Annotated in this window: 55 protein-coding genes (1 of these 55 running past the window's edge); 24 read left to right on the top strand and 31 right to left on the bottom strand. The window is 57.2% G+C overall.

Translation table 11 applies throughout. From position 1 onward, the window contains the following. Positions 1 to 2,457: AAA family ATPase (locus MCUTH_RS08825; RefSeq protein ID WP_066958193.1), on the bottom strand; the 2,457-nt coding region annotated here is incomplete at its 3' end. Further along, complete coding sequence (locus MCUTH_RS08830) at positions 2,444 to 3,604, bottom strand: metallophosphoesterase family protein (RefSeq protein WP_066958194.1); 1,161 nt, start codon at positions 3,602 to 3,604, stop codon at positions 2,444 to 2,446. The genes MCUTH_RS08830 and MCUTH_RS08825, both read right to left, overlap by 14 nt. A 130-nt stretch (positions 3,605 to 3,734) precedes the next feature. On the opposite strand from MCUTH_RS08830, the gene MCUTH_RS08835 reads away from it, so the two are divergent. Further along, on the top strand, positions 3,735 to 3,917 hold the full coding sequence (locus MCUTH_RS08835; RefSeq protein ID WP_066958196.1) for a hypothetical protein: 183 nt from the start codon (positions 3,735 to 3,737) through the stop codon (positions 3,915 to 3,917). After that, positions 3,914 to 5,092 (top strand): O-phospho-L-seryl-tRNA:Cys-tRNA synthase, encoded by a 1,179-nt coding sequence (pscS, locus tag MCUTH_RS08840; protein WP_066958197.1) that lies wholly within the window; start codon positions 3,914 to 3,916, stop codon positions 5,090 to 5,092. The genes MCUTH_RS08835 and pscS overlap by 4 nt, the downstream gene beginning before the upstream one ends. A 52-nt stretch (positions 5,093 to 5,144) precedes the next feature. Here pscS and thiI read toward each other — a convergent pair whose 3' ends face one another. Together thiI and MCUTH_RS08850 are read right to left on the bottom strand one after the other, a co-directional pair. After that, on the bottom strand, positions 5,145 to 6,323 hold the full coding sequence (thiI, locus tag MCUTH_RS08845; protein WP_066958199.1) for a tRNA uracil 4-sulfurtransferase ThiI: 1,179 nt from the start codon (positions 6,321 to 6,323) through the stop codon (positions 5,145 to 5,147). Further along, positions 6,311 to 6,571: a hypothetical protein gene (locus MCUTH_RS08850; protein WP_066958200.1), complete on the bottom strand. Its 261-nt coding sequence runs from the start codon at positions 6,569 to 6,571 to the stop codon at positions 6,311 to 6,313. The genes thiI and MCUTH_RS08850 overlap by 13 nt, the downstream gene beginning before the upstream one ends. A 114-nt stretch (positions 6,572 to 6,685) precedes the next feature. Here MCUTH_RS08850 and MCUTH_RS08855 point away from each other — a divergent pair, with 114 nt between their 5' ends. Continuing rightward, positions 6,686 to 7,312 carry a DUF2150 family protein gene (locus MCUTH_RS08855; protein ID WP_066958202.1) on the top strand — a complete coding sequence of 209 codons (627 nt, stop codon included), beginning with the start codon at positions 6,686 to 6,688 and terminating at the stop codon, positions 7,310 to 7,312. Then, on the top strand, positions 7,309 to 7,761 hold the full coding sequence (locus MCUTH_RS08860; protein WP_066958203.1) for a DUF5814 domain-containing protein: 453 nt from the start codon (positions 7,309 to 7,311) through the stop codon (positions 7,759 to 7,761). Before MCUTH_RS08855 ends, MCUTH_RS08860 begins: the two co-directional genes overlap by 4 nt. Positions 7,762 to 7,835: 74 nt before the next feature. Here the strand turns inward: MCUTH_RS08860 and MCUTH_RS08865 are convergent, their stop codons facing one another. Further along, positions 7,836 to 8,273, bottom strand: coding sequence for a GNAT family N-acetyltransferase (locus tag MCUTH_RS08865; RefSeq protein ID WP_066958391.1), 438 nt, complete (start codon positions 8,271 to 8,273; stop codon positions 7,836 to 7,838). A gap of 121 nt (positions 8,274 to 8,394) precedes the next feature. Beyond that, entirely contained in the window at positions 8,395 to 9,840 is a 1,446-nt protein-coding gene (locus tag MCUTH_RS08870; RefSeq protein WP_236707447.1) for a flippase, read from the bottom strand. A 157-nt stretch (positions 9,841 to 9,997) separates the two neighbouring features. On the opposite strand from MCUTH_RS08870, the gene MCUTH_RS08875 reads away from it, so the two are divergent. From MCUTH_RS08875 to MCUTH_RS08890, 4 genes are all read left to right on the top strand, one after another. Then, a complete protein-coding gene (locus MCUTH_RS08875; protein WP_066958207.1) occupies positions 9,998 to 10,927 on the top strand; it encodes a Gfo/Idh/MocA family protein in 930 nt (309 codons plus the stop codon). Continuing rightward, positions 10,924 to 12,408, top strand: a complete 1,485-nt coding sequence (locus tag MCUTH_RS08880; protein ID WP_066958208.1) for a nucleotide sugar dehydrogenase — start codon at positions 10,924 to 10,926, stop codon at positions 12,406 to 12,408. Before MCUTH_RS08875 ends, MCUTH_RS08880 begins: the two co-directional genes overlap by 4 nt. A 118-nt stretch (positions 12,409 to 12,526) precedes the next feature. Further along, positions 12,527 to 13,276, top strand: coding sequence for a phosphocholine cytidylyltransferase family protein (locus MCUTH_RS08885; RefSeq protein WP_066958210.1), 750 nt, complete (start codon positions 12,527 to 12,529; stop codon positions 13,274 to 13,276). Continuing rightward, entirely contained in the window at positions 13,273 to 14,280 is a 1,008-nt protein-coding gene (locus MCUTH_RS08890; protein WP_066958211.1) for an NAD(P)H-dependent glycerol-3-phosphate dehydrogenase, read from the top strand. Before MCUTH_RS08885 ends, MCUTH_RS08890 begins: the two co-directional genes overlap by 4 nt. Positions 14,281 to 14,683: 403 nt before the next feature. On the opposite strand, the gene MCUTH_RS08895 is transcribed toward MCUTH_RS08890, so the two are convergent. From MCUTH_RS08895 to MCUTH_RS08930, 8 genes are all read right to left on the bottom strand, one after another. Next, a complete protein-coding gene (locus tag MCUTH_RS08895; protein WP_066958213.1) occupies positions 14,684 to 15,475 on the bottom strand; it encodes a glycosyltransferase family 2 protein in 792 nt (263 codons plus the stop codon). Positions 15,476 to 15,685: 210 nt separating this feature from the next. Further along, a complete protein-coding gene (locus tag MCUTH_RS08900) occupies positions 15,686 to 16,993 on the bottom strand; it encodes a glycosyltransferase (protein WP_083524841.1) in 1,308 nt (435 codons plus the stop codon). After that, positions 16,986 to 17,390 (bottom strand): polysaccharide deacetylase family protein, encoded by a 405-nt coding sequence (locus tag MCUTH_RS08905; protein ID WP_083524842.1) that lies wholly within the window; start codon positions 17,388 to 17,390, stop codon positions 16,986 to 16,988. Before MCUTH_RS08905 ends, MCUTH_RS08900 begins: the two co-directional genes overlap by 8 nt. Positions 17,391 to 17,675: 285 nt before the next feature. Further along, entirely contained in the window at positions 17,676 to 18,614 is a 939-nt protein-coding gene (locus MCUTH_RS08910) for a GDP-L-fucose synthase family protein (protein ID WP_066958218.1), read from the bottom strand. Next, positions 18,611 to 19,681, bottom strand: a complete 1,071-nt coding sequence (locus tag MCUTH_RS08915) for a glycosyltransferase (RefSeq protein ID WP_150468748.1) — start codon at positions 19,679 to 19,681, stop codon at positions 18,611 to 18,613. The genes MCUTH_RS08910 and MCUTH_RS08915 overlap by 4 nt, the downstream gene beginning before the upstream one ends. Beyond that, a complete protein-coding gene (gene gmd, locus MCUTH_RS08920) occupies positions 19,666 to 20,724 on the bottom strand; it encodes a GDP-mannose 4,6-dehydratase (protein WP_066958221.1) in 1,059 nt (352 codons plus the stop codon). Before gmd ends, MCUTH_RS08915 begins: the two co-directional genes overlap by 16 nt. A 207-nt stretch (positions 20,725 to 20,931) precedes the next feature. Then, positions 20,932 to 22,005 (bottom strand): glycosyltransferase family 2 protein, encoded by a 1,074-nt coding sequence (locus tag MCUTH_RS08925; RefSeq protein ID WP_083524843.1) that lies wholly within the window; start codon positions 22,003 to 22,005, stop codon positions 20,932 to 20,934. A 334-nt stretch (positions 22,006 to 22,339) separates the two neighbouring features. Further along, positions 22,340 to 23,644 (bottom strand): CDP-glycerol glycerophosphotransferase family protein, encoded by a 1,305-nt coding sequence (locus MCUTH_RS08930; RefSeq protein ID WP_066958223.1) that lies wholly within the window; start codon positions 23,642 to 23,644, stop codon positions 22,340 to 22,342. Positions 23,645 to 23,811: 167 nt separating this feature from the next. Here MCUTH_RS08930 and MCUTH_RS08935 point away from each other — a divergent pair, with 167 nt between their 5' ends. Together MCUTH_RS08935 and MCUTH_RS08940 are read left to right on the top strand one after the other, a co-directional pair. Then, entirely contained in the window at positions 23,812 to 24,486 is a 675-nt protein-coding gene (locus MCUTH_RS08935) for an HAD family hydrolase (protein WP_066958224.1), read from the top strand. After that, positions 24,459 to 25,127 carry a cyclase family protein gene (locus MCUTH_RS08940; RefSeq protein ID WP_066958225.1) on the top strand — a complete coding sequence of 223 codons (669 nt, stop codon included), beginning with the start codon at positions 24,459 to 24,461 and terminating at the stop codon, positions 25,125 to 25,127. Before MCUTH_RS08935 ends, MCUTH_RS08940 begins: the two co-directional genes overlap by 28 nt. Before the next feature lie 95 nt (positions 25,128 to 25,222). Here the strand turns inward: MCUTH_RS08940 and hcp are convergent, their stop codons facing one another. Further along, positions 25,223 to 26,839, bottom strand: a complete 1,617-nt coding sequence (gene hcp, locus MCUTH_RS08945) for a hydroxylamine reductase (RefSeq protein WP_066958227.1) — start codon at positions 26,837 to 26,839, stop codon at positions 25,223 to 25,225. Between the two features lie 86 nt (positions 26,840 to 26,925). Here hcp and MCUTH_RS08950 point away from each other — a divergent pair, with 86 nt between their 5' ends. After that, on the top strand, positions 26,926 to 27,285 hold the full coding sequence (locus tag MCUTH_RS08950; protein WP_066958228.1) for a winged helix-turn-helix transcriptional regulator: 360 nt from the start codon (positions 26,926 to 26,928) through the stop codon (positions 27,283 to 27,285). Positions 27,286 to 27,334: 49 nt separating this feature from the next. Here the strand turns inward: MCUTH_RS08950 and MCUTH_RS08955 are convergent, their stop codons facing one another. Genes MCUTH_RS08955 through MCUTH_RS08970 form a run of 4 tightly spaced genes read right to left on the bottom strand, consistent with a single transcriptional unit; the run spans position 27,335 to position 31,786 of the window. Continuing rightward, complete coding sequence (locus tag MCUTH_RS08955) at positions 27,335 to 28,423, bottom strand: DNA topoisomerase IV subunit A (protein WP_066958230.1); 1,089 nt, start codon at positions 28,421 to 28,423, stop codon at positions 27,335 to 27,337. Continuing rightward, positions 28,416 to 30,218, bottom strand: coding sequence for a DNA topoisomerase VI subunit B (locus MCUTH_RS08960; RefSeq protein ID WP_066958231.1), 1,803 nt, complete (start codon positions 30,216 to 30,218; stop codon positions 28,416 to 28,418). The genes MCUTH_RS08955 and MCUTH_RS08960 overlap by 8 nt, the downstream gene beginning before the upstream one ends. Further along, entirely contained in the window at positions 30,205 to 31,437 is a 1,233-nt protein-coding gene (gene hisS / locus MCUTH_RS08965; protein ID WP_066958232.1) for a histidine--tRNA ligase, read from the bottom strand. The genes MCUTH_RS08960 and hisS overlap by 14 nt, the downstream gene beginning before the upstream one ends. A gap of 16 nt (positions 31,438 to 31,453) precedes the next feature. Further along, the gene (locus MCUTH_RS08970; RefSeq protein ID WP_066958234.1) at positions 31,454 to 31,786 is read right to left on the bottom strand and encodes an ABC transporter permease; all 333 of its coding nucleotides are present in this window, start codon (positions 31,784 to 31,786) and stop codon (positions 31,454 to 31,456) included. Between the two features lie 48 nt (positions 31,787 to 31,834). On the opposite strand from MCUTH_RS08970, the gene larB reads away from it, so the two are divergent. The 4 genes from larB (at position 31,835) to MCUTH_RS08990 (ending at position 35,378) form a co-directional block, all read left to right on the top strand. Continuing rightward, on the top strand, positions 31,835 to 32,608 hold the full coding sequence (gene larB / locus MCUTH_RS08975; protein ID WP_066958236.1) for a nickel pincer cofactor biosynthesis protein LarB: 774 nt from the start codon (positions 31,835 to 31,837) through the stop codon (positions 32,606 to 32,608). Further along, positions 32,605 to 33,111 carry a nicotinamide-nucleotide adenylyltransferase gene (locus MCUTH_RS08980; RefSeq protein ID WP_066958237.1) on the top strand — a complete coding sequence of 169 codons (507 nt, stop codon included), beginning with the start codon at positions 32,605 to 32,607 and terminating at the stop codon, positions 33,109 to 33,111. Before larB ends, MCUTH_RS08980 begins: the two co-directional genes overlap by 4 nt. Before the next feature lie 44 nt (positions 33,112 to 33,155). Then, the gene (locus tag MCUTH_RS08985) at positions 33,156 to 34,457 is read left to right on the top strand and encodes a hypothetical protein (RefSeq protein WP_066958239.1); all 1,302 of its coding nucleotides are present in this window, start codon (positions 33,156 to 33,158) and stop codon (positions 34,455 to 34,457) included. Between the two features lie 84 nt (positions 34,458 to 34,541). Continuing rightward, positions 34,542 to 35,378 carry a hypothetical protein gene (locus MCUTH_RS08990; protein WP_066958240.1) on the top strand — a complete coding sequence of 279 codons (837 nt, stop codon included), beginning with the start codon at positions 34,542 to 34,544 and terminating at the stop codon, positions 35,376 to 35,378. 245 nt (positions 35,379 to 35,623) lie between these two features. On the opposite strand, the gene MCUTH_RS08995 is transcribed toward MCUTH_RS08990, so the two are convergent. After that, a complete protein-coding gene (locus tag MCUTH_RS08995; protein ID WP_066958242.1) occupies positions 35,624 to 35,944 on the bottom strand; it encodes a hypothetical protein in 321 nt (106 codons plus the stop codon). Between the two features lie 109 nt (positions 35,945 to 36,053). After that, complete coding sequence (locus tag MCUTH_RS09000) at positions 36,054 to 37,223, bottom strand: redox-regulated ATPase YchF (RefSeq protein WP_066958244.1); 1,170 nt, start codon at positions 37,221 to 37,223, stop codon at positions 36,054 to 36,056. Positions 37,224 to 37,396: 173 nt separating this feature from the next. Between MCUTH_RS09000 and MCUTH_RS09005 the strand changes: the two genes are divergently transcribed. After that, positions 37,397 to 37,987, top strand: coding sequence for a pyruvate kinase alpha/beta domain-containing protein (locus tag MCUTH_RS09005; RefSeq protein WP_066958246.1), 591 nt, complete (start codon positions 37,397 to 37,399; stop codon positions 37,985 to 37,987). Positions 37,988 to 37,989: 2 nt separating this feature from the next. Continuing rightward, complete coding sequence (locus tag MCUTH_RS09010) at positions 37,990 to 38,817, top strand: DUF7847 domain-containing protein (RefSeq protein ID WP_066958248.1); 828 nt, start codon at positions 37,990 to 37,992, stop codon at positions 38,815 to 38,817. A gap of 417 nt (positions 38,818 to 39,234) precedes the next feature. Here MCUTH_RS09010 and MCUTH_RS09015 read toward each other — a convergent pair whose 3' ends face one another. Beyond that, positions 39,235 to 40,431, bottom strand: coding sequence for a DUF92 domain-containing protein (locus tag MCUTH_RS09015; protein WP_066958249.1), 1,197 nt, complete (start codon positions 40,429 to 40,431; stop codon positions 39,235 to 39,237). A gap of 195 nt (positions 40,432 to 40,626) precedes the next feature. On the opposite strand from MCUTH_RS09015, the gene MCUTH_RS09020 reads away from it, so the two are divergent. Then, positions 40,627 to 43,221, top strand: a complete 2,595-nt coding sequence (locus tag MCUTH_RS09020) for a valine--tRNA ligase (protein WP_066958251.1) — start codon at positions 40,627 to 40,629, stop codon at positions 43,219 to 43,221. Here the strand turns inward: MCUTH_RS09020 and tmk are convergent. Then, positions 43,178 to 43,795, bottom strand: coding sequence for a dTMP kinase (gene tmk, locus MCUTH_RS09025; protein WP_066958252.1), 618 nt, complete (start codon positions 43,793 to 43,795; stop codon positions 43,178 to 43,180). The genes MCUTH_RS09020 and tmk overlap by 44 nt on opposite strands. Beyond that, on the bottom strand, positions 43,789 to 44,469 hold the full coding sequence (locus MCUTH_RS09030; protein WP_066958253.1) for a HisA/HisF-related TIM barrel protein: 681 nt from the start codon (positions 44,467 to 44,469) through the stop codon (positions 43,789 to 43,791). Before MCUTH_RS09030 ends, tmk begins: the two co-directional genes overlap by 7 nt. A gap of 44 nt (positions 44,470 to 44,513) precedes the next feature. Here MCUTH_RS09030 and MCUTH_RS09035 point away from each other — a divergent pair, with 44 nt between their 5' ends. The 6 genes from MCUTH_RS09035 to MCUTH_RS09060 all read left to right on the top strand — a co-directional run bounded on the left by MCUTH_RS09035 (position 44,514) and on the right by MCUTH_RS09060 (position 49,693). Continuing rightward, complete coding sequence (locus MCUTH_RS09035; protein ID WP_066958254.1) at positions 44,514 to 45,203, top strand: (5-formylfuran-3-yl)methyl phosphate synthase; 690 nt, start codon at positions 44,514 to 44,516, stop codon at positions 45,201 to 45,203. Positions 45,204 to 45,206: 3 nt separating this feature from the next. Beyond that, positions 45,207 to 46,673 (top strand): IMP dehydrogenase, encoded by a 1,467-nt coding sequence (gene guaB, locus MCUTH_RS09040; RefSeq protein ID WP_066958255.1) that lies wholly within the window; start codon positions 45,207 to 45,209, stop codon positions 46,671 to 46,673. Between the two features lie 36 nt (positions 46,674 to 46,709). Next, the gene (locus tag MCUTH_RS09045) at positions 46,710 to 47,333 is read left to right on the top strand and encodes an ArsR/SmtB family transcription factor (protein ID WP_066958256.1); all 624 of its coding nucleotides are present in this window, start codon (positions 46,710 to 46,712) and stop codon (positions 47,331 to 47,333) included. Positions 47,334 to 47,370: 37 nt separating this feature from the next. Further along, a complete protein-coding gene (locus MCUTH_RS09050; protein ID WP_224732831.1) occupies positions 47,371 to 47,736 on the top strand; it encodes a hypothetical protein in 366 nt (121 codons plus the stop codon). A gap of 248 nt (positions 47,737 to 47,984) precedes the next feature. Continuing rightward, positions 47,985 to 48,923 (top strand): radical SAM protein, encoded by a 939-nt coding sequence (locus MCUTH_RS09055; protein WP_066958260.1) that lies wholly within the window; start codon positions 47,985 to 47,987, stop codon positions 48,921 to 48,923. Positions 48,924 to 48,979: 56 nt separating this feature from the next. Beyond that, positions 48,980 to 49,693: a PP2C family protein-serine/threonine phosphatase gene (locus tag MCUTH_RS09060; protein WP_224732832.1), complete on the top strand. Its 714-nt coding sequence runs from the start codon at positions 48,980 to 48,982 to the stop codon at positions 49,691 to 49,693. Positions 49,694 to 49,738: 45 nt separating this feature from the next. Here the strand turns inward: MCUTH_RS09060 and gyrA are convergent, their stop codons facing one another. The 7 genes from gyrA to cbiM all read right to left on the bottom strand — a co-directional run. After that, positions 49,739 to 52,156: a DNA gyrase subunit A gene (gene gyrA / locus MCUTH_RS09065; RefSeq protein ID WP_066958262.1), complete on the bottom strand. Its 2,418-nt coding sequence runs from the start codon at positions 52,154 to 52,156 to the stop codon at positions 49,739 to 49,741. Further along, entirely contained in the window at positions 52,146 to 54,116 is a 1,971-nt protein-coding gene (gene gyrB, locus MCUTH_RS09070) for a DNA topoisomerase (ATP-hydrolyzing) subunit B (protein WP_066958263.1), read from the bottom strand. The genes gyrA and gyrB overlap by 11 nt, the downstream gene beginning before the upstream one ends. Before the next feature lie 202 nt (positions 54,117 to 54,318). Beyond that, entirely contained in the window at positions 54,319 to 54,633 is a 315-nt protein-coding gene (locus MCUTH_RS09075) for a hypothetical protein (RefSeq protein WP_066958264.1), read from the bottom strand. 108 nt (positions 54,634 to 54,741) lie between these two features. Further along, positions 54,742 to 55,557: a cobalt ECF transporter T component CbiQ gene (cbiQ, locus tag MCUTH_RS09080; protein ID WP_066958266.1), complete on the bottom strand. Its 816-nt coding sequence runs from the start codon at positions 55,555 to 55,557 to the stop codon at positions 54,742 to 54,744. Beyond that, positions 55,554 to 56,387, bottom strand: a complete 834-nt coding sequence (locus MCUTH_RS09085) for an ATP-binding cassette domain-containing protein (RefSeq protein ID WP_066958267.1) — start codon at positions 56,385 to 56,387, stop codon at positions 55,554 to 55,556. The genes cbiQ and MCUTH_RS09085 overlap by 4 nt, the downstream gene beginning before the upstream one ends. Positions 56,388 to 56,417: 30 nt before the next feature. After that, complete coding sequence (locus MCUTH_RS09090) at positions 56,418 to 56,768, bottom strand: PDGLE domain-containing protein (protein WP_066958269.1); 351 nt, start codon at positions 56,766 to 56,768, stop codon at positions 56,418 to 56,420. Then, positions 56,768 to 57,092, bottom strand: partial view of a cobalt transporter CbiM gene (gene cbiM / locus MCUTH_RS09095; RefSeq protein WP_066958271.1) — the 3' portion only. The gene runs 314 nt beyond the window's last position; only the last 325 of its 639 coding nucleotides appear in the window; its start codon lies off the right edge, out of view — the gene reads right to left on this strand; its stop codon occupies positions 56,768 to 56,770. The genes MCUTH_RS09090 and cbiM overlap by 1 nt, the downstream gene beginning before the upstream one ends.

Below are 57,092 nucleotides of genomic sequence, written 5' to 3' on the forward strand. Positions count from 1 at the left end.
CAGTTCAGCCTCACGGCTCTCAAGGAGGCTTCGCTTCGCATCCAGCGCCTGGGAGAGCCGCGAGAGTCCTTCGAGGCGCACACGGAGTTCAAACGCTCTCTGGAATGCTGCTTCGGCACGGTTGCATTCTTCGCCAAGTGCGGCAAACCGTTCCGGGTCAAAAGAGAGGCGGGCAAGTTCGTCCATCGCACTCTCCCGCTTCTTACAAAGCCCGTCAATCTTTGCAAGAACGACAGCGTGCTCCTCCTCAAGCGCTGGTTTTTGCAGAAGTCGGGCCTGCATCTGCGCATACGCACGGTAAGACGCCTCAAGCGCCTGCGCCTGCGCTTCCAGGTCTTGCAGGACCCCTGGGTCGAACCCGAGCCGTGCGATCTTCGCCTCGGCCTCCTCTTTACGGGCCAGGTAATCCTCGACATCGGCGATGAGCTGCTGCCGCTCCTTCTGGAGGGCGGGAAGGCGGCTGCACTCGCCCCGGAGCGTATCAGCCTCCGCCCGCTTCCCGGTCAGGTCCCGGATCCGCTCTTTGAGGGCATTATGCGCCTCGGGATCGTATTCATCCATACCAAGCGCCCGTATTGCGGCACTGTACTTTTCAGCCTCGGTCTTGCGCCGTTGCAGGACGGCTGCGGTCTGCTCGTATCGGGAGGAATAAAGCGCATGCTGTTCCTTTAAGCGCTGGTATGCCGTACGTTGCTGGTAAAGGTTCTGTAAGCCTGCGATGAGGGCCTCGCGCTCGGCGACTGCCCTCGCATACTCGTGCTCGAGATCGGCAAGCGTCTTCTGTTTTAATTCACTGGCGGCTGCAAGATCGTCGACCAGTTCCTCATAATGCTCGCCGAGGCTCTGGTGGCACATGGGGCAGGACCCTTCCGGGCCTGCGGTGATGATCTCGGCCCGGTGCTCCGCCAGCCGCCGGATCTCCTCGCGGATCGTCTCCTGGCGTTCGGCGCACACGCTGATCCGTGAAGTCAGGTACTCTTTTTTGCTCTCTGCAGACTCAATCTGCTCCTCAATCGCACCCATCCCGGCGAGTTGCCGGGAAACTCCGGCGATCTCGGTCTCGAGTTGATTCATCTCTTCGGAGGCGGCGCAAGCTTCCTGCAGGCACCACTCTCTCTGCCGGGCATACTCCGCCGCCGAGAGAAAGATCTCTTCACGGGCCCGGAGAGCATCGAGGTCACGGACCTCGGCCTCCAGCGCACGGAGATGCTGGACCTTCCCTTCAATCCGCTCTATCTCCTTTCGGTTCTCCAGGACCCGCTGCTCTATCTGGGCAAACCGCTCATCGAGGCGAGCAAGTTCCTCACGAAGACTGTCGTATTCGGGTTGGAGAGCCTTCATCGCCGAGATACGATTATGAAGCGACTGCAGCGCTGCAATATCACCGGAAAGCCCAGCAACCGCGTCCTCATCTTTTTTCAGTACGGCGAGTTCGGCTTCAATCTTTGCGAAGCGTTCAGTATACTCCCGGATCTGCTCCTCAACGGTCTCCACCTCGTGCCTCAGGCGGTCCACGGTTGCCCTATTCTCGGCCATTTGGGCGAGCTCTGCCTTTAAGGATTCGTAACGCCCGGCAAGGAGATCGAGATCTCTAAGTTCGTCCTGCAACCGCTGCCGCTGTGCGATCTCTGCCTCTCCCTCCTGGCACTCGGTGCGGAGCCGCGCGATCTCTGCCTCAAGCACCTCCCTCTCCCGCGCGAGGTGCAGGTAGCGGTCGCGCACGGAGAGAAGCCGATCGCGCTCTTTACGGGCGCGCTCAAGCATCTCTGCAGCGCTCTGCTCGCCGGCACTGATCCGCTTCAGTTCGTCCTCCGCCCGGGCAAGTTCGGCGCGAAGTTCCTCAAGTCGGTCGCGAATCGAGGCGGCATCGAGTTCCTGGAGTCTTCCCGTGAACTCCAAAAGAGTTCCTTCCCGGGCATCGATGATCTGTTTTAACTCCTCCATGCTGTCTTTCTTGAGGTAATCGATGCCCAGCACCTGCATGAACCAATCCTTCCGGGATCCGGCCCGGCTCTCGAGCAGGGTGAGGAGTTCCTTCTGTCCGGCGTAGATGGTGTTTCGGAAGTCACCCGGCCCCATGCCGACGATCCGGTGCACTTCTTCTCCAACTTTTTGGACGCTGCTTGCAAGCAGTTTCTGGTTCAGGAAGAGGTACGCCTCGTGGAGGGTCGAGGAGGGGCGCCGCTTGAACCTGCGAACGACGGCATACTCGTTGCCACCGACCAGGAAGTCCAGGCGGACCTCGCAGACATCCTGCGGGCCCGCAAAGGAACTGACGATGTAGTTCCCATCTAGCCCCGTCCCCTGAAGCCCGTAGAGAGCAAAGAGAATAGCACTCACGATGCTGCTCTTGCCGGTCCCGTTGTTCCCGATGATACCCGTGATGCCGTCCTGGAAGGTGATCTCCTGGTCGCGGAACCGCTTGAAGTTCCGCATCCGGAGTTTATTCAGCAGCATTCTCCCCCTCTTTGTGGCGCGCGATGACCGTTCTGAGGACATCTGTCCCGGTCTTCTTCACGAACTCTTCATCGCCGGGGGCGAGGTGCTCCATCTCCACGAAGTGCTTGAACTCGGCGACGTAGTCAAGGCCGACAAGCGAGTCTTCGTAAAGTATCCGGGATGGATCGTCGATGGTGAGGGCCTGCAGTTTGAGGTCGAGCACCCGGCTCCTGACCTCCGCGAGGGGCTTCTGGTCAAGTGCGCGGAGTGTCTCGCGCCGGATCCCATCAAGCGTGATCTGGCAGATCGCCTGGTAGATCCCCTTCCCGGCTCTATCAACTGCGTCAAGGATTCCATCCACGACCTCCCGGGCAGAGAGACCGTCGCAGTTGATACGGCCGAGGTTGATCATGGGGGTGTGCGGGAGGTCGACATGCCGGACCTCCCCCGAGGCCAGATCCACGACGAGGCCACCCTTGGTATCCGATATCTCACCGTAATTACAGTATTCAAGCGACCCGCTGTACCAGGCATTATCGGTGACCTGTACCTGATCGTGGAAGTGGCCGAGCGCGATGTAGTCGAACCGGTCGGAGAGGATCGTCGCATCCAGTTCGTGTTCGGCAACGGTGCGGAGCCTTCGATCCGAGAGAACGCTTGCAAGACCATGAGTGACGAGCACGTCTGTGCCGGAGGAGAACTCTATCTCCTCAAACGCTGCCCGGTACCCCTCAGGGAGAAGCATATTCGGGATCAGATGAAAGACAACGTCATCGAGTTCAACCCGCCGATAGCGGTTATGGTGAGCGATGTAGAGATCGTTTGCGCGGTAGCCTGCCCGTTCGAGCACCTCAAACGGCGATGCCGTATATCGGGTCTTGGCCATGCTGTGGTTACCCGCGACCATGAGCACCGGTATCCCGGCATCTCTAAGACGGCCAAGGGCATCGAGGGCCGTTGTGTAGGCGCGGGTTTTCGGCTTGACCTGGTGGAAGAGGTCGCCGGCATGGACGAGCGCATCGGGATGCAAGTCGATGATTCGATCGATGGCGGCGAGGAAGTTGTCATAGATGAGTTGTTCGCGCAGGTTCATCCCGGTTTTGGGGTCTACCCGGTTAAATGCCGACAATCCGAGATGTGTGTCTGCTACATGAACGATCTTCATGCCCAATTAGTCTCCGTGTCTCTTGCGTATAAATGCCTGATCTCTGTGCTGTGAAAGTGTTTGGCACCGGGTCGGTGTCAAAAATACGTGTAAACTAATATATCCTCACCAATATTTGTATGGTGATCTCGTGTCGAAAAGAGCCGTAGATGCAGTTTTTCAGGCGCTCTTCCTCCTCTCCGACCTCCGGTTTCTGCTCCGGGAGACAGCTCCCAAGCATGACCTTGACGAGGCACAGAGAGCGCGCGCCGCAGCCACGTTAGAGAAGATGAAGCGGCAGATCGCAATCATTGAAGAGGAGTTGATCCAGTGAAATGCGCAGTAGATATCGAGTCACGCGACATCGAGGAGATGTATATCAACATTGACCCGATTCAGGCAGGCGGGCGACTCACCGCGGACGCCATGAAAGCGGCGATATCATTCGGCGACGGCTACTCAGTCTGTGACAACTGCCGGAATCCCCCCAGGCTTGATTATATTCAGAACCCCCCGATCGCGCAGTTCCACAAGGACCTTGCTGCGTGGCTGAATATGGACACTGTGCGGGTGGTGCCGGGAGCGCGCCGCGGGTTCCAGGCGGTGGCAAATACATATGTTGAGAAAGGCGATCCGGTCATCCTGACGTCGCTCGCTCACTATACGGAGTTTATGGCAATCGAGGCGGCTGGAGGGATCCCGCGGGAGATTCCAAAGGATAAAAATAATCACATCACCGCCGATGCTGCGGCGGAAAAGATTGAGGCGGTGATCCGTGAGTTCTCGAAGACGCCACCGCTGCTCTTTGTCGATCATGTCGACTACCAGTTCGGGAACATTCATGACGTCGCGGGCATCATCAAGGTCGCCCACCAGTACGACATCCCGGTCCTCGTCAACGGGGCCTACACCGTAGGGATCATGCCTATCGACGGCAAGGCACTCGGAGCCGACTTTCTGGTAGGGTCGGGCCACAAGAGCATGGCGGCCCCAGCACCATCCGGCCTCCTTGCGACGACGAACGAGCACGCGGAGCGGGTATTCCGGATGACACAGGCGAAGGGAGATGTAACGGGCAGGTCGTTCGGCATGAAGGAGATAGAGATGATGGGCTGCACCCTGATGGGGGTCACCGTCGTCGGCATGATGGCCTCGTTCCCTCACGTAAAGGAGCGGGTGAAACACTGGGAGACCGAGGTAACCCACTCACAGGCAGTCGTTGACGCCCTCCTCTCCATCGAGGGGACGAAGGTGCTCTCAGATTACCCGCGGCAGCACACCCTGACCCGGATCGATACCAGCGAGTCCTTCGATAAGGTCGCGCAGCAGCACAAGAAACGTGGTTTCTTCCTCTCGAGCGCATTAAAGAAGCGGGGGATCACCGGTGTCATCCCCGGGTCCACCCGGGTCTGGAAGTTCAACACCTTCGGGCTGACCGAGAAGCAGATCCGGTATGTCGGAGAGGCATTTATTGAGGTTGCGCGGGAGAATGGGTTGAATATTATCTGAAAGACTCGTCAACTCTTTTTTAGCGGCACAGTGTGAGCGGGGGCAGAACCCCTCACTCAACCAACTCAATCACTCCGTTCTTTGCGCGGTAGCGCTGCACCGCCCCGGTAGCCTGCTCCGCGAGGGCAGCAACGCCTATCTCTTCCTCAATCCGTGCAATCGTCTCCGCGGGTGCCGCTGTCGAAGGGTAGCGGGGAGCAACCGCGCACTCGACACTCCCGGGATGGGGTTCGAACGTCCCGATGGCGCGGGCGCGCTCGATGATCTCCTCCTTGTCAAACCCAATCAGCGGGCGAAGCACCGGAATGGACGTCGCCGAAGCGATCACGGTCATATTTGCAAGCGTCTGGGAGGCCACCTGCCCCAGGTTGTCACCGTTGACAAGCGCGTAAGCGCCGCGCTCCCTCGCAAGGATGCCGGCAACCCGGAGCATGAACCGCTTGCAGAGGATGCACCGGTAGCGCGGCTCTTTCAAGCCCGTGATCACCTCAAAGAACGGCTCCATATCCACGACAAGGAGATCAAGCGGGTGCCCCGGGATCCAGGTGGAGAGCCGGGCATGATTTGCGAGGACGTTCCGCTCCAGATCGGCTCCTCCGAATCGACCGCCCCGCATGTTGACGTGAACCATCCGGCAGCCCCGGCGCATCATCAACCACGACGCGACGGGCGAGTCGATCCCTGCCGAGAGAAGACACAGCACCTCCCCCTGTGTCCCATACGGGAGACCGCCCGGCCCATCGATCTTCTCATCGTAAACAAGGCCGCCAAACTCCCGGGCCTCAACAAAGACCTCGTAGTCGGGCGCCGTCAGGTTAACCCTTGCATCAGAGATCCGGTCAAGGATGGCTGAGCCAACCTCGGCCGCGAGTTCCTGACTGTTGAATCCCTCGACCCCCGAGCGGCGTGCCCGGACGGCAAACGACATTCCCGGGTGGAGACGCCGCTTGGCGTGCTCAACGGCTGCAGCCGAGATCCCCTCGATATCGGGCGTGGTCACCGTGCAGACGCTCACGCTTGCCACACCAAACGTCCTTGCCGCCACCCCGGCAATCTGCCGGGGTTCGTCTCCGTAGATCAGAACTCTCCCCCGGGGAGCCTCGATGCGGTAAGAGAGCCCTTCGGCCTCCAGTGCGAGCCGGATGTTCTCGATCATGATCGATATGAACCGGCGTTTCACCGGCTCGCTCTTGAGGAAGATCTCGCTGTACCGAATCATCACCGCTTCCACGAATCTGCGCCTCCTTCCCGATAGCCCTCCGGAGCAGCCATAACATCCTCAAAACCCGGTTTTTTCACCGCATCGAGCAACCGCTCCAACTCTGCATGATGCGCCAGGTCGACCTCACTAGGAGCTCGATGATCGCCGGTGGACCGGACCCGTATGGTCCCCGGAATCTCCCGCGCAAGGAGTCCTTGGGCGGCCGCAATAGGCTCAAAGGATTTCATGAGCGAAGCCAGCCCCAGTCTATCTCGCATCTCCTCTTTTTATGCTCGCTCGACCTACATGAATCTTCGCGAATCGCGGCAATTTAAGCCTTCTGCATCGTGAGCAAATGGTATTTAACAGAGGCACTCCGAATGTGTACTGATATGGCAAAGAAGGCGAGTGCCAAACAGGCAGAACCCATGAAACTCTTCTATATTTTTTACAATCAGGAGCGCTGGGACAACTGGATTAAGACGCTGGAAGAGGCAAGTTTCGAGCCCGCAGAGGGCGAAGAGGTCTCCGAAGGGGAACAGATACTCTACAGTTTCACTGAGGATATCACCCTCTCGGTCTTAAAGATCATCCGTCTCTACCAGAACGGCCGATTCACGAAGGAGGAGACCATTGAGAAGCTCAACGATGTGGAGCTGATTGTTATGACCGGTCTCCCCGAAGGAGACCTCGAGGAGATCATCGGGTCGCTCCAGCTCTCGCTGCTGGTGCTCTTTACTGCCTGCCGGAAGTACCTCGAGGGTGAGTTTGATAAAGATATCAAGACGCTTGTGAAGAAGGGGCGGAGCATCGACGAGGAGAACCTCGATGAGGCGCTTGAGGTTGCAGCGAATATCGGGGCGGCCGTGATCGATGGTGCCACCTGCTGCGGAAAATATATCAAGGACAACGTGGAGAATCCAAGCCTCTTTGACGAGTGGCTAATCGAGATCGAGACCATGGGCAACGCCATGAAGTCACTCGCGAAGTTTGACGAGGAGCCTGGAGAAGTCTCGTGATTGCAGATAAGGCCCGATTTCGGGCGGCAAGGAGACTTGAACGGGCAGCCGGATTCCGGCTCCCGGATCATGTCTTCTCAGGCGCATTTCTTGAGGCGCTCGGGAGGGCAATCAACTTCGATAACCTCGATCGCCGGATGCGGGAGCAGCTCCTCGCTTTTTTCCGCGACTTCATGGACTGTGAATGCAAAAACGCACCCTACTGCGGATGCCCTGAGCGGAAGTTCACCCTTGCGATCATCGAGTTTCGTGAGATGGGGCTTGATCACCGCCAGATCAGTGCCCACCTTCTCGACGAGTACGGGATTGACCTCTACCCCGCCGATATCCTGAGTTTCCTCGAAGACTCTGTCCATATGCTTGAGGCGATACGCGACGTCGCCGAGTTGCAGGGGCGGGAGAAACTGGCGGAGAACGCCATCGAGCATATCAGGAAGATCGAACACTAAGGCAAGACCCTGGATGTCCCGGGCTCCACTCTTCGCCCCATTCAGGGCAGCCGCATAAGTATGGCTCCTGGCGACTACCCGCCCCCGGGCTTGCGCATCATGGGAGCCACGTTGCAGCCCGCCATCTCCCCAAAGCAGAAGAGGAACCGCTCCCGGATACTCTTCGGCAGCCTCGCCTCCGGGATGAGTTCAAACCCGAGTCTTTCGTAAAACCCAATCAATGGAAGTGTTGAGTGGATGTAGATCGTCTCGGAGCCGCATTCTTCGAGAAGTCTCTGGACAGCTTCCCTTGCATATCCGCTTCCACGGTACTCGTCCAGGGTGAAGACGCAGTCCATCTCAAGCCCCTCCGGATGGCGTGTGCAGCGAGCCGTCGCCGCAAGGGTTCCATCGACGAAGACGCCAAAGATCCTCTCCCGTGTCGGATCGGACTTCTGGCCGCGGTAGTGCATCCAGACCCTCTCTGCAAGCAAAAACTCATCACGTTCCAGTTCACGGATATTCTTCCTCATCATCATCCTCTCATATGAGCACAACCTGCTGCACCATCTTACTTCAATTAAACTGAGAGAGGTTTCCGGGGGGTGTTAGGATGATAGCAAGCGCAGCCCGTGGACCGTGGTTCTCCCGGGTTTAGAGTGAGCCGGGCCACGGGAGACCCAGTTTTCCGGCCAGGTCTTTGAGTTCGTCGTGGATACCACCATCAAGTCTGAGGAGGACCAGGCAGTAGACCAGCCCGCCGAGCGCAACCGCCCCAAGAACGACAAAGACGTTTGAGAGCGGGACGACGAGTGAATAGGCCGCAAGAACGACCGCCATAATGAGTGCAGCAAGGACGATGTTACCCACGCTGCGGGGCTCTATCGTTACCCGAATACTCCGGGATAGGGCATAGTAGGCGAGCGCTGCATTGAGAACCATGGTGACGAGTGTTGCCGCCGATGCCCCGACGATGCCGTATGCCGGGATGAGATAGAGGTTGAGCCCAATATTCGCAGCAACTGCAACTGCCGTCACCCGGAACGAGTCCCTCGGCCGGTCGAGGGCGTTCAAGCACGTCGTCTGGAGAAACATAAAGACATGAACAACCTGGACGAGCAGGAGTATCGCAAGAGCTCCCGCCCCGGTGGAGAATGCCTCCCCATAGAAGAAGTAGAGGAGACGCTCCCCGAGGATCCAGCCGCCGAGAACGACCGGGACCGCGAGGAGGAGCGAGTAGGTGAAGGCACGGGCAAGTGCACGCTCCACCGAAACAAGATCGTTCTGTTTCCCCCAGTAACTGACCTTCGGATAGAGAGTTGTATGGAGCGCTGTGGTGATGAATGTTGCAGCCGTAGTGAGCTGAAGCGCCACACGGTAGATGCCGACCTCGGTATCCGTCAGGAAATAGCCGAGCATGATGATATCGGCATACGAAAAGACTAGAGAACCGCTGGAACCAAGAAAACTCCAGAACGAGAAGAGAAAGAGGCTCTGAATATGCAATAGACCAAACGGCGCTAGTTTGAGATCGAGGAAACGGTAGTTGATGAGTCCAGCCGCAAGGAGCCCGGCAACGAACCCCCCGGCGAGACCCGCAATGCCATACCCAAGGACGACCGCAATGACCTGAACAATAACCCTGACCAGGTTGTCAACCAATTGGCTGATCTGGTTGACGCCGACCTTCCCACTGCCGTAGACCGCGTTGGATGCGACGCTCGTGAAGACGCTCGCGACCAGCGCGATGATCAACCAGAAAAAGGCCCCGGATGCAGTGATATCGACGAGATACGGCCGTGCAACGAGGAGGAGGCACACCGAGACGACCACCAGCATCACGCGGAGGACGAAAAACGCGGTAAAATACGCATTCTGATCCTCACCCTCACTGATCCGCTTTACCGCAGCACCACCAAATCCCCCATCGCCGATCAGATTGAAGACGCTGAAATAGGCAACAAAGAGGAAGTACGCACCCAGTATCGCGGGACCGACAGTGTGGGCAAAGAGCATCGTGGAGAGAAACCCGACGGCGGTGAGGCCCAGGGTTGAGGCGAGGCTGATGAGGCTCTGACGCTGGATCGGGTCAATACGCATGACTCGGGCAAGATACCCCCTGGGTCGAAACACAGCATTGGATTCTCCGTCAAAAAATTTATGAGTTTTGAACTCATGCAAGGGGGCCATCAGCGGTCTGGCAGGATGAGTCTTTTCGATCCAGGCGAGTGCAGCAAAAACTACTGGCGGTGAGATCTTGGATGTAGGGGTGATCGGTGTCGGAATGATGGGCAGGAATCATGCCCGTGTTTATTCAGAGTTGAAGGCGGTGGACTCACTCTACCTGTACGACCTTAACCGGGAGGCGGCCCGCGACCTTGCCGAAGCCTTCGGGGCAACAGTCTCTTCAAGCATTGAAGACCTGCTCGGAGGCGTGGATGCAGTGAGTGTCTGTGTTCCGACCTCTTACCACTTCGAGATTGCAGAGCAAGTCCTCGATGCCGGGGTACCACTTCTCATCGAAAAACCCATCTGCGCAACTGCTGACGAGAGCAGGCGGCTTATCCAGATGATCCCGGACGGCCTCGTAACCGGGATCGGCCACATCGAACGGTTCAACCCTATCCTCCCCGAGATCAAAAAGATTGTCCGGAACCCCCTCTACATCGAGATAAAACGGCATAACCCGGCATCGGCACGGGTGAACAGTTCCTCGGTCGTTGAAGACCTGATGATCCATGACGTGGATATTGTGCGAAACGTCCTCCTTCCTACCGGAGACTACCGCCTCACCGGGAGTGGAAACGAGGATGTATGCAGCGCTCTCTTCTCATTCGGGGAGACACCAGTCTACCTCTCAGCGAGCAGGAAGTCCTCAAAGAAGATCCGCATGATCTACATCGAGGAGGAAGAGTTCACCATCGAAGGAGATTTCATGGCCCAGGAGATCTACATCCATAGAAAACCTGGACAGTATGCGGCCGATGATGAGCGCTATGTGCAGGAGAACATCATCGAGAAGGTGCTTGTAAACAAGCAGGAACCTCTGAAACTCGAACTCTCGACGTTCCTCGATTGCGTCGCCAGGAAAAGAGCGTTCCCGGTCACCCCCGAGCAGGCGCTGCTGAACATGGAGATCTGTGAGAATATCGCGCGGTGCTTCTCCCCTAAGATGGTGCGGGTATGAGTAAGAGGTTGCAATCGCTCATTAACGCCAGGGGCCCGATCAAGAAGATCGGTGTCGTCGGGATGGGTTACGTTGGTATTCCGGCCGCGGTGCTCTTTGCCGACGCACCGGAGTTCGAGTCAGTCGTCGGATTCCAGCGTGATTCCCCGTCCTCCGGCTACAAGATCGCCATGCTGAACCGGGGCGAGTCTCCGCTCAAGGGAGAGGAGCCAGGGCTTGAAGAACTCCTCAGCAGGGTCGTTGGTGCGGGTAAGTTCCGGTGCACATCGGATTTTGCAGCGATCGCGGAGTGTGATGCGGTGACCCTCTCCATCCAGACCCCGTTTAAGGACCCAAAAGACCTCATTCCGGACTTTTCTGCCCTGACCGAGGGACTTCGCGCGGTGGGGAAGAATCTCTCGGAGGGCACGCTCGTGGTCCTCGAATCGACCGTAACCCCGGGAACGACCGAGCGCATGGCCCGCGATGTTCTCGAAGAGGAGTCCGGGCTCGTCGCCGGCGAGGACTTTGCACTGGCGCACGCCCCCGAGCGGGTGATGGTCGGGCGGCTGCTCCGGAATATCCGGGAGCACGACCGGATCGTCGGCGGGATCGACGACGTCTCGACGAGGCGTGCGGCCGAACTCTACCGGCCCGTTCTCACGACCGGCACGATCATCCCGATGACCGCGACCGCGGCCGAGGTGACGAAGACCGCCGAGAACGCCTTCCGCGACCTCCAGATCGCGGCTGTCAACCAACTCGCCCTCCACTGCGAGGCAATGGGCGTCAACGTCTACGATGTCCGGACCGGGATCGACTCACTCAAGGGCGAGGGGATCACCCGGGCAATCCTCTGGCCCGGGGCCGGGGTAGGTGGCCACTGCCTGACAAAAGATTCATGGCACCTCGAGCGAGGGGCAAAGGTCCTCGGCGGCGATCTCTGGTATCCACACGGAACCGAATCGATCTTCGGCGTCGCACGGGCGATCAACGAGTTCATGCCCCGGCACATGGTTCACCTGACGTGCGAAGGGCTTAAGCGGGCAGGAAAATCCCCGGAAGATGCGAAAGTTGCGCTCCTTGGATGGGCATTCATCCAGAACTCGGACGATGCGAGAAATACACCGGCAGAGTCCTATCTTGCGGCGATGGCAAAGGCGGGTGCAGAGGTCAGGGTTCACGATCCGTTCGTTGAGGACTATCCGGGCATCGAGATCATGCACGACCTGGACGCGGCCCTCGTGGAAGCGGATGCCATCACGATCTTTACGGCGCATCACCACTACGCCACTCTCAACGCAGGCCGGGTAAAGGAGCTCTCGGGTGAGGAGCACCCCGTGATCGTCGACGGCAGGAACGTCATCGACCCGGATGCTTTCATCCGGGCGGGGTTTATCTACAAAGGCATCGGCCGGGGCGATAAGAACAACCATCCGATCGCCTGGAGCGGTTCATCGATTCGGGACACTCCGGGCACCGGGCAATACTCTTATGTATGAGAACCGCCAGTCAGTCGATACGTCTACCGGGAGTAAAAAGGCTGCCGTAAACGCGATCCCGGGCGATACGATCCAGCGGTGCACCACCGCCTGATCAGCCGGGATCAGGGGGTCTACATTGATTGGAATAATTTTAGCAGCAGGAAGAGGGCTAAGATTAGGCAAGGATATCGATCTTACGAAGGTAGGCCCCAAATGCCTGCTGACCGTCAATGGCTATACGTTGCTGGAGCGGATGGTAGCAGATCTGGCGTCCTTTGATGTGGATACAATCAAGATCGTTGTTGGATATAACGCTGATGCCGTAGAGGGGGCCCGTTCCAAACTGGAGAGCAAATACGGTGTTGATCTGATCCTCGCCTACAACAACGAGTTTCTCTCCACCAACACAGCCTACTCACTTAATATCGGGATATCTGGCGTAGACGATGATGTTGTCATATTTAACGGGGATTTACTCTACGATTATGCCATACTGAGTGATCTACTGAGCATAAACCAGACGGCAATCGTGGTTGATGATAAGAAAACACTCACAGAGGAATCATTCAAATTAAGAATCGTAAATGGCCAGATAGAGGAGATTGGTAAGTTTATCCCGATAAATGAAGCGACAGGAGAGTTTATCGGCATCTCAAAGATCGCCAGAGGTGACGTAGAGGAAGCAAAAAGACTTCTGAGATACAGGATCGCCAGTGATCCGAATAGTTATTATGATGAAATATACAAGCCCCTATCGAAAGATGGGCGCTTTGCATACTCTTTTACGAATGGGCTGAAATGGACCGAGATCGATGATATCCACGACCTGATATATGCAAAAAGCATCGCGAGTGTGTCTGACAGTACACGGAGGCATCTGGGATGATCTCAAGGGTAGGAATCATCGGCGCCGGAAGTATGGGCACCGCCCTTGCACAGAGGATATCCAGCAGAGCAGAAGAGGTTATCCTGTATGGACGCAAACAGGAGGTCGTCAATTCGATTAACGATGAGAGGTGCAACCCCGATTACTTTCCGGGTCTACTGTTAAACCCGAATATCCGTGCAAGACTGATCGCCGGTAATCATGGTCTTGAGGATTGCCAAGCCGTGCTAATTGCCGTACCCTCCAGCGAGGTCCGCTCCATCGTTCATGCCATCAGTCACGACCTTGCGAATAAGGTCATTATCACCGTATCCAAAGGCCTCGAGTATCCCTCACTCAAGACAATGAGCGAGATCATCTTCGAGGAATCAAACAACCCAAATATTGTCTGTATATCAGGACCGAACTTCGCCGACGAGATTGCATACGGGCACATTGCCGGCGCTACAATCGGTGCTGCCGATCCATCGCTTTCGACGATGCTATCCGATCTATTCGGAGGATTCATCCTCGATTTTTCAGACGACCTCAGGGCGGTCGAGTTGTGCGGAGTACTCAAGAACGTGTATGCCATCGGCGCCGGAATGTGGGATTCGGTGTATGGCAACTACAATGAACATTACACCTTCCTGAATATGTGCTATAAAGAGATGTGCCGCTTCTTGAGAGAGATCTCATCCGACAGGGAGATATTCACGAAGTTCTGCTGCTTTGGCGATTTTAATCTTACGGCGAACGTGGATAAAAGCCGCAACCGGACATTGGGCCTGATGGTTGGAAAGAATATCATAAAGACACCCTACCTGGAGCCCGGGGTGACATTTGAGGGGTCTAAATCCGTTGAAGGCATAATCGAGCTTGGGGCGAGACACGGCATTGATATGCCCATTGCAACGCTTATCTCAGATGTATTGAACGGCAGGAGCAGTATCCGGAACACTGTTGAGACCCTTATTCGGGGACCGCCCCGGCGTACTTCCAGGCGGGTGGTGCGGGCCGGGTGAGTTGGCCATGTCACTCGTAACGAACCTTCTGTAAAAGTAAAACTCCAGAATCTCAAAGAATGGAACTTGCCGGGATTCAATTGGTGACTCGGATGATCATACCAATACTCAAGAAGGCGACTTTAGCCGTCTTCTTCTATGTAGTGTTGGCTGCTTTTCGGTATTCCCGAGAATTCAGCCATTTGCAAAACCCTGGAGTCGCGGTTCCATCCCCATATGCTTCCATCAGACCCTCTGCAACATCATTCTGATACAGCCGGAGAATATTTCTGAGTGCCACATGGATATAGTGAACAAAGCACACAGGATAGATCTTCGTCAGCTATGTATGATCAAACAAGGAGACAGAATTCAGATAAATTGCAGAAGATCTGAGATGTTATCTTTTTTTGGGATAGAAAGATTAATTTTTTGCCTCAATTCCATCGATTTCTGCCAGTTTTTTACTGCCACTCATTTGCTTTATGAGATATCTCCAAATGATGGATGGAAAGCAGATGCCAAGGAGTAGTAATCCATGAATACCCATGTTTCCCCATATTACCTTTATCCTTTCAAGATAATTTGTTATAATCTGGTTCTCACTCTCTCCCCCTTTCAAATAGTATACTACAGGTATACCAATATACTTCATACTTTGTCCGGATCCAATTAAGACCCGGAGCAACCAATCAAAATCAGCGTAAATTTTATAATTTGTGTTAAATCCCCCATATTTCGTGAAAGTAGATCTTTTAGCAAAGGTGGTTTGGTGACAATATCCTCTGCGGATCAGATCCTGGATACCAGTACGGTAGCTGGAACACCGCTGCTCATCAACCACATCGTAATAGATATAATCTCCATAGAATATGTCATTATCCGGGTCAGCACAGAATCTTTCAGCGATATTTTTCAGTACATCGCTATTGTAAAGATAGTCTCCCGCATTTAAGAAGTAAACAAGATCGCCAGTCGCGTATTTCAGCCCTTTATTCATGGCATCGTAAATGCCATCATCCTTCTCAGATACCAATATTTCAATATACTTCTCGTATTTTTTTACAATCTCAAGGGTTCTGTCAGAAGATAACCCATCGATGATGATGTATTGGATATTTGTATAACTCTGTTCTACAACACTTTTTATTGTTCTATCTATAAGTTCTTCGCAATTAAAACATACAGTAATTATCGATATTTTGCAATCATTCATAGCATCATCCTTTCAAAGACCACAAAAGATCATAGGTATACCATTTATGATGCCACCCAGTTATTAACATTAGGTTGCAGCATTAGGGCGAACAACCGGGGGCCTTTGAAATCTCATACCTCTTCAGAACTTTGCGATTTCCTGCAGGAATGAACGAAGCAGAACAAGTGTTCTTGAAATTTTCGCAGTTCGGGCTGTTTCAGGGTTTTGCTATTTGAGGATGGCCCGATAAAACGAAAGATATTCGCCTGCCATCCTCTCCAGTCCAAACCGCCGTGCCGCATCCTCGGCGGCCTCCCGTCCCATCCGCAACCGGAGCTCCTCATCTTCGAGCAACCCAAGGACCCGTCCTGCCATCGCCCGGGCATCTCCCACCGGTACGAGACAACCCGTCCGCCCCTCTATGATCTGTTCGGGGATGCCTCCGACCGCACTCGCCACAACCGGGGTGCCACAGGCTAGGGCTTCAAGGGTGGTGTTCGGGAAGGTTTCGGCACGGGCGGGGTGGAGGTAGAGATCGGTCGCCTGGTAGTATCGGGCGACTCTTTGGGGATTCTTCTGGTAGGGGATGAACCTGATCTCGATATTACCAATCCTTTTCGGCGGGGCGGCTTCGCCGAGGGCAATACAGAGCACCTTTGCTCCGGTTTTTGCAATCATCTCAAGGGTTGACTGCAGGGTCCTGTAATCTTTCCAGATATTCTTTCGGATGCCGTTTGCTGCAAAGAGGAGGATCTTTGCATCGTGTGGGAGCCCGAGTTCCCGTCGGGCCTCAGCCCGGTCAGCCGGGTGGAAGATACCTAAATCTACGCCGTTGGGGATTACCCTCGATGCCACGATCCCCGGTTCCAACATCGATTCTTCGACCTTATCCATGAGCCACCGGCAGGGGGTGACGACGTACAACCGGCTCTTCCTATAAATATCCGCCTTGAGCTGCCAGTTGTAAGCCGTCGCATCCCTTCTGATCGCCGGATAAATCGTGAGATCCGGGCAGTTTCCACATCCTGTCTTCCAGCGCTCGCAGTCAAAGGAGTGAGCGCAGTGACCGGAAAGGAGCCACGCATCGTGGAGGGTAAGTATGGTCGGGATCTGGCGGCTGAGATGAGGAAGGGCACGGAGGTCGAAATAACCGCCATGGAGGTTGTGGCAGTGGAAGATATCGGGGGATTCAGGGTTCCGATCAAGCAATTTCCAGGTTCCGGGGTGATCAAAGTCCTCATAGCCTTTAAGATAGGCACCGATCCGACGGGGGGTTGTCAGGAAGTCAACCAATTTCACGACACCCGGGGTGCGAGGTAAACTCCGGATCCTGGCTGGAACGAGTTGAAAGATTTTGTTAAACCTGTTTTGAATAGGAAAAACATCTGGATTTTGCGACTTTTTTATCCCTACTGCCAACCATGAGTGGTGGCCATGAGCACGGTAAGCCGTATGAAGATCCCATGCAATCCTTTCGGCACCACCGGCAATGTCATACGTGCTTACCTGAAGGATGCGGAGAGCTGATTCACTCATTAAACCAAGCCTTCATTCTGGATGAAAACGACTCAACATCCCAGTCTCTGACCAGCGCCCTGGGGAGGCGATATGGGTCTGTACTTCCAATGAGGGTTAAGCCATAGTTGGCGCATGCTGTAGTAATACCTGCCTCCTTCACTATCTTGACAGTTTTTCGATTGAAGTCCACTCGGCCGCCGAAGGGATACGAAAAAGTCTGCACTGGGCGACCAAGCGTCTCTTCAAGATATTCTTTACCCTGAATAACCTCAGTCCTTTGTATACCTACTGGCTGCATAGAGAGCATTGTATGGGTTGCCGTATGTGATCCAATTTCTATCAGCCCTCCCCGAGCAAGTTCTTTTAATTCGCTTACAGTGAGAGACCGGTGAGTCTTTCGCCCAGTTCTTGGCATCTCGGCCCATTGCGCGATAGTGGAAAGGATCCATATTTCAATTGAAACTTTGAGGAGATCTTTGGGCTGAATACAGTTCCACTTGCGTATTAATCCAATCTATTCAACAGCATGACATGATATAGTATACAACTCCCCCCACGGGGGGTTACCTTCAGTTTCCACTTAATTTTACTACTAGAATTCTAGAGATCAATTCACCCCAATTCATCTCCTATAACTTTGTTGATTTTCAATTTACCTCATGTAAGTAATTTGTCGTCTGCTAATTGGAAGATTTACATATCACACAAGATGTTTCTTATACCACTCAATCGTCCGCTCAAGCCCCTCACGGAAATCGACCTTCGCCCGGAACCCGAACTCCCGCTCCGCACGGGAGACATCCAGGCACCGCCGGGGCTGGCCGTCGGGCTTGGTCGTGTCCCAGACAATCTCGCCCGTAAACCCGGTGAGGTCGGCAATGAGGGTTGCAAGGTCGCGGATGGTGATCTCAAAGCCCGCCCCGAGGTTCACCGGGTCGGGCCTGTCGTAACGTTCGGCGGCGAGTGCGATCCCTTCCGCGGCGTCGTCGACATAGAGGAACTCCCGCGATGCCGACCCGGTCCCCCAGACCTCGACGCTCTCCGCACCGGTCTCCACCGCCTCGACGAACTTCTTGATCAGGGCCGGGATGACGTGTGAACTTGCAGGATCGAAGTTGTCACCGGGACCGTAGAGGTTCACCGGGAGGAGGTAGATGGCGTTGAACCCATACTGCTGCCGGTAGGCCTGGGCCTGGACAAGGAGCATCTTCTTTGCAAGGCCGTAAGGCGCGTTGGTCTCCTCGGGGTACCCCTCCCAGAGGTTCTCTTCCCGAAATGGGATGGGCGTGAACTTCGGGTAGGCGCAGATCGTCCCGACCGCGACGAACTTTCTCACACCGGCCTGCCGGGCGGCCTCCATCAACTGGATCCCCATGACGGCGTTGTCGTAGAAGAGGGAACCCGGGTTAGCCATGTTGTAGCCGATCCCCCCGACCTTGGCTGCAAGGTGGATGACGAGGTCGACATCCCGCACAGCCTCAACGCAGTTCTCCCACTGCCGCAGGTCAAGATCTCTGCTCCGGGGCACCCGGATATTCTCCTTCGCAAGTCCGCGCTGCTCAAGTGTCCTCACGAGGGCTGAACCGAGGAACCCGGCCCCACCCGTGACGAGGACTGTCTTATCCTCCCAGAACATCATACCATCTCCCGGATTATATCAGTGCAATCTTTTGTCCCGTCTCTCTTGAAGATATCATCGATTTCATCAAAGTTCTTTCGAAGGTCCATCAGGGATTCTAAGTCCTCCGTCCACGAACCGTCGAGGACAGCCTCCGTTGAGACCTCTTTCCCGATACCCAAATGTTCAACGCCCCCGATGAGATAGTCGTCCTCGGCAAACCCATCCCTTCGGAAGAGGGCCAGCGGGACGCCGGCCCGGATCGCTTCCGAGATGGTGCTGTAGCCGGGCTTTGAAACCACCAGATCGCAGGCGGCGATCCAATCCTGAGTCTCAGTCTCGCCGGGAGGGATCCGGATCGTGCCCGGGATCTCAGTCCATGACGGGACAAGGAGGGTGCACTCACGGAGTGCGGTCTTGATCCCCCGGAACACAGCAGGGTCAAGGGATTGACCGCCGCCGAGGTAAACAAGTGGTCGCTTGGAGGAAAGCCCCGGAAGCTCCGCCCGGGACCGGGTCACTGGTCGCACCACGAGCCCCACCTCCCGCTGGTCGGAAAAGACCTCCATCGGCTCATGGAGCGGGAGCAGGAAAGCGCCGTCTGCGGCGCGGTAGGCTTCAGCGATTCGGCTGGTCAACTCGTTCTGCCCGTAGAGGTGAGTATAGATGAGATGCCAGGTGAAGTTCGAGACACCGAGCGACGGGATCCCGAGTTCCTCTGCGGCGAGGAAGGGCTGCGGGGCGATATCGGAGAGGACGAGGTCAATCCCGCGGTCATGGAGGAAGGCCTTCTCGCCGGCGATGCAGTCATCCCAGGTGGAAAGCCACCGCTCTACCGCGGTAAGAGTCCGTTCCTTATCCACGACAGTGCCATCCATCAGAACCCCGGGGTCATTCCAAACCCGCAGGACCCGAACCCCGGGGAGCGAGCGGGCCATGAACTCAGCAGGTGAACCGGTCCTGACGATCACTTCAGCATGCAGGGTTTCCTGCAGCCCACGGATCAGAGCGATGTCCCGCGCCGCGTGGCCATAACCATAGTCACTGGTGTAGAAACAGACCCTTGGCCGCCTCAATCTCTCGTCCACCACCGGTCCGGATACACCCGGGCGAGGAACTCGTCCCCTTCACCGGGAGGCTCAAGTCCTGCCTCCCTCAGGTCCGCATCGACCATGATCTTTGTTAAGTCGGTAAACGTCACGCAGGGCTTCCAACCGAGCTTTTCCCGGGCCTTTCTGGCATCCGCGATGAGGTTCTCAACCTCGGTCGGCCGGAAGTACCGGGGATCGATCCTGACGTACTCCTCCCAGTCGAGGCCGACGTAGGAGAAGGCGGTCTCAAGGAACTCCCGGACGGAATGGCTCTCGCCGGTCCCGATGACGAAATCATCAGGCTCCTCCTGCTGGAGGATTCTCCACATGCACTCGACGTACTCCGGGGCAAACCCCCAGTCCCGCCGAGCATCCAGGTTCCCCATGTAGAGGTATTTCTCTTTTCCAGCAAGGATCCGGGCGATCCCGCGCGTGATCTTTCTCGTCACGAACGTCTCGCCCCGTCGGGGGGATTCGTGGTTGAAGAGGATCCCGTTTGCGGCAAAGATCCCGTAGCCGTCGCGGTAGTTCCGCGTCATCCAGTAGGCATAGAGTTTGGCGCAGGCATACGGACTCCGCGGCCAGAATGGTGTCGTCTCGTTCTGCGGCGGCGGTGTCGCCCCGAACATCTCGCTGCTCGAAGCCTGATAGAACTTTATTCCGTTTCCGCTCCTCCGGATCATCTCTAGGAGCCTGGTTGTCCCGAGACCGGTGACGTTCCCGGTGTACTCGGGCGTATCGAAACTGACCCGTACATGGCTCTGGGCCCCGAGGTGGTAGACCTCATCGGGTTTGATATTGTAGATGAGGTGGGAGATCTGCTCGTCGTCAGAGAGGTCGCCATAGTGGAGGAAAAGACGGGCACCGGCATCGTGGGGATCGGTATAGATGTGATCGATCCGGGAAGTATTGAAGGTCGATGCCCGCCGAATGATTCCATGTACTTCATAGCCTTTGTGAAGGAGGAACTCAGCGAGATACGAGCCGTCCTGCCCGGTGATGCCGGTTATTAAAGCTTTTTTAAGGATAATATTCACCATCCCATCTTGACAATCAGTAACTTGTTTGTAAACTCACATTATATGGATTTTGTATTGCTGATATACTCTCACGTTTCACGAGATTCGAGAGAATCAAGGTTAAAATAGGAACTGCCAAGAAACGCTATCGGTATTCTGCAGTAAATCTTTGAAAGACATATGAAACATAATCAAAGTATTTCCTATAAATCTGGGGGACATCAATCCTTATATATAAAGATCAAATAAATCCTTCAATTTGACGGCTTTCCAAAACAGCGGAAGAGGTATCGCTGCCATACTGCGCAGGATCAATCTTCTATGCCGAAGACACTCTGTTCTGTACGCCTTTAATATCCGATTGGCCTCCTCACTCTCGCCGGCAATGAGGTTTCTTGCAGCTCTCGCAATCTCTTTCTTCGCGACATACTCTTGTACATCGCTCAGTAACTCGTGAGGGATTGCACCGTTCTCCATCGATTGAAGCGCAGTCTTCACGAACGGTTCAGGAGCAAGAGGGAGTTGCCGTCCACAAACCCTGTTGGCAGCCTCCCAGTGATAGATCGCCCCCATATACCAGTTGAAAGCAATGGGATATTTCAGCGCAATCTTACCAAATAGGTCGGCATCTTCTCCAAACCACGCATCCTCCGGAAATCCGCCAACCTCGGTAAAGATCTTTTTCGGGATGCAGACAACCGATGTCCATACCGGATATTCACCGAGTGCAGCGGACTTGAAGTAGTTCGGGATCAGGCCTCTCCAGGGTGCAGGCGGGATCGCCCGATACTTCGCCCATCGGAGCCTGCCACTCACTTTCCGAATTTTGTATGCCGTTGTGTAGGCTCCAGCCTCTGGGAACTCTCTCTTCAATGATAGGATCGTCTCCAGATGCCGGGGCATCCACTCGTCATCGGCGTCCAGAAACGCGACAAGATCGGCCCGGCTCATGCTCACCCCCTGGTTTCTGGCAGCAGAAACCCCGGATCCCCTCTGCCGGACAAACCGGATCCGGGGGTCACCGAACCCCTTCACTATCTCTGGGCCGCTATCGGTCGATCCTCCATCCACGACGATCACTTCAAAGTCCTGGACGGTCTGGCTTATTACGGACTGCAAAGCTCGCCGGATATGAGGCCCTTTGTTTAACAACGGGATGACTACAGATATCTCCGGTTCTGTACTGCTATCGAGTTCATTCGGTAGGATCGGGTGGTGTACACGCTGCTCCCGATCAGGTCTGGCCCTGGGGATCTGGAACAACTCTGATGAGCGCTGCTCCGTCGTCGATAGGACCCTCATCGACAATCCGGGATCATGTATGCCTCGAATTTGCACGCCTGCAAGAGAGGAACATTCTATAATTGAGGAAGACTTCCCCCGGAAAGATCGGATCACCGTAGCTCATCCCCCCGACATCGCTTTGCCCCCAAGAGGGAGTTCAAAGGCTTAAAGGTTCCTGGAGTAACTGGGAATTACCGACATTATCGTGCTGATCAGCGGTGCCCGGAAAACCATGGAGAGAGGGGCATCTTCTGGCGCAAATGTGTCTAACGGGCCAACCCAAGCAAACATCAGCGGAAATTGCAAAGATGTACGTAAAATGATGACCCCGGCAGTCTATGTCAAGAGAGCCTCATTGCGAGTGGTTGTTGCTGGCTCCACCTGCACAGGGCCCACCAGTCTTACACAGAACCTCTTCCCATACCCGCCGCGATGAGTTTCCATCCTGGAATCGGTTAATAAGATTATTGACCACCACTCTCTCCTCCTCGTAGCATGCAGGATCGGCAAGACATTTCCGAATCTCGTCAATAAGCGCATCAACCGTCGTAACCTTTGGGCCGGGCGCCCAGAAGTCGTATGGCTCAAGGAGAAATCCCCGGGTTTGTGCATACTCCTCCAAATCCAGGGGTATAAAGATGATCGGCCGATTTAAGAGCAAATAGTCAAAATATATCGAAGAATAGTCGGTGATCAGGATATCAAAATTCCCGAGCACCTCGTATATACTGACAAGGTTGGCCGTGAGGCGCTCTGATTCCAGTACAACAATATTTCCATTGTTCTTTCTAAAATCATCGCGGGATAACCAATACCGCTCCTCATAAGGGTGAAGTTTAAGAACGAAGAGTATACTGTTGTCGCTCAGGAATCTATTAAACCGCTCAGATTTTAGCAGGTCCAGGTGCTCCACGGTACCTTCGACCCTACCGTAGCCAACGCGAAATGTCGGCATGTACAGGAGCAATGCATTGTACCTGGATAGATCCCTCTCCAGTAACCCGGCCAGGATATGGCCTTTGTGAGCGGTAAAGAGATAATCGTTTCGAGGCTGACCGGTGACGACAACTTTGCGGGGATCGATGAGGAAACTCGTCACCAATGCGTTTTTCGTGATGCCCGATGTTGCAATGAGGATATCCTCAGCCTCTACCCCTTTTCGAATGTCGTTTAACGCCTCTTCTGTCTCCAGGCAGTCCGCGTATCCCATGGCTTTCAGCGGCGCCCCGTGCCAGAGGTTTACCAGGAACTGGTTACCTGCTTTTAATCGGCAGTAGTGGTTATGGGTTGTGATGATGTATCGCGATCGAAAGATGGCGTAAAGCCCATGAAGACTCTTCTCAAGATGTGCCGCTACTCCGTTTTGCGTCAATATCTTCCAAATCCCCGGATCATCGACCAACCAGACGATATCGTATTGACGGTGCATCTGGTTTGCGACTAAGTATTCATACAATGCTTTTGCGTTGTCCGAGTAGTCGGGTATGCTTGCAAAAAGGATCTGGTTATTCTTCTTGGGTATCATCCTGTTCAGAATTTTTAGCCCGGTATTCAGGATCTCTTTCAGGAGGCCTTTGCCCAGTAGCGACCAGACCTCATATGCCTTCTGCACCTGAATGGAGTTAAAGGGATTGAGTAGATCGGGCATCTGAACCATAGCAACTATAGCAATGGTATTCTTATGATAAACCTACCGGAATTCGAATGATTTTAATCCAGAGGAGGCACGCCCCTGATCCCGGCATACGTCCCGCTGGACAGTAGAGATGACTATATGGTGTATCCAGGTAACCCATAAGTGGAGATACCGAAATAGTGAGACCCATGCTTACCACCCTCATCCTCGACTTCGACGGCGTCATCGTCGAATCAATACCCCTAAAGACCGCCGCGTTCCGAAAGATCTTCTCCTTTGCTCCCGAACACCTCGACGAGATCATCGCCTTCCACCTCGAAAACGGCGGGATGTCCCGGTACGACAAATTCCGTTACATCTACGCAAACATTCTCCACGAAGACCTCACCCCCGAGCAGGAGGAGCGGCTCGCGAGCGAATACGCCGGACTGATCTATGATGCCATGCTCACCGTGCCGTACACCAAAGGGGCAGAGGAACTTCTCCAGGACTGCTCCCGGGTGCTCCCGCTCTATATCGTCTCCGCAACCCCGGAGGGCGAGATGCACGAGATCGCCCGCCGCCGGGACCTCTTAAAGTACTTCGTCCGGATCTACGGCTCGCCGAAGACGAAGGCCGAATGCATCCGTGAAATCCTTAAAGAGACCAATGCCTCACCTAAAGAGGCGCTATTCGTCGGAGACGCCCCAAACGACTGGGAGGCGGCCTATGAGACCGGCGTTCGGTTCGTGGCAAGGGTTGCCCCCGGCGATCCGAACCGCTTCGTCGGCCGGCCGGGGGTGGAGCATATCGTGGAGAACCTTCATGAACTCCGGGAGTATCTACGGGAGAGTGTATGCTCATCCCGATCTCGTACCCCCTAAACCGGGCAACACCACTCTACCCCGGAACGGAACCGCTCACGATCACCCCCACAAAGTCTTTTGAGAGGGGCGATGCGGAAGAAAAGAGCCTGATTGCCGTATCAAGCCACGCCGGAACGCACATCGACCTCCCCCGGCACTTCTGTCCGGGTGGGGGCACCGTCCGGGCCCTCCTTGCGCCGGAGGCGGTCTTTGAACCTGCGCAGTGCATCGAGGTGCCGAAAGAGGGGGAGGAGCCGATCCGGATCCACGATCTCACTCCGCATCTTGACAAAATCCAGTGCGCCCGGGCGCTCTTTGTGAGGACCGGGAGCGGCCGGATCAGGGAGAGAGACCCGGAGACTTACGCGAAAAAGCACCCCTGGGTGCACCCCGAGGTGCCGGAGTTTCTCTGCAGGGAAAACCCCGCCCTCAGGCTGTTCGGGATCGATACAATATCCATTGCGGCACCGTCAAACCCGGAAGAGGGGATGAACGTCCACCGAGCGTTCCTCTGTCGGTCCCCGCACATCTTCGTTCTCGAAGACGTTGACCTCTCCTACGACCGGTTGCTTGAGGGAGGCTGGACCCTGCGGGTCTATCCGGTGGTCTTTGACGACCTGGACGGAGTACCGGTGGTGGCACTCGCGGAGTTCAGGTGATTCCGGGACCCCATCAGCAGATGAAATGCCACAGGTAAGATCCTCCTCCCTACTCCGGGAAGATCTGGAGATCCCCAGCCGCTCTAAAAAAGTGTTTAGTTCCCCGGCACCATACGGGCGAGGTCTTCTTCAACCGTCGTGATCCCCTTGATCCCGAAGTTCTCGACGAGCACCTTCAAGATGCCGGGCGAGACGAAGCCCGGGAGGCGGGGGCCAAGGGTGATATCTTTGATACCGAGCGAGAGGAGGCTTAAGAGGACCAGGACCGCCTTCTGCTCGTACCAGGCGATGTTGTATGAGACCGGGAGTTCATTGACCCCGACGCCGAACGCCTTGGCGAGAGCCTGGGCGATGACCACCAGGGAGTAACTGTCGTTGCACTGTCCGGCATCAAGGACACGGGGTATGCCGCCGATGGTCCCAAGACCCAGGCTGTTGTAGCGGTACTTCGCGCACCCGGCAGTGAGGATGATGGTGTCCGCCGGGAGGGCCTCGGCAAACCTGGTGTAGTAGTCGCGCCCGCTGTACCGCCCGTCACAGCCCGCCATCACGATGAACCGCTTGACCGCACCGGACTTCACTGCATTAACGACGGTATCTGCGATGGCAAGGACCGGGGCATGGGCGCACCCGGTGACGAGATCGCCGCGGGAGAGGTCCTGTGGGGGTTCGCAACACTTTGCGTGCTCAATCAGGGGCGAGAAGTCCTTCTTTCCGTCCGACGACGCGCCGATGTGCTTTACCCCCGCAAACCCGACGGGACCCGTGGTGTAGACCCGATCGCGGTAGGTGTCCTTCGGCGGCACAAGGCAGTTCGTGGTGACCAGGACCGGGCCGTTGAACCGCTCAAACTCCTCCCGCTGGAAGGGCCAGGAGCCGCCGTAGTTCCCGACGAGGTGGTCGTACTTCTTCAGCTCCGGGTAGGCATGCGCCGGGAGCATCTCACCGTGGGTGTAGACGTCCACACCTGTTCCTGCCGTCTGTGCGAGGAGATCGGCAAGGTCTTTGAGGTCGTGGCCGGTGACGAGGATGCCCGGGCGCGTGCCCGCTCCGGTGCTGACCGTTGTGATCTCCGGGGTCCCGAAGGCGGCGGTATTTGCTCTGTCGAGGAGGGCCAGAGTCTTCACACCGATCTCGCCGCATTTGAGCACGAGAGTGACCATCTCGTCCGCAGTGTGATCGTGCAGCGTGGCTGCGAGGCCCTCCTGCAGGAAGGTCGTGATCTCCTCATCCCTATAGCCGAGGACAGAGGCATGGTGGTAGTAGGCACCCATCCCTTTGAGCCCAAAGACGAGGAGGTCGCGAAGCGACTGCAGGTCGGCATCAACCATCTCCCGTGCAGCAACGATCTCCTCTGCCTTTGCCGCGATCGCCGCCTGACTCTCCGGAGTCCAAGTGCAGGCGTCAGGCTCCGCGCTTCCGGCGGGCGGGAGGGCGTCGCGGATGCGGGCCGCTTCCCGGATTTTATCCTCAAACCTTGCAGGATCGAAGTTCACATTGGTCAGGGTGGCAAAGAGGCATCCCGCGATGAACTCACCGACCTCTGGATCTCCACCACCGTTCTTTATCGCCGCGAGGTTCCGGACGGAGAGCCCCTTGAGGAGATAGATCAAGACGTCCTGGAGCCCGGCAGTCTCCGCATCCTTGCCGCAAACACCGCGCACCGTGCAGCCAAGGCCTTTTGCCGTCTCTTCGCACTGGTTACAGAACATTCATGTTCACCCATTAGTATCTTTTTGATACAAGATATCAATTAGACACCAGGGTATAAGTAAGAGAAGGTTTCTCTAATTATACCATGCAGGACGAGTGTACGGTCAATCAGACCGTTACATATCTAGGAAAAAAGTGGATGCTCCTGATCATCCTCGAACTCTACAAGGGAGACAACTACACCCGGCGGTTCACCGAGATAAAGGAGCGGCTCCCGGGGATCACGGCAAAGGTCCTCTCTGCCCGCTTAAAGGAACTTGAGGAGGAAGGTCTCGTCGAGAGAAGAGTGGAGGCCCGATCATTCCCCGTGAAGACCGAGTACACGCTCACCGCAAGCGGGCTTGAGCTGGTCGGGGTGATCCGGGAGATCAAGCGATGGGCGCTCAGGTGGAAGATCGAGAACCGCGCGTGCGGGGCACAGGACTGCCGGGACTGTGTACTGTGAGAGCCGGAAACCGGCTCCCTTCAGTTCTAGTGCCCCTTGAAACCTCTCCTCAGATCACGCCCATATCCGAGAGCCGCGCCGGCAGGTACTCTTTCGTTACGAAGTCGAGCCCCCGGCTCGCAAACGCCTGCTGTTCTGACTTCAGTTTTATATCGAGTTGCAGGTTGATCTGGGTACGCCAGTAATCGGTCGCAAACCTGGGATCGGTCAGCTCAGCCTTCAGAGCATTGATATCCTTCTCGGAGAGGTGGTCGGCGGGGAGGTTGTAGTCAACGATATCGGAGGGCTGCACCCCGATGAACTGCGCCTGCGGGGTCGCGAGAAGTTCCGACATGTGGGCGCTCTTGATCGAGCCGTAAGCGACGCTCGCGTAGATCCGGTAGGACCATGGATCGCCGTCGGTGAAGACCACGACGGGGAGGTTGAGCGACTCGTTGAGTCTCCGTAAAACCCGTCGCGTGGACCGTGCCGGCTGCCCTTTGAGGTGGACCAGGATCGCCCCGTAGTCCTCATCGAACCCGTTCTCCATCAGACGGGCGTACATACCGCCGGTCTCGATGGCAATGACGAACTTCGCATCGTGATCGACGAATTCGAGATTATCGACGTTATTTGGAATGGGATAGCCCGCCTCCCCGACGTCCTCCTGGCAGTGAAGTTCTTTGACACCTCTCCGGGTGGTCTCCCGGATCCGCAGGGGACCGAAGATCGAGGCTCCGTCCTCCTCCGGCCGGAGGTGGAACGCTTCCCGCTGCATCTCGGTGATGATCTCGAGATCCTCGATGAGGAGGTTGCTCTCGTCCTGGGCGGCGAACTTCGCTTTCTTCCAGCCCTCGGAGATGTAATACAGTTCTCTCAAGGTCGACGATCGGTTCTCTACAAGTTGACTCTTCAGGAACCAGATGACGTAAGCCATCTTCAGCAGGTGGATCGCGCCTTTTTCGGTCGTTGCCGTCCGGGTGCTCTCCCGCTCGCCGTACTTCCAGACATCGCTCTCGTCGTCGTATGCGATATTATGCTTCGTCCGCGTCGGCAACCGGATGAACGGCACGATGCCGTCCCGCATCTGGTCGTACCATTCGCGGGCGATACTCATCAGCCGCTCTTTTGCAAGTGCATCCATCTCTTCCCTAGACATCGAGATCCACCACCACCTTCTTTTCATCCTCCACGCCGCGCAGATCGAGCGTTCCATCGCCCGACCCCGTGTAGACCACCCGCCAGACCTCACCAGGCCCAAGCGTACGCCGCCAGACCTTGTTGTAATCCCCGTCTATTTCGTCCACGAAGTCAGGCCGGGGATCTGCGTCGTCGGCCGAATCCCGGGAGAGGTTGTAGAGGACGAAGGTGACCTCTCTTTCAGTGTAGTTGTTCACGTCGATACGGACCTTCCCATCGATTGTCCGCTTCTTCGCGACGACCTTACGCATGATCCTGCCCTCGATCGGTGAAGTGTCCACCAGGGGGAGTTCCACGATCTCGCTCACTTTCGCGGCGATCTCGGGGATGACCGAGCAGATAGCTCTCGCGCGGTCGTCCTGCTGCTTCTTCCTCTCGCGGCGGGAAAGATATGTCTTGAGCTCCCGGCCGAGTTCCTGGAGAACGAGAACGATCTCCCGCTCGATCTCCGGGATGGAGGCGACAGCGTCCTTGCTCTCGCTCGTGAAGGGGACGTTCGTAGACGCCACGTGGACCATGATGAGCACCGGACCCATGGGGAGGCCCTGCTGCGAGAGGCCGTAGTTCTTCCAGTTCACCTGCGAGACGCAGTTTGTGATTGCACAGGCACCCTGCTGGTAGAGAAGGGGGACGCGATTTGCGAATCGAAAGATCTGGGCGCTCCCTTCAGGGGGGATCTTGCCACCGTAGCCGATCGCCGCCTCGATGATGAACGGGTGCCCGCCGTAGACCATGCTCGGGCGCGTCCGGGCCTTGATGAAGTCGAGTTGGATCTCCTTCTCAAGCCCCTTGCAGATCAGGTCCTCGCCGATAGGGGAGAGGCACTGCTGCGCCGGCGGCGCCGGAACTTTCACGGCCTGCATGGCATCGAGGAGCCGGGTCAACTCCTCAGGTTCGAGCTTCTTTACCTTCTGGGTGGGTTTGAGCCCGGCAAGCGCGATCATCTCGTCGGCGGTCTTCTTCCCGACGCGGGAGAAACTCCCGATGAGGAACTCCTCGACGGTCCCGGTGCTCGCGGCCGCGAGCCGCTTGAGCGCCCCGAACTCAATCCCATGGGGGTGGGGGAGTATGGATTTCGGACACGGTGGGACCTCGTTTGCCACCCGCTCGAACACGGTCACTTCGCCATCGATCTCGGCCGTGATCCGGGCATGCGGGTTAACGATTGCGGTGAGGCGGAGATAATCCATCAGCCGCTTCTTTGCCGCAAGGCTGCTCTTGAACTGGATCTCAATCCTTGTGCCGTGTGTCCGATCCCAATCGATCTCCTCGTGGCTGATAATCTCGGGCTCGTTGGTCTCGGTCTTGATCATCAACTCGAACTGATGAGCCCTCACCTTTGCCCCCGTCCGGGAGGTGACCCGTGCCGGGGTTCCGGTGGTGAGCTGCGCATACAGCACCGCTGCCGATATCCCGATACCCTGCTGCCCACGGCTCTGGCGGATCTGGTGGAACCGGGAGCCGTAGAGGAGTTTTCCAAAGACCAGCGGGACGTTCTCCGGCACGATCCCCGGGCCGTTGTCCTCGACGGTTATCCGGTAGACCTCGGTATCGACCCTTTTGATGCTGATGAATATATCGGGAAGAACCTCGGCCTCCTCGCAGGCATCGAGAGCGTTGTCCACCGCCTCCTTGATGGTGGTGATGATGCCCCGCGTCGGGGAGTCAAAACCAAGCAGGTGCTTGTTCTTCTCAAAGAACTCCGCGACGCTGATGCTCCGCTGCTGCTTGGCGAGATCCTCAGCAAGTACCATGTCGTGCCACCCAGGCGATGGCGTCCGCAAGGCTCTTTTCCTGCTGCTCCCCGGAGTGGAGGTCCTTGAGGGTCACCGTGCCCGCTTCGACCTCGCGCTTCCCGAGGATAACGGCAACGTCTGCGGTCTTTGCGGCGTGGGAGACCTGGGCGCCCATCCCCCGCTGCATCAGGTCGACCTCGGCCCGGATCCCGGCATTCCGGAAGGCCCGGGCGACTTCGAGTGCCCGTACCCGTGCCTCGGGCGTGCAGACGACGCCGACAACGGGCTCATGCGCAAGATCGAAGTCCCCGATCGAGACCATCACCCGGTCAAACCCGATGGCAAACCCGCAGGAAGCGACGTCGTCGCCGCCGAAGAGGTGGGCGAGGCGGTAGGTGCCGCCGCCGAGGATCTGGTTCTCCGCGCCGAGGTTCCTTGCGAACCCTTCAAAGACCATCCCGGTGTAGTAGTCGAGCCCCCGGGCGATCCCGAAGTCCGGCTGGTAGTTGATGTTCTGGGAGTCGAGGAGCGCAAACGTCTCCTCGATCCGGGCGCGCTCAGGGACGTCGCCCGCGACCTCAAAGACCTCGGCGATCTCGCGGCACTCCGAGAGGGCCGCAAGCGGTTCGGCAAGGTGGGTGAGATTTCTCTCAACGAGCGCCGCTTCGAGCCCTTCCTTATCGTGCTTGTCGAGGTATGCCATGATCGCCCGCTGCTCTTCGGGCGCCAGCTCGGCGAGAATATGCTTCATCGGCGCGAGATGACCGACATGGAGGTCAAAGGTGACCCCGGTCGACCGGAGCATGTCGTCGGCGAGCATGATCACCTCGGTGTCGGCGAGGGCCGTATCCGCGCCGATGAGTTCGACGCCGAACTGCCAGAACTGCCGGTAACGTCCTTTCTGCGGGCGTTCGTAGCGGAAGCAGTCGGCGAAGTAACACCAGCGGATCGGTTTCGGGAGAACCTTGCCTTCGTTGACATACATCCGGAGAGTCGCCGCAGTCACCTCTGGCCGAAGCGTCAACTTTCTCCCGCCTTTGTCCTCGAAGACGTACATCTCCTGGATGATCCCCTCGCCGGACTTCATCGTGAAGAGCTCAAGATGCTCGAAGTCGGGCGTACTGACCTCCCGATATCCCCATCTGCGGGCCACTTCCCGCATCCGCTGTTCGATCAACCGCCGCCGTTCCATCTCGTCGGGTAAAAAGTCCCGCGTACCCCGTGGTTTCTGAAACATTCGGTATTCTCCCAAATCATAGTCTCTTGCGTGAACCCTTATCACTTGTGCGCGGCGCCCTGCCAAAGAACCTCTCGCGGGCACTCTCGCCATGCCATACGTTCTCCCGGTCGACCCTGCCCTGGAGATAGAGGGCCAGAAGAACCAGCCCAAGACCGAGGAACTCCCAGGCTTCGGCATATGCTGTCACGAAAAAACCCAGCAGGGCCAGCGCCGTGTAGGGGACTCCCCAGTAGGCTGCTCTCCGGTAGCCGGGAAGACCGGTCCGGTAAAAGATGCGCAGGTCGCGCAGCCACAGGAAGGCGGTGACGGCAACGCCGAACCCCGCAACGTAGGCAAGATAGGACATGAGATGAAGTAATATTATACTTCCACCCCTATTTTTGTTATCGAAACTATGCAGCCGAATACCACCATCAGGGACATCCTCCGAATGTATCGTAACGGTGAGGTATCTGAAGACGAGGCTGTGGGTGCCCTCGAAGGGCTTCGCATCGAGATAATCGACGGTATGGCCCGGATTGATGCCGGACGAAGCGTGCGTTGTGGGATCCCCGAAGTGGTGCTCGCTGAAGGGAAGGAGCCAGAAGCCTTTGCAGAGATCATGCTTACTCAGGTGAAGGCGGCCGGCAGAAGCGTTGCGACGAGGGTCTCCCCGGAGCATCTCAAAGCCCTCGAGAACCGTCTCCCGCCGGAGATCCGGATGGAACACAGGGAGGCGGCACGGGCCGTCATCCTCTCTACGGGGGCCGAACCCGTTCGCCATGGGGGAACCGTCGCCATCCTGACCGCAGGAACATCCGATATCCCTGTCGCCGAGGAGGCGCGGCTGATAGCCGAGGAGATGGGATGCGAGGTTCGAACGGCGTACGATGTCGGAGTGGCCGGGATCCACCGTCTCTTCTCGGCGATCAGGGACTTGATACCGGCGGACGTCTTCATCGTGGCCGCCGGCCGGGAAGGGACACTTCCTGCGATTGTCGCAGGACTGGTCGACCGCCCGGTGATTGGTGTCCCCGTCAGCACCGGATACGGCTACATGGGCGGCGGGGAAGCGGCGCTTGCGAGCATGCTTCAGGCCTGTTCGGTCCTCGCAGTCGTGAACATCGACGCCGGTTTCACGGCAGGCGCGTTTGCCGCACAGATCGCACACGGAGGCCACCGGGCATGACCCGGGGATTCTACATCGGGCGCTTCCAGCCATACCACAACGGGCACCAGAAGGTGCTGGAGCAGATAGCATGCTCTTCCGACGAGATCGTCATCGGGGTGGGGAGTGCCCAGGAGTCCCATACAATAACGAATCCCTTCACGGCTGGAGAACGGGTACTGATGCTCACACAGTCCCTTGCGGACCTCGACTGCCCTTTCTATGTCATCCCCATCGAGGATATTCAGCGCAACGCTCTCTGGGTTGCCCACGTCCGGGCAATGACCCCTCCGTTCGATACCGTCTACTCTTCAAATCCCCTCGTTGTGCAACTCTTTACCGAGGCAGGGATGACCGTCAAATCGATCGATATGTACGAGCGGCTGACATACTCCGGCACCGCCATCAGACAGCGGATGCTTGACGGCGAGCCCTGGGAGCACCTGGTTCCTCCTGCCGTGGTGAACGTCATCAAGGAGGTCCACGGGGTGGAGCGGTTGCGGCAGATCGCGAGGACCGACTGAGGGGCAAAACCTGATGGGGATGGCCGTCGCAATCCGGTGAAGTCATGTTTAAGCAACTGCGAGACCTCTTTAAACGAACCGAACCAGTTGAGGAGAACCTGAAACTCTCTTTTGAGGAGCTTCCCGCATGGCTGGATGCCCGCGAGGAGGAGATCGGGCGCGAACTCTCCGATGCGGCCAAACCACCGCAAGAAGCAATCCGTAGCGCCCTCGACAATCTTCGGGAGATCGTTGCTCGCATGAAGACGACGGAGGGGAATGAGGAGGTTCACCCCCGGCTCCGGGATATATCAAAGAAGGCGCTCCCTCAGTTCACAAAATCGATGACCCAGATCCTCTCCCGTGACCCTTCGGGAGACCCGGAGACCTTCTATGCTACCGCCGCCGAGATCCTAAAGGGTGCACTCAGGGCGGTCAAAGGGCAGGGGAAATACCTCTCCGCTCTCTACCCGGACGAGATGAAGGAGGTGCGCGCGGCCATCAGGGAACTGGGGCGGGGGATCAACACGCTAACAGAGGCGATCACCCGCGCTCGAACGGGCCAACAGCAGGTGGAAGAGGTCCGGAGAGCATACGAATCCCTCGTGAGGATCCGGGAAGAAAATGTAGCGGTCTTTGCCGAGATACAGAAGTCCCGGGAGGCAATCGAGGGGATTGGCGGGAAGATCCGGGAGACGGAGGAGGGCCTGGCTGCCCTCAAACTGCGGCCGGATTATACCAAGAAAGATGAGGTTGAGAAGAAGATCCGGGAACTTAAAGACCTTGAAGATAAAATTGAGCGAGAGATTCTAACTCTGCGAAACCCATCTCTCCATGTTTTCAGCAAGGCCGAAAAGATCGCGAGAAAGACAGGAAACAATGCAGCGGCCACGACAATCAATCGGGTCCTCGATGCATACGCGAACCGCCCGTCGGGTGACGAAGAGAACCTGGTTCGACTGATTGAGGCAGCGATGCCGGCGACGCTCGCCATGGTCCGGCAGGGGGATCTTGTTCTGAAGAATCAGGATGAGATCCGTCTCTTCTCGGACCCAGAGACCCTGCCTGCCGAGTTAAGTGAGGTCATGCAGCGGGAGCGCGAGGTCCGGGAGGAGGATGCAGCGCTGCAGGAGGCCTTGGCCGCACTCCCGGTAGTGGTCGAGGAACAGCGGCTCACCTCCGCGCTCACAGAACTGCAGAGAGAGCGCGATGCGATGCGTTCGGCACTGAGCCGGACAGAGGACCAGGAGAATGCAGCGCGGGCATCCTATGCAAAAGAGCGCGAGAATCTTCAATCCCGCGCTGCCGCCCTTGCCGGTAAGGAAGTGGAGGTGGACGTACCCGACCTCCCGTCGCCGTCCATCTAGCCGGGGCAGAAAAATCGGCCATCCTCATCCAAAAGGAAACCCTGTTTAATGTTTCGGTGCACAAATACTTCCTGAGAAGAGTTGATGACAACAGACACTACCTCATCCGGGTCAATCCCACACCGCTGGTTAGCGGTACCGGCAATCTCGTTCGGAGGTATCGGGATAGGACTGCTGCTCGCCACCGCCGGGATCCCGTATGCGATCCTGGCAGGCGTCGCGGGGTGCGTGATAGCCTCATTCGTTCTCTGTTATCAGGCATATCATAAACCGCGCAAAGATCTCGTTTCGATCTTTACACCGCTCTTTGCATTCTTCATCCTCGTTATACCCAACGAGATCAGTTCAGGAGGCCCGATTGTGCAGATATTCTTCGCTGCAACGATCACTCTCCTCGCGGTTCGGGTGGAAAAAACGTTTAATGCGCCAAAGGCAGAGAAGAAGACCATGAAGCAGATACTGAATGAGTACATCGGCCGCATCAATCCGATCATCTCCCTGGTCGACGAGGAGACCGGACACCTGATCGCGCAGTCCCTGCTGACGTATAAGTTCGGGCTCTATGATAATGCAGCCGAAAAGAGCAAGGAGGCACTCGCACGGCTTGAGAAGATCACCCCGCGCCAGAGCGCGCTGGAACGAGCTCTCCTGATCCTCCAGGAGCGCGCCGGCGGCTTCGCCGAGTCACGGGTGACGACCAACCCCAAGCATGTCTTTGAGGAGACGGACTACAATGACCTTGCCATCCGCCTCCGCCCGGACCAGGTAGAGGATCCTGTTGCGCTCGATCTCGATAACGCACTGATCCTGCTCTACGCTGTCGGGATCGAGACCTCTCCCGATGATGAGCAGGCGCTCGAAGAGCACCAGCGCTTCATCATCCAGATCCTGGAATCCTACAAAGAAAAACTGACCGCATGACCGGGCCGACCAGGGGTAACCCCTCCACCCCCTCATTGCGGCAGCGGCGCCGATACCACGAGATTATCAATCGGGGTGCCCCAAGATCGTGGTGAGGCACTCCACACCCATCACAGGCAGGGATTCACATTGCGCTGCTACACTCATGAGCCTTTACCGGGCCTAATGCAAGCGATAAATGAACAAAAGCCCACCGACTCTGCTGAATTGGCCCAAGGCACCCGGATCCCTTTCTGAACCAAAAATCAGAGTGAGTCGAGGCTGATTCCGGTGAACTCGTCCGCGACCGCATTGAGGTCTTTCACACCGAATGCGGTCTGAACCGTGGAGAGTTCGAGATCACGCGCCGCGTCGCACATATAATCGATGATATCGATCGAGAGTTCCCGCTTCTGTTTGGATTTGCGCAACTGGTCCACGAGGAACATCATCTTCTCGGGGGACTCCATGCGGAGCTTGGCGAGGCTCACCACACACATATAAATTCGCGTCAGATTCCTGTCCGTTCCGGTGATGGTATCGAAGAAGTTCCGGAGGATCTGCGCCTGGTAGACCTCGCCGCCCATGGTGATCGAGTATTTCTCAATACCCCATAAAAATATATCGGTTCATATTCACCCTGTAAAACGCGGGTCATATTCCCGGGGATGAGCGGGGAAGGAAGCCAGCCCCGGCTCACTTCCGGACGCTGACGATCTTGATGATATCACCGTTTTTAAGTTCCTGGCTGTCTTTGATCCGCATCTTGGTCCTTGCATCGATGGCGTACAGGAACCCCTCACCGATCTCGGTGTGGACCTGGTAGGCAAGGTCACGGGGGGTTGAGCCGCGCTTCATGAGGTACGCGTCGGGGAGCACCCGACCTCTGCCGTCGGTGAGTTTATTCTCGTCCTCGACCGGGAAGACGACGATCAGGTCAAGGAGGTTGAATACTGCGGTATCCAGCGCTTTTTGAACACCGGTGCCACCGAACCTCTGCATGAAGTCCGCTACCTTCTGGAGCCCTGCACGTTGCGCAGCACTGAGATTCGCATCAGGGTTCACGGTGAAACCCTGATCGCCGGGGAGGTAGCGGATGAACTTCCCTTCGGCGGCCATCCGGAGCGCAAGTTCCCCCGCCGCACTTGCAAAGATGACGTCATGCGCCTTGAGTCGATCAAGGCACGCCTCTGGCGCCTGATCGGCCTTGTTCCCGACGATCAGCATAGGTTTGCTGATCGCCATCAGTTCCCGGCAGAACCGAATCAGGTCCTCCTCCCCGGCAGTTCGCAAGTCGACATCGGTCGCCTCGACGGCATCGCGGACGTGCTCAAACGTTATGCCGAGGCCGGCGAAGACCTCGGCAATCGCAGAGACTAAAGAGAAGTTCTTTGACTGAGCCTGCCGCAGGAGTTTCGCCCAATTCCGCGAGAGGATGCCGTACATCCACATCGACATCTCATACTGGAGGAACTCGATATCCTTCACCGGGTCACGCGAACCGATCTCGACCGGATTTCCTTCGGCGTCCGTCGCCCCGCTGGCATCGACGATCTGGAGGATTGCATCCGCCTGACGGAGGTTGTCGAGGAACTGGTTCCCGAGCCCTCTTCCCATGTGCGCTTCGGGGACAAGGCCAGCCACGTCGATCAGCCCGACCGGGATGAACCTGACTCCGTCCTGGCAGTTCCCACATGGAACGCCCATCTCCTGGCAGGGGCAGGCCGTCCGGACGTACGCGACCCCATGGTTGGCATCGATCGTCGTGAACGGATAATTGGCAATTTCTGCCTGAGCCAGGGTTGCTGCCCTGAAGAATGTCGATTTCCCACAGTTTGGTTTCCCAGCAATAGCCAGTGTTATCATGAAGAATTCCTCTACCGCACCGTTCAGCTGAGAGTAGTGTTGGGCAATACACCATTTATCACCTTCTTTCTCCGCGGGTGCGGCGAGGGCTGTGCCGCTACCTATTGCCGGTACTCTTACTGTCGCATCGCCGGAACGGGGGATTCAATTAGGAGTGAAAACAACATGAGAGTATGGGCTTCGTTACCAGGAATACCTACTATTTCGATGCCCCCGGCGCACAGAACACTCTCGACGCCGCACGGTTCGCCGTCGAGAGAGCGCAGGAGCTCGGGATCCAGAAGATCGTGGTCGCGAGCACCAGCGGCCAGACCGCGCTTACCTTCCGGGACGCCATGGCGGGGACGGATCTCCAGTTGATCGTCGTCACCCACGCGGTCGGATTCTCAAAACCCGGAGAGTGGGAGTTCTCATCGGAGGCAGCCGATACTCTCCGAGCCGCGGGTGCAACGATCGTCACCGGGACGCACGCTCTCTCCGGACTCGAACGTGCGATATCCCGTTCGCCGAGGCTCGGGGGGAGTTCACGCACCGAGGCGATCGCCGAGGCGCTGCGGCGCACCATCGCGGTCGGCCTGAAGGTCGCGGTGGAGTGCGTCCTCATTGCGGCTGATCAGGGTGCGGTCGGTGTTGATGAGGAGGGGATCGCAGTGGGGGGCACAGAATCCGGTGCCGATACCGTCTGCGTCATCCGTCCGGCGCATACGGCATCATTCTTTGACCTGCAGGTGCGCGAGATCGTCGCCATGCCGAGGAACCGGTGAGCATGACGTTTGAATCGGTCACAAATGCTGCCGGACTCCTCCGGCAGCACCCGGTCCTCTGGTCAGTCGGCCTTGTCATGGGTCTCCTGGCGGTTCTGGACTTCGTAATCCCCATATATGGGGAGGCCATTTATGCAGAGCCCCTGGTACTCCTGCAGGTCCTTGTGGCACCATTCCTCGCCGGAGGGGTCTATGGCATGGTCAAAGGAGAGAGGTTCTCCATGGGAGAGTTCTTCCAGTCCGGCAAGACCTACTACTTCCGGATACTCCTGCCGGCGCTCGTCATCTTCTTTGCGGTTATTCTGACGGTCTTTCTGCTTGCAATCCCGCTTGCACTCCTCGGTCTAGGTGCCGCCGCAGGTATGGCGCCGCTCCTCTTCGGGGTGCTTGTCTCGATCATCTTCTTCACGTTCTTCTATGATACCGTGGCGGTTTTTGAAGAGACAAACGTCTTTGAGTCGATTCGACGGAGCATCGAGTTCGTCATGAACAACCTCGGGAGCGTTCTGATATTTTATCTGGTGAATATCGTCGTCTTCCTGATCCTCGGATTTGTGGCTCTCTTTGCCTGGTCCGCGCTTCTCATGGAGAAACTCGAACCGCTCATCTATATGAGTCCAGACGAACTCGAGACCCTGATGCCAGGAGATATCCTCGCCCTCATCGGGACGGAAGGAATCTGGATCACCGCCGCCCTCTATGCTGTGGTGATCATCCTTTTCTCGGCGTTCCTCTACACCTACAAGGCAAGTTTCTTCCGCAACCATGCTGAAGGCATGTTCGCCCTGCAGGGCGAGTACGACGAGAAGGGACGCTGGTATAAATACTGACGTGGGTGATCGGGGAATATATTCCCGTTTTTCTCCCTAGTTCTGATTTTTGAAATTCGAAATTCTATCCGGTGCTTCTGCTCCAAACGCTCTCCCTTCGCAAGTTCATAGGCTTTGTCAAACGATGTTCCGGAGAGGGCACAGCCTCCCGTCCCTCCGGGGGCGGGGAACGACTGCCGGAACGGCAGGAGTTGAAGCACCGCGAGGTGCGAGGAGGCCGAAGGCCGGGTGGGGCTGGGGATATAGACATCCAAAATTGGTGGAGGCGAGCATGGATGTATAAACCCGAAACCGGACAACCTCAGGCGGGCCGGATGGCCGCAAGGTGGATCCACGATCTCGCAAGCCCGCACCCGACCGATTGATCCGAACAGTAGCCCATCTAAAAGAGAAATCGCACCGGAGTCCGCGGCCCCATCACGCAAGCAGATAGATCAACATCCCCGCGACGCCGCCAACGAAGGTTGCCGTAAGATTGGTGCCGGAGTTCCCTATCCTGCCATGATTTTCGAGCGTTGCGCCCACAAGGCTATCAATGTTGGTGCCGATGAACCCCGCGATGACCGTGGAGACGACCATCCAGGGATCGGCGACGCCCATTATCCAGGCAACCCCGGCGACGATGAGAGATGCAAGGACGGCCGCCGCCTCCCCTCGCACGGTCACCCCACCGTTCGTCCCCCGGGGCACCGGTCGGAGCGTCGTGATCAGATAAGGCACCTTCCCTGTGACCCCGATCTCACTTGCCGCGGTATCAGCCGCAGCGGAGGCGACACTCCCCATGAAGAGCGCCACAAAGGCCGGATGCCCGGTTATGCCGTAGAGGATAGCGGCACCGGTTGCCACCAGGCCGTTTGCAAAGACGTTGAAGTAGCCACGCACACCCCCGTGCTCCTGGGCGACCCCGAGCCGCTCTTTGTCGGCGTAGCGGTACCGGGTCGCCCCGGCGCCGATGACGAAGAATGTGAGCATGATCAGGAACCACCGGACGTCCGCAAAGACGATGAGGATGATGCCGATCATCGCACCCGAGAAGAGGCCACTGACATCGGCAACCCTGAGCCGGTAAGAGGTGTAGCCAAAGCCGAAGGCTATTGCAGCCGCTGCTGCGAGGATGGTCAGGTCGACCTCGAAGTTGAGCTCCTCAAAGAGGAACATGGTCATCGCCACGCCGAGCGCCTCGATCATCAGGGCATCATCCCGCCCCCGGAGGGCCGCGCGGAGAAGGACCGCAGCAACCACGCCCATCACGACGACAAGCGGCGCAGTATACCCCAGATAGAGCATCACCGCGAGCGAGACGCCGACGGCGGCGATCAGGTGAGAGAGGTATGCTGCCTGTCTCTCCCCGGCAAGACGGAATGCGAGTTCCCCGATCACGACGATGCCGAGCGTGCAGGTGAAGGTGAACGTCGAGAGCCACCCTAGCCCGTAGAGTACGGCAAGCGCGATGATCGAGAGCGACACATACCGTGTATCCCGAATAAGAAAGAGAACGAGCGAGAACGGCACGAGGAGAAGCGTGAGCAGCCACGCTGGCTGGAGCAGTGGGGCAAGACCAATAAAGGCGAGGGTGAGCGCCGATGCCAGAACCAACCCCGGCTGCTTTATCATTCTTACAGTATTGGCGGTTCAGGGAAAAAGCCTTTAGGATCCGGGCGTCTCCACCTGTGCCGTCCATCATGGCGAAAGTTCAAGATGGTCCGAAGCAGGAGCGAGGGATCCACTCGCAACGCAAGGGTTCCTGACGGCCCAAAAGATCCGTCGAACAATATATTTCACAGAAAAGAGAGAGATCATACGCTGAAAATGTCGCCGTCATACCAGTTACCAAAAAACTACGATATCGAAGAAGTGGAGAGGCGCTGGCAGAGCACCTGGCGGGATGAGGACAACTATTTCGATCCTGTTTCGCCAAAACCCCGGTTCATCATCGACACGCCACCGCCATATCCAACTGGAAACTTCCATATCGGAAACGCCTTAAACTGGTGTTATATTGACTTTATCGCGCGGTACAAGCGCATGCGCGGCTACAACGTCATGTTCCCTCAGGGATGGGACTGCCACGGTCTCCCCACCGAGGTTAAGGTCGAAGAGACCTACGGGATCACCAAGAACGATGTACCGCGCGAGAAGTTCCGCCAGATGTGCCGCGATCTCACGCTCGGCAACATCGAGAAGATGCGGGCGACCATGCGGCGGCTCGGGTTCTCGACCGACTGGAGCCATGAATACATCACCATGCTTCCTGAGTACTACAGGAAGACTCAGGCATCGTTTATTAAGATGTTCAAAGCCGGCGACATCTACCAGAGCGAGCATCCCGTGAACTTCTGTACCCGGTGCGAGACGGCTATCGCGTTCGCCGAGGTCAACTACACTCCCCGCACAACCAAGCTCAACTACTTTGACTTCGATGGAGTCGAGATCGCCACAACCCGGCCGGAACTGCTCGCAGCCTGTGTTGCGGTGGCAGTCCATCCCGAGGATGAACGCTACCGCGACCTTGTGGGAAAGAAGCTCACGGTCCCCATCTTCGGACACCAGGTGCCGGTCATCGAGGATATTGTGGTCGACCCGGAGTTCGGCAGCGGTGCGGTGATGATCTGTACGTTCGGCGATAAGACGGACGTCTACTGGTGGAAACAGCACAACCTGGCTCTTCGTAAGGCAATCGACCGGAAGGGCGTTATGACCGCGATCGCGGCCCCCTATGAAGGAATGACATCTGAGGCCTGCAGAGAGGCGATCCTTGCCGATATGAAGAAGGCCGGAATATTGAAGCGGCAGGAGGAGATCGAACAGAGGGTGGGGACCTGCTGGAGGTGCAAGACCCCTATTGAGATCCTCTCGGAGCGCCAGTGGTTCGTCCGGGTTCACCAGGACAAGATCCTTGATGCGGCACGGAGGATCTCCTGGACGCCGGAGCATATGTTCTCCCGGATGGAGAACTGGGCGAACTCGATGGAGTGGGATTGGTGCATCTCACGCCAGCGGATCTTTGCGACACCGATCCCTGTCTGGTTCTGTGCATCGTGCGGTGAGATAGTCCTCCCGGACGAAGAGGATCTCCCGATCGATCCGACCATCGATAAACCGAAAAAACCCTGTCCAAAGTGCGGTGGAAACGATTTCATCGGCGAAAAGGACGTGCTCGACACCTGGATGGACTCCTCGATATCGGTGCTCCACATAACCGGGTGGGACGGAACCGATGCAAAACCCCCGCTCTTCCCCGCGCAGATCCGCCCTCAGGGTCACGACATCATACGGACGTGGGCGTTCTACACCATCCTCCGGGCGAATGCTCTGGTCGGCGGTCACCCCTGGGACGAGATCCTCGTGAACGGCATGGTGCTCGGTGAAGACGGGTTCAAGATGAGCAAGAGCCGAAACAACATCATCTCCCCTGAAGAGATCGTTGAGAAATATGGCGCGGATGCTCTCCGGCAGTGGGGTGCGGGAGGTGCTGCAACCGGATCGGATATCATGTTCAACTGGAACGACGTCATCGCGGCGTCCCGGTTCCAGACCAAACTCTGGAACATTTTCCGGTTTGTCATGGGGCACCTTGAGCATGGAGCGGACCCTGCAGCACCGGTGACAGAACTTATCGACCGGTGGCTCCTCGTCCGGCTCTCCGAGACCGTCGCAGAGGTCACCGCCGCGATGGAGGGCTACCAGTTCGACCGGGCGCTCAAGGCAATCAGGGAGTTCGCCTGGAACACGCTTGCCGACGATTACATCGAGATTGTGAAGGGACGGCTGTATGCTGACGGCGGCAGCAGAGACAGCGCCTGCAACGCGCTTCGGACAACCATGGACGTTCTCTGCCGCCTGCTTGCGCCGATCATCCCGCACTTTGCCGAGGAGTGCTACCACCACCTCACGGGAAGAAGCGTTCACAAAGAGGCCTGGCCGGACTTCACGTACGCCGACGACGAGGCACGGCGTCACGGCGACCTCCTGGTCAAGACGGTCGCGGAAATCCGGCGCTACAAGCACGACAAGGGCATGGCGCTGAACGCACCGCTCGGCCACGTCACGATTTATGCGCCTGAACCGGTCGACGACGCCGGTGACGCCGGGCGGGCGCTTGCCGCCGACGCCCGGTGGAGCACTGGCACTCCCAAACTCGAGGAGGTCATGAGCGGCATAGACTTCAATATGGCCGTCATCGGCCCGGCGCTGCGCAAGCAGGCCAGGCGCTTCATGCAGGCCATCGAGGCGCTCCCGCCGGAGCAACTCAAGAATCCGCCGGCAACCGTCATGGTCGACGGAGAGGAGATCCCTGTGCCGCCCGGCTCATTTACGCCAAAGGTCACCTACCAGGTGGCAGGGGAAGAGGTGGACGTCCTCACGTTCGGGGACGTGATCGTGACGATCGGGCACACGTCCTGATCTCGTCTGCCACGAACCCTGCAACCTCTTCTTTTGGGAGAAGTGCATCGACGATGATAAACCGGGCGGGATCCGCTGCTGCAAGGTTCAGATAGTTTTCCTGCACCCGCGCGAGGATCTCGGGGCTCTCAAAATACTCTCTCTTCTTTTCAGGATCAAGCCTTGATATGGCATCCTCGATGGGCAGAACCAGAAGAAACGTCCGATCTGGCCGGATTGACCACCCTTCATGGATCCGGCGAAGCCAGGAGAGAGGGTCGGGAATGACGCCGTCAAGGACGACCGGCTGATAGGCAAACCGTGAATCGGAGTAGCGATCCGAGATGATGAGCCTTCCCTCCTCAAGCGCGGGTCGGATGACCGTCTCGATATGCGCGGCATGATCGGCGCAGAAGAGCAATGCCTCGGTGATCGGGTCCATCCGCTCGGCAACAGCCCGCCGTACCGAACCGCCGACCCAGGTGGAGCCGGGCTCGCGAGTGAAGAGCGGATCGAGGTCGGCGAGCAGTTCCCGAAGACTGGCGAGGAGCGTGCTCTTCCCGCTCCCGTCGATCCCCTCGATGGTGATCAGCATGGGTGCCCTCTCTGGATCCACTCAAGCGGTATCGCACCATGATGGACGGCGGTTGAGACGATCGCTCCGTCAAATCCAACGTCAGCAAGGAGCCGGATATCGTCGATTCCGGCAACACCGCCCCCATAGAAGAGGCGACCGGGATAAGACGAACGCATCTCCTCAAGGTCTTTGCGGTCAAGTCCCCGCTCCGTTCCTACGGCGCCGATATTCAGAATGATGCATCCCTCAAACGAAAGCCCGGATGCACGACGCAGCATCTCCACCGGCTGGATGCCCCAGGGAAGTACACGCCCATCCTTGATATCTACACTGAGATAGCCAGTCCGGTACGCCGCAAGGTCTTCGATCGTTCTCGCCGCCGTCTCGGTGCCGACGACCGGGATCACGCCGGAAACCGCCGTGCATTCAGCAGGTGAACGACAGCCCCGGTCGAGGTAGCACCGCTCAACGAGAGCGGCACAACGCCGGACAAGACTGTCCTGTGGTTGTCTGCCCTGGATACTCTCGAGATCCGCAATATAGATATATCTGGGTTGCAAGGTGGCCAGATAGGCCTCCGGTTCAGCCGAAGGGGCTAGCCCCCAGGTGAGGGGGCGGTAGCCGGCGCGGTCTCCAGACTTCCCATGCACCACAAGACCGCCTGCCAGATCTATCGCAAGAATCAGTTCCATGTCCTCAACGCAATCACTATTAGGGTGAAGGATCATTAATTTCTATGCAATTACTCGTCAGTCCAAGCAGCATTGAGGAGGCAAAAAGCTCGCTTTCCGCTGACATCATCGATGTAAAGCAACCCTCTGAAGGGTCACTGGGTGCCAATTTTCCCTGGGTTATCCGGGGAATCAAAGAGATCGCCGGCGTCAAGCCCGTCAGTGCTGCAATCGGGGACAATGAGTATAAACCGGGAACGGCCGCTCTTTCTGCATACGGTGCCGCACACGCAGGCGCTGATTATATCAAGGTCGGCCTGATGTTTGACGGGGCCGAACGTGCCAGAGACGTCATTAAGGCCGTGACCACGGCAGTCAAACAGGAGTTCCCCGAAAAGTACGTTGTGATCGCTGCGTATGCCGATTTTGAGAGATTGAACACGATCTCCCCGTTCGACATCAGTCAGCTGGTTGCGGATGCCGGGGCGGATGTCGCCATGATCGACACAGGTATTAAAGACGGGAAGGGTCTCTTTGATTTTATGAACGAAGAGGCACTGGTGCGGTTCACCGAACAGAACCGTGACCTCGGACTGCAGACGGCCCTTGCGGGTTCGCTGAAGTTCGAGGACCTTGACGCATTAAAACGAATCAACCCCGAGATCATCGGCGTCCGAGGGATGGTCTGCGGAGGCGATCGGTCCGACTCGATCAGGGCAGAGTTGGTAGAGAAAGCAATGATGATGATCAGGTGATGTATGTACATCGAGAAGATGAAACTGGAAACAACATTCACGTTTGATGATGTGCTGCTCGTGCCCGCCGAATCCTGGGTCGAGCCCGATGAAGCCGACGTCAGGTCGCGGTTCTCACGAAATATCCCCCTAAATATTCCACTCGTGAGCGCCGCCATGGATACGGTAACCGAGTCGCTGATGGCGATAACGATGGCTCGCGAAGGCGGCATCGGCGTCATTCACCGGAACATGTCCGCTGAGCGGGAGGTTGCCGAAGTCAAGGTCGTCAAACAGGCCGAGGATCTGATCGAGCGCGAGGTCGTGGCTGTAGGGCCAGAGTCCACGGTCACCGAAGTCGAACAGGTCATGAAGCAGTATGGTATCGGCGGTGTCCCCATCGTCGAGGACGATAAAGTGATCGGCATCGTCAGCCGCAGGGATATCAGGGCAATCCTTCCAAAGAAAGGCGATGCGCAGATCACCGGGTACATGACCAAGAAACTGATCACGGCTTCGGAGGGCATCACCGCAGAGAATGCGCTCGAGACGATGTATGCAAACAAGGTCGAGCGCCTCCCTGTCGTTGATGAGGATGGGCGTCTTGTCGGCATCATCACGATGCGCGACATCCTGGAGAAGAGGCAGTACCCCCTCGCCAACCGGGATGCGAACGACAAGCTCCGCGTTGCCGCTGCCGTGGGACCATTCGACTTCAACCGCGCCATGATGCTTGTCGAGGCAGGCGTAGACGCCCTGGTAGTAGACTGCGCTCATGGCCACAACATGAATGTCGTGAAAGCCGTCAAGGAGATTAAAGGCAGCGTCACGATCGATGTGGTGGCCGGAAACATCGCGACAAGCCAGGCGGCCTCCGCCCTGGTAGATTCTGTCGACGGGCTGAAGGTCGGCATTGGACCGGGTTCCATCTGCACGACGCGGATTGTTGCAGGTGTGGGCGTCCCGCAGATATCCGCGATAGCGAATGTCGCTGAGGTGGCGCATGAGGCAGATGTGCCGGTGATCGCCGACGGCGGGATCCGCTACTCCGGTGATATCGCAAAAGCGATTGCTGCAGGTGCGGACTGCATAATGGCCGGCAGTCTCTTTGCCGGTACCGACGAAGCACCGGGGCGAATAACAACGATCAAGGGCCGGCGCTACAAGCAGTACCGCGGAATGGGATCGCTTGGCGTCATGAGCAGCGGCGAATCGAGCGATCGTTACTTCCAGAAGAAGCACATCGGAAGGACCAAGTTCGTTCCCGAGGGCGTCGAGGGGGTCACTCCCTACGTCGGCCGGGTCTCGGATGTTATATACCAGCTCGTCGGCGGCCTGAAGTCCGCAATGGGCTACACCGGATCAAAGACGATAGCAGACTTAAAGAAGAACGGGAAATTCATCAGAATCACGCCTGCTGGGTATGGTGAGAGCCACCCGCACAACATCATGATCACCGACGAGGCGCCGAACTACCGCCTCTTTGAGTAACCTTTTTTATACACAAAACACTAACATTTAGTAAGTATGCTTGAGGGCAGCGAGGTTTCCCGCCTCCTTGATATTCTGGGAAACCGGAACAGGCGACGAATAATAGAATTATTGAGGCAGAAGCCGTGTTTTGTGACGGAGATCTCAGAACGTCTCCTGATCAGTCCAAAAGCGGTTATCGAACATCTACAGATGATGGAGCGCGAGAAAATCCTCATCTCCTGCCAGGACGAGCGCAGGCGAAAGTATTACTATCTCTCGCACGACATCAATGTCATCGTAAACCTGCAGAAACTGGATGGAATTATACTCCCCTCGGTTGAAGAGGATCCAAAGGAAAGGTTTGCCAGAGACCTTGAGATGTTCAAAAGAATGGTCAGGGTTCATGACGAACTCTTGGATAACCTCGAACAACTGGAGCGGGAGATCGAATCGAAGTTCGCTGAGATCATGCGCATGAAGGGAGGCCTTATCTCGGACGATAAGGACATCGAGATCATCCTTGCCCTCTCTCACGCAGACATGACACTCATGGAACTCAAGGAAGCGAGCGGCCTGTCCACGGATGAGCTGAAACAGAGACTGGATAACCTCATGTATACAGGGGTTGTCAAGCAGACCAACAATCGATACAAAATACGTGGTACTTATGGCGATTAATCCATACGATGAGATGTTTAAGAATATCGCACGGATAATGGAGAAGATTCTGAGCGATATGCCTCTTCAGGATCCAAGGATCATCGGGTTTACGATCATCAGCGGTCCACCCGAAGGGGTGCCCTACTACCCCTACGAGGAGGAAGAGGGGCCCGAATTTGAGGTGATCGAGGGGGACGACTGTATCTTCATCACCGCGGCAGTGGACACCCGAGCACAGGGAGCCCCATACGTCACATTCCAAAATAACTCCGTGACCCTCTGCGTCGGAGGAGACGAGGAGACGGTCATCGATCTCGACTGCGAGATTGATATCCCGCACAGCTTCTACAACGTACGGCACGGCGTGATTGACGCAGTCTGCCGGAAGAAGCCCATTCAGGGGGAACTTGTCCGCCCTTAAGGCAAGGAACCCTCTTTTTACGTCACTTTTTTGCAGCCTATCGGCCCCCTGACCGCCCACGGCTGCGGGCCGTGGTTGCTCATTTGTCATATCCCCCGCATCTCCTTATGTAATGAGCCCTGCAGCAGATAACAGGCGCAGAGAGGGCGGGAGCTGAGAGAGTCAATCCAAGGAGGGCTACTTGCCGCGGCCATACCGGGGAGAGAAGGGTTAATTAACCCTACCCCTCATGCCCGGTACAGGGAGGTATGACTGAGGTGGAAGAGGCCTTGCTACCCGGATATGTGCATCTATCCCGGAGCGGCGAACTGGAGGAGCGGGCGAAGAAGGCGTACGAAGTGCTCCGCGACTGCGTCATCTGCCCCCAGGAATGCCATGTGAACCGTACTGATGACGAACTCGGGTTCTGCCGGATCGGACTCCTGCCAAGAATCTCGAGTTACTGTCCACACTTCGGTGAAGAGCCACCACTGGTCGGGAGGTACGGATCTGGAACAATATTCATCTCTGGCTGCAACATGCGATGCGAGTTCTGCCAGAACTTTGAGATCAGCCAGTGCGGGATCGGCTACGCAGTCTCATGCGACGAACTTGCCGGGATCATGCTCCGTCTGCAGGAACGCCGATGCCACAACATCAACTTCGTCTCACCTTCGCACGTCGTCCCCCAGATCCTCCGTGCAGTCGCCCTCGCCGCCGATCGCGGTCTCAAGATCCCGCTGGTGTATAACAGCGGGGGTTACGACTCAGTGGAGTCGTTGCGGCTCCTTGACGGCGTCATCGATATCTACATGCCTGACGCGAAATACGGGCGGGACGATGTGGCATGGGAACTCTCTCATGCCGCTGACTACACTGCCCGCATGCGGGCTGCGCTCAAGGAGATGCATCGGCAGGTCGGGGACCTGGAGATCAGAGACGGCATAGCCGTGCGGGGTATGATCATCAGGCACCTGGTGCTCCCGGGGAACCTTGCAAACAGCGAGATCGTAATGCGATTCATCGCCGAGGAGATCTCCAAAGACGCTTACGTGAATATCATGGCCCAGTACCACCCGGCATGGAAGGCGGCCGAAGGTGGGAGAAGTCCGGTGCTCGCGGCACTGCAGCGCCCGATTACTGCACGAGAGTATGAGTATGCCATCAGGTGCGCGAAGGAAAACGGTCTTTCCCGTGGGTTCCCATGAGGCAGCGGAGCACAAAAGACTATTCATTCGCGCATCCAGAGGAATGTGGGGTAGGTGTGAAGCCGGTGATTCGATATGCGGCGATGAGCGATATGGGGCTACGTGAGCAGAACGAAGATGCCTATTTTACCGGCCAGGTCAACGGGTATCACGTATTTGCCGTCGCTGACGGCCTTGGGGGGCACGAGCGCGGGGAGGTCGCAAGCAGGATGGCAATCCAGGCTCTGGAGGCGATTGCAGAAAGGTGCCTTCCCGCGATGGAACCTCCCGCAGTGCTTGAGCGCATCTTCCAGCATGCAAATACGAGAATACGCACCTACAACCAGGAAAACCGCCTGAACTCCGGGACGACACTCTCGGCTGCGATCGTTGATGATTCGGGCAGGTGCTGGATCGGCACGGTGGGCGATTGTAGAACCCACATCATCACGCCCTCGTCCGTCTGGCATACGCGCGACCAGAATTACGTCCAGAGCCTTGTGGATTCCGGGGTAATCTCCCCCGCAGAAGCGATCTCTCACCCCGGAAAGAACATCCTGACCCAGGCTCTTGGCCTGGAGAGATGGGTGCGGGTGGACCTAGATGAGCAGATGATTGCCGGGGCGGTTCTCGTCATCACCTCAGACGGTCTCCACGACTATCTCCCTGAGAGCGCCATTCAGGAGATTGTGCTTGCCAGTGAGCCCGAGGAGGCATGCCGAAGGCTGATCGAGGCCGCGAAGGACGCAGCAAGCACCGATAACATCACCGCAATCGTCGCAAGAGCGTGATAAGCGACCCGGTGTCCGGGTTAAAAAAGACGGAGTAGGAGGGATTTACGCATCTTCCTTATCGAGGATCGTAAATCCGATGACACGGTCGCCGTCATCGAGTTTCATGACCCGGACGCCGCGAGTTCCTCGTTTCTGGACCGAGATCTCGGAGACCTTCGTCCGGATTACGATGCCGGACGCACTCATCACGATGATCTCGGCATCGTCGGAGACTGCCATCGATCCGACGACACCGCCGCCCCGGGCGTCAACGAGGATGTTTCGTACGCCGAGCGTGCCTCTCCCGTGGCCGCGGAACTCGTCGAACTCCGTCCGCTTCCCGAAGCCCTGCTCCGTGATGGTGAGGAGATGGTCGCCCTCAACCACGGATATGGCCTGGAGGGTATCCCCGCTGCGGAGCTTGATCCCCCGCACGCCCATGGCACCCCGGTGAACCGGGCGAACCGCCTCCTCGTGGAACCGGAGGCTCTGCCCGAACTTGGTCGTCAGGATCAGTTCCTGGTTCCCATCGGTCACCTTCACATCCACCAGCGCATCGCCATCGCGGAGGTTGATAGCATTGATCCCGGTCTGCCGGGGCCTCGAGAACTCGTCGAGCGCAATCTTTGCGACAGTTCCTCCTCTCGTCGCAAAGAAGAGGTAGTGATCTGACCGGAACTCCCTGACCGGAATGACAGCAGTCACCCGCTCGTCGCCGCCGAGGTTTAAGAGGTTGACAAGGGCCTTGCCCTTGCTCGCCCGCTGCCCCTCGGGAAGGTCGTAGACCTTCAGCCAGTACGCCTTCCCTCTATCAGTGAAACAGAGGAGAGTATCGTGCGTATTGGCGACAAAGACCCGCTCGACGCCGTCGTCTTCCTTGGTGGCCATTCCGATGACGCCGCGTCCCCCGCGCCGCTGGTTCCTGTAGGTGTCAAGGTCGATGCGCTTGATGTAATTTGAAGAGGTGAGCGAGACCAGCATTGGTTTATTCTCGATGAGGTCCTCCACCTCGAGCGTCTCGACTTTGCGCTCGATCCGGGTCCTCCGTTCGTCACCGTAGCGCGTACCAATATCGACGAGTTCACTCTTGATCACGGCAAGAATGTTTGCTTCGCTTGCAAGGATCTCGGTGAGCCGCTCGATCTCTTTGGCGAGGGCATCACGTTCGTCGAGGATCTTCTGCTGCTCAAGCGCCGCAAGCCGCCGAAGCTGCATCTTCAAGATTGCGTCGGCCTGCACCTCATCCAGCGCAAACTTCTCCACCAGGGCCTTTGCAGCCTCCTCGGTCGTCCCGGATGCCCGGATGGTCGCGATGACCGCATCGATATTCTCGAGCGCGACGAGGAGACCGCGGAGGATGTGCATTCGTTCCTCGCTCTTAGCGAGATCGAACTCGGTCCTTCGCCGGACGACCTCCACCCGGTGCTTGAGATATTCGTGGATGAGTTCCTTGAGGTTCAGCGTCCGGGGCTGGTGGTCGACGATCGCGAGGTTGATGATCCCAAAGGAAGACTCAAGCGCTGTGTTTTTGTAGAGGTAGTTCAGCACCACCTGGGGCGAGACACCCTTTTTAAGGTCGATCACGACCCGCATGCCGTCGCGATCCGACTCATCGCGGATGTCACTGATGCCCTCGATCCTCTTTTCACGAACATGGCCTGCGATGCTCTCGATCAAGCGCGCCTTGTTCACCTGGAAGGGGATCTCGGTGATGATGATCTGCGGTGTCCGGCCTTCCTCCACGATCTCTGCGACTCCACGGACCACGCACTTCCCGCGCCCGGTCAGGTAGGCCTCGCGGATACCCTCGGAGCCCATGATGATCCCGCCGGTCGGAAAGTCCGGGCCCGGCATGATCTGCATCAGCTCCTCCGTGGAGACACCCGGCTCGTCGATGACACGGCAGATCGCCTCACAGACCTCGCGGAGGTTGTGAGGCGGCATGTTCGTCGCCATACCGACCGCAATCCCGCTCGATCCGTTGACGAGGAGGTTCGGGATCCGGGCAGGGAGGACAGCGGGCTCCTCAAGCGATCCGTCGAAGTTCGGAACGAAATCGACGGTCTCCTTCTCAATATCGGCGAGCAGTTCCTCCGCGACCTTGGTGAGCCTCGCCTCCGTGTATCGCATGGCGGCAGCAGAGTCCCCGTCGACGGAGCCGAAGTTCCCCTGGCCGTCCACCAGCGTGTAGCGGTAGGAGAACGGTTGGGCCATCTTCACGAGCGTATCGTAGATGGCTGCATCGCCGTGAGGATGGTATTTACCCATTACGTCTCCGACAATACGGGCGCTCTTCTTGTAGGGCTTGTCGCTGGTGTTGCCGAGCTCCCGCATGGCGTAGAGGGTGCGGCGATGGACCGGTTTCAAGCCGTCCCTCACGTCGGGGATGGCCCGGCCGATGATCACGCTCATCGCGTAGTCGATGTAGCATGACTTCATCTCGTCTTCGATGTTTATCGGAACAACCTGCTTAGATGTCAAGGTTGTTCACCTCCTTTGCGTGCCGGCGGATGAAGTCTCTCCGGGCGTCTACGTTTTCTCCCATGAGTTTCTCGAATATCTCGTTTGCGTAAGCGGCATCTTCGATCCTCACCTGTTTGAGGATCCGATTCTCCGGATCCATCGTGGTGCTCCAGAGCTGCTCTGCATTCATCTCACCAAGACCCTTGTAACGCTGGATGGTGAGACCTTTCTCGCCGGACTCAGAGATGATCTTGTGCAACTCCTCTTCGCGGTAGGCATACTGCACCTGTTTTCCTCTGACGATCCGATAGAGCGGCGGCTGGGCAATGTAGACGTAGCCTTTCTCTATGATCTCCACCATGTAGCGGTAGAAGAACGTGAGAAGGAGCGTCCGGATATGTGCCCCATCGACATCCGCATCGGTCATCAGGATGATGTGGTGGTAGCGGGCTCGCTCCACGTCGAAATTGTCCCCAACCCCGGTGCCGATAGCGGAGATCAGAGCCTGGATCTCAGCGTTCTTGAGGATCTTGTGTGCCGACGCCTTCTCGACGTTTAAGATCTTTCCCCGGAGGGGGAGGATCGCCTGGAACTTTCGGTCCCGGCCCTGTTTCGCAGAACCGCCTGCAGAGTCTCCTTCCACGATATAGAGTTCGCTCTTCGCCGGGTCACGTTCCTGGCAGTCGGCGAGCTTCCCAGGAAGACCGGTTGACTCAAGCGTGCTCTTGCGTCTGGCGAGATCGCGCGCGGCCCGGGCAGCTTCACGGGCCCGGGCTGCCGCCATTGCCTTCTCCACGATCGCCTGGAGGGTCTTTGGATGCTCCTCAAAGTACTCGGTGAGGGAGGAGTAGACGAGCGAGTCCACGATGCCCCGAACGTTGCTGTTTCCAAGGCGCATCTTGGTCTGCCCCTCGAACTGGGGGTTCGCGATCCGGGTGCTGATGACGGCCGCGAGCCCTTCCCTGACATCTTCGCCCCGTACCTGGGCATCGTTGCTTTTTAAGAGGTTGTTACGGTGGGCGGCGCCGTTGATCGCCCTGGTGAGAGCGCTCCGGAAGCCTTCGAGGTGAGTGCCTCCCTCGCGGGTATTGACGCTGTTGACGTAGGTGTAGATCGTCTCCGTGTATGAGTTGTTATATTGCAGGGCGACCTCGACCTCAACCATGTTCTCGGAGTCGCGCTTCTGGAAGTAGATGATATCATCGTGGAGGCTCTCCTTCCCCTCGCCGATGTGAGCGACGAATTGCCGGATACCGTCTTCGAAACAGTATGTGACCGCATCGCCGGTCCGCTCGTCCCGGAGGACGATCGTAAGGCCGCTATTTAAGTAGGCAAGCTCGCGGAGCCGGTGGTCCAGAACATCATAATCGAACTCGATGGTCTCGAAGATCGAGCGGTCGGGCTGGAACGTGATCCGGGTGCCCCGAAGACGCTCGTAGTCGATATGACGTCCCGGCCGGTCGCCGTATCGCTCCGCGTAGCGCACCTCCATCTCGGCTTGGGTCTCCTGGCGGCTCTCAAGCGGCTTTGTAACCAGACCCTGCCGGAACTGCATCGTGTAGATCTTGCCGTCCCTATAGACCGTTGCATCGAGCCAGCTTGAGAGAGCATTGACGACCGAGACACCGACACCATGCAGACCGCCGGAGACCTGGTACGTGTTCTTATCGAACTTCCCACCGGCATGGAGTACGGTAAGGACGATCTCAAGAGCGCTCTTGCCATACTGCGGCATGAGATCGACCGGGATACCCCGGCCATTATCATCGATCGTGATCGAACCGTCCCGGTTGATGATCACCAGGATCCGATCGCAGAACCCGGCAAGAGCCTCATCCACAGCATTGTCCACGACCTCGTAGACCAGGTGATGCAACCCCCGGGTATCCGTACTGCCGATGTACATGGCGGGACGTTCCCGCACCGGTCTCAAGCCTTCCAGTACCGTAATATGAGAAGCATCGTAAGTATCAGTCATCTATGACCTCCGCTAGAAGAGCGGTGTCCTGAATCGCAACAAAACTCACACTATATATTGGTCTTATAACCACTTATACTGTATGGCTCCAAAAAATTCATCGTTTCAGGATTATCCTCGCGGTCCACAGCACAATGGAGCTTTCGCCCGCATCTGCCAGGGAATATGAACAGCCCGACCGTGCAGGAGAGGAGCATCCCAATCAATCGTATTTCCCTGTGTCGGGGTTCGGTATGCCAAGCTCTGTATCGATGGCTACTGCTATCCGGTTGAGAAGCCTTCTTACGTCTGCAGCATCCTCTTTGTCCATGATACCCGGCTGGTGCCAGATTACCATCTTGCGAAGACGCTCAGCGAGCTCTTCGATCTCGGTCCCCCGGAACTGTTCCGGCACGATGAAGTCGTTGAGGTGATCGGCGGCGCCAATGAAGGCCCTCTCCGGCGGCAGACCGAAGTGCCGCGAAAGAAGCATGAGATTGACGATAAAGCCTCTGCCGAATTCGCTTTTTGCGGCCATACTCTCCTATGTACACCCGATTGATATGAATGATCCGTTTTGTGCGGCAGAGAAGAATCCCTGTTCCATCTAGGAAGTGTGGGGGCGGGGCTTGCAGGCACCACCGACCTACGGCTGCATATAGATGAGCACCGTAGAGAGCACGATGAAGGCCAGTACTCCGACAAAGAAGACGATCTCTCCGGCACCGAGAGGCTTTCGCCGGATATACAGGCTCGCGTTCGCTCCGTAGCCCCGGCAGAGCATGCTCGTGTAGGTGCGCTCGCCCTGCTCGTAGGACCGGATGAAGATCGTCCCGACCGTGTAGCCGATCTGGTGCAGCCGGTAGCGGTAGGGGAGCGTCCGGTCGAGGGGATCGAAACACCGGGTCTCCATCGCGGTCCGTATCCTGCCGAACATCTCGGCAAAGACGAATATGTAGCGGACCATCATACCGAGCGTGAGGGTGAACTCCCGCGGCAGACCAAGCCTCCCCGCGGCCTCGATCATATCCTGCATCTTTGTCGTTGACGAGAGCAGGATGATGAACGATACGCTGACGATGAACTTCACGAGGAGAATCGACGCAAACTCTACAGATTCTGCGTAGACCTCGATCCCGAAGGGAAGGGTTGCAATCGTATGAAAGGCGTCATAGTACGGATTTTTGATGAAGACCTGAAAGATAACGAGAAAGATCCCGAACGGCAGGATGATCGCAAGCCTCTGGAGGTAGACAACCGGAGAGAGGCGGGATACAACCCAGAGTCCGGCAAAGAGAGCAAAGAAGACGGTACCGAGCTCGTAAATCCTCGTCGAGTAAGGTACGGCGACGATGGCCACAATGGCAGCGAGCGTTATAAGAAGTTTAATTCTCGCATCCAGCTGGTGGATGGGGCTTATCCTGCCAGCATGTTTCTCGATTGCATAGAGGTCGTCGATCATACTCTTCTTGCATAGGCTTCGAGAAACGACTTCTTCGCATCCTCGTAGGTATAGGCCATCTCGATGGGAATGCCGTTCTCCTGGAGCGACCGGATCAATTTCGGTATAGGCGGTATATTGAGCCTTGTACGGGCAAGCAACTCAGACCGGGCGAAGATCTCCTCAACCGTCCCTGAGCCGACCACGCTCCCCTTATCCATCACGTAAACGAAGTCCGCCATCTCTGCAACGAGGTCGAGATGGTGTGTCGAGAAGACCACCGTCATGCCGTACTCATTGGGCAGTCGATTGATGAACTCGACAAGATCGGAGACACCCTGTGGATCGAGCCCCGCGGTCGGTTCATCAAGCACCAGCACCTGCGGCTCCATCGCGAGAATGCCCGCGATGGCCACCCGTTTCTTCTCGCCACCCGAGAGGTGGTGCGGCACGCGATCCCGCAGTTCCTCGATCCCGAGGAGATGCAGCGCCTCCTCGACGCGGTGAGCAACCGTTGTCTCGTCGAGGCCGAGGTTGGTCGGACCGAACGCGACATCCTGCTCCACGGTCGGAGAGAAGATCTGGTCGTCGGGGTTCTGGAAGACGATCCCGACGAACTTGCGCACCTCGCGGAGGTTCTCCTTCGTGATCGGCTCGCCCCGGACCAGCACCTCGCCGGACGTGGGTTTGAGGATGCCGTTGAAATGCTTAAAAAGGGTGCTCTTTCCGGCCCCGTTCGGCCCGATGACGGCGATGCGTGACTTTCGCTCTGCAATGAAGTTCACACTCTCGAGGGCACGAACACCGCCGTGGTAAATATGGGTGAGATCGCGGGTCTCGATCAGGTGCATGATAGCAAAAAATAGGAACTTTTTATGTATTTAGTTATCGGGCCGTGCGGAGATCTTCGCAACACCGAGCACCAGGACGAGCATGAGGAGGGTGCCGATCACGATCGCGATCACTTCTCCGGCCTTATCCATCCCGGGAATGCTGTAATCGGGCATGAGCGCCTCATACGTGAAGTCGTTCCCGGTCACGGCGACTACCTGCTCCTCTGCGGCGCCGGCGGCATCTTCATCGAGTTCGCTCCCCATGAAGGGTTTTGCCCCGTAGATGCTGAAGAACGCACTCTCTAGCCCGTCGGGGTCCCCTGACGCGAGGAACGGCGCGGCAACGGCGATCACGAGGGCGATCGCGATACCGATGATGACAAACTGCTTTCTCTCCATTACGCACTCACCACCGTGGGATGTTCAAGGATGTCGGGCCGTGCCGACGCGATCAGGTAGAGAGCAACCGCGGTGATGCCTCCTTCGATGAGACCGATGACGGCGTGGTAGGTCCCCATCATGGTGAGGCCGAGTCCAAGCGGGAACGTCCCGGCGATTGCAAGTTCGACCGCACAGAGGATCGCGGAGATGAAGAGCGATGCCCAGCCGGCGATGAATGCAGCGGCATACGAGTTGCCTATTACGCCCTTAACGGCGGTATACCCGTAGTAGCCGACAAATCCGCCGACGACGCCCATGTTGACGATGTTGGCGCCCATGACG

Source organism: Methanoculleus thermophilus (assembly GCF_001571405.1).
GTDB lineage: Archaea > Halobacteriota > Methanomicrobia > Methanomicrobiales > Methanoculleaceae > Methanoculleus > Methanoculleus thermophilus.

Bases quoted from the DNA above. Each gene is read 5' to 3' on its own strand.
- MCUTH_RS08830 (WP_066958194.1), bottom strand. From the start codon at position 3,604: ATGAAGATCGTTCATGTAGCAGACACACATCTCGGATTGTCGGCATTT.
- MCUTH_RS08850 (WP_066958200.1), bottom strand. From the start codon at position 6,571: ATGCGAGATAGACTGGGGCTGGCTTCGCTCATGAAATCCTTTGAGCCT.
- MCUTH_RS08855 (WP_066958202.1), top strand. From the start codon at position 6,686: ATGGCAAAGAAGGCGAGTGCCAAACAGGCAGAACCCATGAAACTCTTC.
- MCUTH_RS08865 (WP_066958391.1), bottom strand. From the start codon at position 8,273: ATGAGGAAGAATATCCGTGAACTGGAACGTGATGAGTTTTTGCTTGCA.
- MCUTH_RS08870 (WP_236707447.1), bottom strand. From the start codon at position 9,840: ATGCGTATTGACCCGATCCAGCGTCAGAGCCTCATCAGCCTCGCCTCA.
- MCUTH_RS08880 (WP_066958208.1), top strand. From the start codon at position 10,924: ATGAGTAAGAGGTTGCAATCGCTCATTAACGCCAGGGGCCCGATCAAG.
- MCUTH_RS08890 (WP_066958211.1), top strand. From the start codon at position 13,273: ATGATCTCAAGGGTAGGAATCATCGGCGCCGGAAGTATGGGCACCGCC.
- MCUTH_RS08895 (WP_066958213.1), bottom strand. From the start codon at position 15,475: ATGAATGATTGCAAAATATCGATAATTACTGTATGTTTTAATTGCGAA.
- MCUTH_RS08900 (WP_083524841.1), bottom strand. From the start codon at position 16,993: ATGAGTGAATCAGCTCTCCGCATCCTTCAGGTAAGCACGTATGACATT.
- MCUTH_RS08905 (WP_083524842.1), bottom strand. From the start codon at position 17,390: ATGCCAAGAACTGGGCGAAAGACTCACCGGTCTCTCACTGTAAGCGAA.
- MCUTH_RS08910 (WP_066958218.1), bottom strand. From the start codon at position 18,614: ATGATGTTCTGGGAGGATAAGACAGTCCTCGTCACGGGTGGGGCCGGG.
- gmd (WP_066958221.1), bottom strand. From the start codon at position 20,724: ATGGTGAATATTATCCTTAAAAAAGCTTTAATAACCGGCATCACCGGG.
- MCUTH_RS08925 (WP_083524843.1), bottom strand. From the start codon at position 22,005: ATGAGGGTCCTATCGACGACGGAGCAGCGCTCATCAGAGTTGTTCCAG.
- MCUTH_RS08930 (WP_066958223.1), bottom strand. From the start codon at position 23,644: ATGGTTCAGATGCCCGATCTACTCAATCCCTTTAACTCCATTCAGGTG.
- MCUTH_RS08935 (WP_066958224.1), top strand. From the start codon at position 23,812: ATGCTTACCACCCTCATCCTCGACTTCGACGGCGTCATCGTCGAATCA.
- MCUTH_RS08940 (WP_066958225.1), top strand. From the start codon at position 24,459: ATGCTCATCCCGATCTCGTACCCCCTAAACCGGGCAACACCACTCTAC.
- hcp (WP_066958227.1), bottom strand. From the start codon at position 26,839: ATGTTCTGTAACCAGTGCGAAGAGACGGCAAAAGGCCTTGGCTGCACG.
- MCUTH_RS08950 (WP_066958228.1), top strand. From the start codon at position 26,926: ATGCAGGACGAGTGTACGGTCAATCAGACCGTTACATATCTAGGAAAA.
- MCUTH_RS08955 (WP_066958230.1), bottom strand. From the start codon at position 28,423: ATGTCTAGGGAAGAGATGGATGCACTTGCAAAAGAGCGGCTGATGAGT.
- MCUTH_RS08960 (WP_066958231.1), bottom strand. From the start codon at position 30,218: ATGGTACTTGCTGAGGATCTCGCCAAGCAGCAGCGGAGCATCAGCGTC.
- hisS (WP_066958232.1), bottom strand. From the start codon at position 31,437: ATGTTTCAGAAACCACGGGGTACGCGGGACTTTTTACCCGACGAGATG.
- MCUTH_RS08970 (WP_066958234.1), bottom strand. From the start codon at position 31,786: ATGTCCTATCTTGCCTACGTTGCGGGGTTCGGCGTTGCCGTCACCGCC.
- larB (WP_066958236.1), top strand. From the start codon at position 31,835: ATGCAGCCGAATACCACCATCAGGGACATCCTCCGAATGTATCGTAAC.
- MCUTH_RS08980 (WP_066958237.1), top strand. From the start codon at position 32,605: ATGACCCGGGGATTCTACATCGGGCGCTTCCAGCCATACCACAACGGG.
- MCUTH_RS08985 (WP_066958239.1), top strand. From the start codon at position 33,156: ATGTTTAAGCAACTGCGAGACCTCTTTAAACGAACCGAACCAGTTGAG.
- MCUTH_RS08990 (WP_066958240.1), top strand. From the start codon at position 34,542: ATGACAACAGACACTACCTCATCCGGGTCAATCCCACACCGCTGGTTA.
- MCUTH_RS08995 (WP_066958242.1), bottom strand. From the start codon at position 35,944: ATGGGCGGCGAGGTCTACCAGGCGCAGATCCTCCGGAACTTCTTCGAT.
- MCUTH_RS09000 (WP_066958244.1), bottom strand. From the start codon at position 37,223: ATGATAACACTGGCTATTGCTGGGAAACCAAACTGTGGGAAATCGACA.
- MCUTH_RS09005 (WP_066958246.1), top strand. From the start codon at position 37,397: ATGGGCTTCGTTACCAGGAATACCTACTATTTCGATGCCCCCGGCGCA.
- MCUTH_RS09010 (WP_066958248.1), top strand. From the start codon at position 37,990: ATGACGTTTGAATCGGTCACAAATGCTGCCGGACTCCTCCGGCAGCAC.
- MCUTH_RS09015 (WP_066958249.1), bottom strand. From the start codon at position 40,431: ATGATAAAGCAGCCGGGGTTGGTTCTGGCATCGGCGCTCACCCTCGCC.
- MCUTH_RS09020 (WP_066958251.1), top strand. From the start codon at position 40,627: ATGTCGCCGTCATACCAGTTACCAAAAAACTACGATATCGAAGAAGTG.
- tmk (WP_066958252.1), bottom strand. From the start codon at position 43,795: ATGCTGATCACCATCGAGGGGATCGACGGGAGCGGGAAGAGCACGCTC.
- MCUTH_RS09030 (WP_066958253.1), bottom strand. From the start codon at position 44,469: ATGGAACTGATTCTTGCGATAGATCTGGCAGGCGGTCTTGTGGTGCAT.
- MCUTH_RS09035 (WP_066958254.1), top strand. From the start codon at position 44,514: ATGCAATTACTCGTCAGTCCAAGCAGCATTGAGGAGGCAAAAAGCTCG.
- guaB (WP_066958255.1), top strand. From the start codon at position 45,207: ATGTACATCGAGAAGATGAAACTGGAAACAACATTCACGTTTGATGAT.
- MCUTH_RS09045 (WP_066958256.1), top strand. From the start codon at position 46,710: ATGCTTGAGGGCAGCGAGGTTTCCCGCCTCCTTGATATTCTGGGAAAC.
- MCUTH_RS09050 (WP_224732831.1), top strand. From the start codon at position 47,371: ATGGAGAAGATTCTGAGCGATATGCCTCTTCAGGATCCAAGGATCATC.
- MCUTH_RS09055 (WP_066958260.1), top strand. From the start codon at position 47,985: ATGACTGAGGTGGAAGAGGCCTTGCTACCCGGATATGTGCATCTATCC.
- gyrB (WP_066958263.1), bottom strand. From the start codon at position 54,116: ATGACTGATACTTACGATGCTTCTCATATTACGGTACTGGAAGGCTTG.
- MCUTH_RS09075 (WP_066958264.1), bottom strand. From the start codon at position 54,633: ATGGCCGCAAAAAGCGAATTCGGCAGAGGCTTTATCGTCAATCTCATG.
- cbiQ (WP_066958266.1), bottom strand. From the start codon at position 55,557: ATGATCGACGACCTCTATGCAATCGAGAAACATGCTGGCAGGATAAGC.
- MCUTH_RS09085 (WP_066958267.1), bottom strand. From the start codon at position 56,387: ATGCACCTGATCGAGACCCGCGATCTCACCCATATTTACCACGGCGGT.
- MCUTH_RS09090 (WP_066958269.1), bottom strand. From the start codon at position 56,768: ATGGAGAGAAAGCAGTTTGTCATCATCGGTATCGCGATCGCCCTCGTG.